The organism is Pseudomonas sp. P867 (genome assembly GCF_019891455.1).
Taxonomy (GTDB): domain Bacteria; phylum Pseudomonadota; class Gammaproteobacteria; order Pseudomonadales; family Pseudomonadaceae; genus Aquipseudomonas; species Aquipseudomonas synxantha_A.
Map to the genome: position 1 here is coordinate 57,672 of NZ_JAFLXB010000019.1, position 41,087 is coordinate 98,758.

At 60.7% G+C, this 41,087-nt stretch carries 40 protein-coding genes (1 of these 40 only partly in view); 20 read left to right on the plus strand and 20 right to left on the minus strand.

All coding sequences use genetic code 11. From position 1 onward, the window contains the following. The 4 genes in view from pqqB to pqqE are tightly spaced (at most 11 nt apart) and all read left to right on the plus strand, a layout consistent with a single transcriptional unit that may run on beyond the window. Window positions 1-256: the 3' end of a pyrroloquinoline quinone biosynthesis protein PqqB gene (gene pqqB, locus J1G33_RS25850; protein WP_005792074.1), read on the plus strand. It extends 656 nt beyond the left edge of the window; 256 of the gene's 912 nt are visible here — the last part of the coding sequence; its start codon lies beyond the left edge, outside the window; the stop codon is at window positions 254-256. Between the two features lie 11 nt (window positions 257-267). Beyond that, the gene (gene pqqC / locus J1G33_RS25855; RefSeq protein WP_017138042.1) at window positions 268-1,020 is read left to right on the plus strand and encodes a pyrroloquinoline-quinone synthase PqqC; all 753 of its coding nucleotides are present in this window, start codon (window positions 268-270) and stop codon (window positions 1,018-1,020) included. Continuing rightward, the gene (pqqD, locus tag J1G33_RS25860) at window positions 1,017-1,292 is read left to right on the plus strand and encodes a pyrroloquinoline quinone biosynthesis peptide chaperone PqqD (protein ID WP_223019027.1); all 276 of its coding nucleotides are present in this window, start codon (window positions 1,017-1,019) and stop codon (window positions 1,290-1,292) included. The genes pqqC and pqqD overlap by 4 nt, the downstream gene beginning before the upstream one ends. Continuing rightward, window positions 1,264-2,415 carry a pyrroloquinoline quinone biosynthesis protein PqqE gene (gene pqqE, locus J1G33_RS25865; RefSeq protein WP_005792079.1) on the plus strand — a complete coding sequence of 384 codons (1,152 nt, stop codon included), beginning with the start codon at window positions 1,264-1,266 and terminating at the stop codon, window positions 2,413-2,415. The genes pqqD and pqqE overlap by 29 nt, the downstream gene beginning before the upstream one ends. A 5-nt stretch (window positions 2,416-2,420) precedes the next feature. On the opposite strand, the gene J1G33_RS25870 is transcribed toward pqqE, so the two are convergent. From J1G33_RS25870 to J1G33_RS25885, 4 genes are all read right to left on the minus strand, one after another. After that, the gene (locus tag J1G33_RS25870) at window positions 2,421-2,579 is read right to left on the minus strand and encodes a YqaE/Pmp3 family membrane protein (RefSeq protein WP_003194776.1); all 159 of its coding nucleotides are present in this window, start codon (window positions 2,577-2,579) and stop codon (window positions 2,421-2,423) included. Between the two features lie 93 nt (window positions 2,580-2,672). Further along, window positions 2,673-2,993: a DNA-binding transcriptional regulator gene (locus tag J1G33_RS25875; RefSeq protein WP_032879122.1), complete on the minus strand. Its 321-nt coding sequence runs from the start codon at window positions 2,991-2,993 to the stop codon at window positions 2,673-2,675. Further along, the gene (locus J1G33_RS25880) at window positions 2,977-3,261 is read right to left on the minus strand and encodes a type II toxin-antitoxin system RelE/ParE family toxin (RefSeq protein ID WP_148854059.1); all 285 of its coding nucleotides are present in this window, start codon (window positions 3,259-3,261) and stop codon (window positions 2,977-2,979) included. Before J1G33_RS25880 ends, J1G33_RS25875 begins: the two co-directional genes overlap by 17 nt. Window positions 3,262-3,486: 225 nt before the next feature. Then, on the minus strand, window positions 3,487-4,755 hold the full coding sequence (locus J1G33_RS25885; RefSeq protein ID WP_103735241.1) for an aminotransferase class III-fold pyridoxal phosphate-dependent enzyme: 1,269 nt from the start codon (window positions 4,753-4,755) through the stop codon (window positions 3,487-3,489). A gap of 209 nt (window positions 4,756-4,964) precedes the next feature. On the opposite strand from J1G33_RS25885, the gene J1G33_RS25890 reads away from it, so the two are divergent. Then, window positions 4,965-5,864: a LysR family transcriptional regulator gene (locus J1G33_RS25890; protein WP_005792083.1), complete on the plus strand. Its 900-nt coding sequence runs from the start codon at window positions 4,965-4,967 to the stop codon at window positions 5,862-5,864. 226 nt (window positions 5,865-6,090) lie between these two features. Here the strand turns inward: J1G33_RS25890 and J1G33_RS25895 are convergent, their stop codons facing one another. The 9 genes from J1G33_RS25895 to bioB form a co-directional block, all read right to left on the minus strand. Continuing rightward, entirely contained in the window at window positions 6,091-7,869 is a 1,779-nt protein-coding gene (locus J1G33_RS25895) for an acyl-CoA dehydrogenase C-terminal domain-containing protein (RefSeq protein WP_078822486.1), read from the minus strand. Between the two features lie 143 nt (window positions 7,870-8,012). Further along, entirely contained in the window at window positions 8,013-9,302 is a 1,290-nt protein-coding gene (locus J1G33_RS25900) for a GGDEF domain-containing protein (protein ID WP_032879116.1), read from the minus strand. A gap of 218 nt (window positions 9,303-9,520) precedes the next feature. Further along, window positions 9,521-11,326, minus strand: coding sequence for a phenylacyl-CoA dehydrogenase (locus J1G33_RS25905; protein WP_032879115.1), 1,806 nt, complete (start codon window positions 11,324-11,326; stop codon window positions 9,521-9,523). A 334-nt stretch (window positions 11,327-11,660) separates the two neighbouring features. Further along, window positions 11,661-11,942: a hypothetical protein gene (locus J1G33_RS25910; protein ID WP_032879113.1), complete on the minus strand. Its 282-nt coding sequence runs from the start codon at window positions 11,940-11,942 to the stop codon at window positions 11,661-11,663. 105 nt (window positions 11,943-12,047) lie between these two features. Beyond that, window positions 12,048-12,728, minus strand: coding sequence for a dethiobiotin synthase (gene bioD, locus J1G33_RS25915; RefSeq protein ID WP_032879112.1), 681 nt, complete (start codon window positions 12,726-12,728; stop codon window positions 12,048-12,050). Then, a complete protein-coding gene (gene bioC, locus J1G33_RS25920; protein WP_032879111.1) occupies window positions 12,725-13,537 on the minus strand; it encodes a malonyl-ACP O-methyltransferase BioC in 813 nt (270 codons plus the stop codon). Before bioC ends, bioD begins: the two co-directional genes overlap by 4 nt. Continuing rightward, complete coding sequence (locus tag J1G33_RS25925; RefSeq protein WP_223019028.1) at window positions 13,530-14,261, minus strand: alpha/beta fold hydrolase; 732 nt, start codon at window positions 14,259-14,261, stop codon at window positions 13,530-13,532. Before J1G33_RS25925 ends, bioC begins: the two co-directional genes overlap by 8 nt. After that, the gene (gene bioF, locus J1G33_RS25930) at window positions 14,254-15,435 is read right to left on the minus strand and encodes an 8-amino-7-oxononanoate synthase (RefSeq protein ID WP_148854062.1); all 1,182 of its coding nucleotides are present in this window, start codon (window positions 15,433-15,435) and stop codon (window positions 14,254-14,256) included. Before bioF ends, J1G33_RS25925 begins: the two co-directional genes overlap by 8 nt. A gap of 11 nt (window positions 15,436-15,446) precedes the next feature. After that, entirely contained in the window at window positions 15,447-16,502 is a 1,056-nt protein-coding gene (gene bioB / locus J1G33_RS25935; protein ID WP_223019029.1) for a biotin synthase BioB, read from the minus strand. A 92-nt stretch (window positions 16,503-16,594) separates the two neighbouring features. Here bioB and J1G33_RS25940 point away from each other — a divergent pair, with 92 nt between their 5' ends. The 5 genes from J1G33_RS25940 to rarD all read left to right on the plus strand — a co-directional run bounded on the left by J1G33_RS25940 (window position 16,595) and on the right by rarD (window position 22,279). After that, window positions 16,595-17,332, plus strand: coding sequence for a ComF family protein (locus tag J1G33_RS25940; RefSeq protein WP_223019030.1), 738 nt, complete (start codon window positions 16,595-16,597; stop codon window positions 17,330-17,332). A gap of 57 nt (window positions 17,333-17,389) precedes the next feature. Continuing rightward, a complete protein-coding gene (locus J1G33_RS25945; RefSeq protein ID WP_103735246.1) occupies window positions 17,390-18,154 on the plus strand; it encodes a TOBE domain-containing protein in 765 nt (254 codons plus the stop codon). A 70-nt stretch (window positions 18,155-18,224) separates the two neighbouring features. Further along, the gene (locus J1G33_RS25950; RefSeq protein ID WP_078822492.1) at window positions 18,225-20,123 is read left to right on the plus strand and encodes a PhoX family phosphatase; all 1,899 of its coding nucleotides are present in this window, start codon (window positions 18,225-18,227) and stop codon (window positions 20,121-20,123) included. Window positions 20,124-20,292: 169 nt separating this feature from the next. After that, window positions 20,293-21,267 (plus strand): serine/threonine protein kinase, encoded by a 975-nt coding sequence (locus J1G33_RS25955; protein ID WP_103735247.1) that lies wholly within the window; start codon window positions 20,293-20,295, stop codon window positions 21,265-21,267. 127 nt (window positions 21,268-21,394) lie between these two features. Continuing rightward, a complete protein-coding gene (gene rarD, locus J1G33_RS25960; protein ID WP_005792097.1) occupies window positions 21,395-22,279 on the plus strand; it encodes an EamA family transporter RarD in 885 nt (294 codons plus the stop codon). Between the two features lie 222 nt (window positions 22,280-22,501). Here the strand turns inward: rarD and J1G33_RS25965 are convergent, their stop codons facing one another. Beyond that, on the minus strand, window positions 22,502-23,014 hold the full coding sequence (locus tag J1G33_RS25965; RefSeq protein ID WP_005792098.1) for an ACT domain-containing protein: 513 nt from the start codon (window positions 23,012-23,014) through the stop codon (window positions 22,502-22,504). 267 nt (window positions 23,015-23,281) lie between these two features. On the opposite strand from J1G33_RS25965, the gene J1G33_RS25970 reads away from it, so the two are divergent. Next, window positions 23,282-25,459, plus strand: a complete 2,178-nt coding sequence (locus J1G33_RS25970) for a malate synthase G (protein WP_216090397.1) — start codon at window positions 23,282-23,284, stop codon at window positions 25,457-25,459. Between the two features lie 161 nt (window positions 25,460-25,620). Here J1G33_RS25970 and J1G33_RS25975 read toward each other — a convergent pair whose 3' ends face one another. Further along, complete coding sequence (locus tag J1G33_RS25975) at window positions 25,621-26,067, minus strand: response regulator (RefSeq protein ID WP_032879104.1); 447 nt, start codon at window positions 26,065-26,067, stop codon at window positions 25,621-25,623. 245 nt (window positions 26,068-26,312) lie between these two features. On the opposite strand from J1G33_RS25975, the gene J1G33_RS25980 reads away from it, so the two are divergent. The 8 genes from J1G33_RS25980 to J1G33_RS26015 all read left to right on the plus strand — a co-directional run bounded on the left by J1G33_RS25980 (window position 26,313) and on the right by J1G33_RS26015 (window position 35,298). Then, entirely contained in the window at window positions 26,313-28,235 is a 1,923-nt protein-coding gene (locus J1G33_RS25980) for a putative nucleotidyltransferase substrate binding domain-containing protein (RefSeq protein WP_148854092.1), read from the plus strand. Beyond that, on the plus strand, window positions 28,232-28,939 hold the full coding sequence (locus J1G33_RS25985) for a 3'-5' exonuclease (RefSeq protein ID WP_223019031.1): 708 nt from the start codon (window positions 28,232-28,234) through the stop codon (window positions 28,937-28,939). Before J1G33_RS25980 ends, J1G33_RS25985 begins: the two co-directional genes overlap by 4 nt. Before the next feature lie 100 nt (window positions 28,940-29,039). Next, window positions 29,040-29,558 carry an RNA polymerase sigma factor gene (locus tag J1G33_RS25990; RefSeq protein WP_223019032.1) on the plus strand — a complete coding sequence of 173 codons (519 nt, stop codon included), beginning with the start codon at window positions 29,040-29,042 and terminating at the stop codon, window positions 29,556-29,558. After that, the gene (locus J1G33_RS25995) at window positions 29,555-30,523 is read left to right on the plus strand and encodes a FecR family protein (RefSeq protein ID WP_223019033.1); all 969 of its coding nucleotides are present in this window, start codon (window positions 29,555-29,557) and stop codon (window positions 30,521-30,523) included. Before J1G33_RS25990 ends, J1G33_RS25995 begins: the two co-directional genes overlap by 4 nt. Window positions 30,524-30,730: 207 nt before the next feature. Then, the gene (locus J1G33_RS26000) at window positions 30,731-33,160 is read left to right on the plus strand and encodes a TonB-dependent siderophore receptor (RefSeq protein ID WP_223019034.1); all 2,430 of its coding nucleotides are present in this window, start codon (window positions 30,731-30,733) and stop codon (window positions 33,158-33,160) included. A gap of 63 nt (window positions 33,161-33,223) precedes the next feature. After that, on the plus strand, window positions 33,224-34,327 hold the full coding sequence (locus J1G33_RS26005) for a PepSY-associated TM helix domain-containing protein (RefSeq protein ID WP_223019035.1): 1,104 nt from the start codon (window positions 33,224-33,226) through the stop codon (window positions 34,325-34,327). Further along, entirely contained in the window at window positions 34,324-34,506 is a 183-nt protein-coding gene (locus J1G33_RS26010) for a hypothetical protein (protein WP_078822500.1), read from the plus strand. The genes J1G33_RS26005 and J1G33_RS26010 overlap by 4 nt, the downstream gene beginning before the upstream one ends. A gap of 162 nt (window positions 34,507-34,668) precedes the next feature. Then, entirely contained in the window at window positions 34,669-35,298 is a 630-nt protein-coding gene (locus J1G33_RS26015; protein ID WP_032879098.1) for a glutathione S-transferase family protein, read from the plus strand. A gap of 186 nt (window positions 35,299-35,484) precedes the next feature. Here J1G33_RS26015 and creD read toward each other — a convergent pair whose 3' ends face one another. From creD to J1G33_RS26035, 4 genes are read right to left on the minus strand one after another with little or no spacing between them, the layout of a single operon-like run. Continuing rightward, on the minus strand, window positions 35,485-36,834 hold the full coding sequence (gene creD, locus J1G33_RS26020; RefSeq protein ID WP_223019036.1) for a cell envelope integrity protein CreD: 1,350 nt from the start codon (window positions 36,832-36,834) through the stop codon (window positions 35,485-35,487). 52 nt (window positions 36,835-36,886) lie between these two features. Continuing rightward, window positions 36,887-38,326, minus strand: a complete 1,440-nt coding sequence (creC, locus tag J1G33_RS26025) for a two-component system sensor histidine kinase CreC (RefSeq protein WP_032879096.1) — start codon at window positions 38,324-38,326, stop codon at window positions 36,887-36,889. Then, the gene (gene creB, locus J1G33_RS26030; RefSeq protein ID WP_223019037.1) at window positions 38,326-38,994 is read right to left on the minus strand and encodes a two-component system response regulator CreB; all 669 of its coding nucleotides are present in this window, start codon (window positions 38,992-38,994) and stop codon (window positions 38,326-38,328) included. The genes creC and creB overlap by 1 nt, the downstream gene beginning before the upstream one ends. Window positions 38,995-39,002: 8 nt before the next feature. After that, on the minus strand, window positions 39,003-39,503 hold the full coding sequence (locus tag J1G33_RS26035) for an ATP-dependent zinc protease (RefSeq protein WP_005792112.1): 501 nt from the start codon (window positions 39,501-39,503) through the stop codon (window positions 39,003-39,005). A 173-nt stretch (window positions 39,504-39,676) separates the two neighbouring features. On the opposite strand from J1G33_RS26035, the gene J1G33_RS26040 reads away from it, so the two are divergent. Beyond that, the gene (locus J1G33_RS26040) at window positions 39,677-40,585 is read left to right on the plus strand and encodes an acyltransferase (protein WP_032879094.1); all 909 of its coding nucleotides are present in this window, start codon (window positions 39,677-39,679) and stop codon (window positions 40,583-40,585) included. Window positions 40,586-40,677: 92 nt separating this feature from the next. Here the strand turns inward: J1G33_RS26040 and J1G33_RS26045 are convergent. Further along, window positions 40,678-41,087: hypothetical protein (locus J1G33_RS26045; protein ID WP_223019038.1), on the minus strand; the 410-nt coding region annotated here is incomplete at its 5' end.

Consider the following 41,087-nt stretch of genomic DNA (forward strand, 5'->3'; position numbering starts at 1 on the left):
AGACGGCACGATGTGGGATGACGATGAAATGCAGCGCCGTGGCGTCGGCACCCGCACCGGTCGCGAGATGGGCCACCTGGCGCAGAACGGCCCGGGCGGTATGCTCGAAGTGCTGGAGCAGTTGCCCAAGCAGCGCAAGGTGCTTATCCACATCAACAATACCAATCCGATCCTCGATGAAGATTCCCCCGAGCGAGCCGAGTTGGTGCGGCGCAATGTCGAAGTGGCGTACGACGGCATGAGCATTGAATTGTAGGAGCCACTGAAATGACTGACACACCGCTGACGACCGCCGAGTTCGAAGCAGCCTTGCGGGCCAAGGGCGCCTTCTACCATATCCATCACCCCTACCATGTGGCGATGTATGAAGGCCGCGCTACCCGCGAGCAGATCCAGGGCTGGGTCGCCAATCGCTTCTATTACCAGGTGAACATCCCCCTGAAAGACGCCGCGATCCTGGCCAACTGCCCGGACCGTGAGATCCGCCGCGAGTGGATCCAGCGTTTGCTCGACCACGACGGCGCACCGGGGGAAGACGGCGGTATCGAAGCCTGGCTGCGCCTGGGCCAGGCTGTTGGCCTCGACCCGGACCAGCTGCGCTCCCAGGAACTGGTGCTGCCCGGCGTACGCTTCGCGGTGGACGCCTACGTCAACTTCGCCCGCCGCGCCAGTTGGCAGGAAGCTGCCAGCAGCTCGCTGACCGAGCTGTTCGCGCCGCAGATCCACCAATCGCGCCTCGACAGCTGGCCGCAGCACTACCCGTGGATCGACCCGGCCGGCTACGAATACTTCCGCACCCGCCTGGGCCAGGCTCGTCGCGATGTGGAACATGGTTTGGCGATCACCTTGCAGCACTACACCACCCGCGAGGGGCAGGAGCGCATGCTGGAAATTCTCCAGTTCAAACTGGATATTCTATGGAGCATGCTCGATGCAATGAGCATGGCCTACGAACTCAAACGCCCGCCCTATCACAGCGTGACCGAGCAGCGGGTGTGGCATAAAGGGATCACCCTATGAGCTTTGATCGCAGCAAAATACCGACCTGGCGCCAGGGCTACCGTTTCCAGTATGAGCCTGCGCAAAAAGGCCATGTGTTGCTCTATCCGGAAGGCATGATCAAGCTCAACGACAGCGCCGCGTTGATCGGCGGTTTGATCGACGGCGAGCACGACGTGGCAGCCATCATCGCCGAGCTGGACCAACAATTCCCCGGCGTACCGGAGCTCGGTGAAGACATCGAGCAATTCATGGAGGTCGCCCGTGCTGAGCACTGGATCACCCTTGCCTGAAAAACCCGCCATCGGCTTGCCGCTGTGGCTACTGGCAGAGTTGACCTATCGCTGCCCGCTGCAGTGCCCGTACTGTTCCAACCCGCTGGATTTCGCCGAGCAGGGCAAAGAGCTGAGCACCGAGCAATGGATCAAGGTGTTTCGCGAAGCCCGCGAGATGGGTGCCGCACAGCTGGGGTTTTCCGGGGGTGAACCACTGGTGCGACAGGACTTGGCCGAACTGATCGCCGAGGCCCGCAAGCTGGGCTTCTATACCAACCTGATCACCTCCGGTATCGGCCTGACCGAGCAGAAAATCAGCGACTTCAAAAAGGCCGGGCTGGATCATATCCAGATCAGTTTCCAGGCCAGCGACGAACAGGTGAACAACCTGCTGGCCGGCTCGAAAAAAGCCTTCGCGCAAAAACTGGAAATGGCCCGTGCGGTCAAGGCACACGGCTACCCGATGGTGCTGAACTTCGTCACCCATCGGCACAATATCGACAAGATCGACCGCATCATCGAGCTGTGTATCGCGCTGGAAGCGGATTTTGTCGAACTCGCCACCTGCCAGTTCTACGGCTGGGCGCAGCTTAATCGCGTGGGCTTGTTGCCGACCCGAGACCAGTTGGTGCGCGCCGAACGCATCACCAATGAATACCGCGCCAAACTGGAAGCCGAAGGTCATCCGTGCAAGCTGATCTTCGTGACACCGGATTATTATGAAGAGCGTCCGAAAGCCTGCATGAACGGCTGGGGCAGCATCTTTCTGACGGTGACACCGGACGGCACCGCCCTGCCCTGTCACGGCGCGAGGCAGATGCCGGTGCAGTTTCCCAATGTGCGCGACCACAGCATGCAGCACATCTGGTACGACTCGTTTGGTTTCAATCGCTTTCGCGGCTACGACTGGATGCCCGAGCCCTGCCGCTCATGCGATGAAAAGGAAAAGGATTTCGGCGGCTGCCGTTGCCAGGCGTTCATGCTCACCGGTGACGCCAGCAATGCCGACCCTGTATGCAGTAAGTCCGAGCAGCACGGCATCATCCTGCAGGCACGGGAAGAAGCCGAACATGCCACCCAGACCATCGAGCAACTGGCCTTTCGCAATGAGCGCAACTCACGGCTCATTGCAAAAGGCTGAGGGCTTCAACGCTTGGCGATGATGTACACCGCGTGGATGATGCCAGGGAAGTAACCGCACAGGGTCAGCAGGATATTCAGCCAGAATGCACCGCCGAAGCCTACTTGCAGGAACACACCCAGTGGCGGCAGCAGAATAGCGATGATGATACGAATAATGTCCATGGGTCAGCTCCAGAAAATCGGCTCGTGTGAGCCGTGTAGCTAATCGACATTGGCGGTTCGTGAGGGTTCAGTGGATTCTGGCATCGGGCCATCTCACGCCAGAATCTGCAGACCATGCTTCTTCACGACGCTCAACAACTTGAGTGCCATGCCGCTGGGCCGTTTCTCGCCCGACTCCCATTTTTTGACCGTGGAAGCACTGGTGTTCAGGTAGCGGGCAAATACAGGTTGGCTGACATGGCTGCTTTCACGCAGTTGCTTGATCTGTTCGGCAGGGATTTGGTCCGGCATGGCAGATAAGCATGCTTCATCATATTCTCGAAGCGTGGTTTTGCTGATGGCGCCGATGGCATGAAGCGCTTCGGCAGACTGATGAATGGACTCAAGCGCCTCACTTTTATACTTCTTGGTCATGATGTATCTCCACAAACTCCCTGAGATCCAGCATGCGCTGAATCTGTGCTTCGTTTAACCCTTCATAAACCCAATAATGCCTGCCCTTGGCCAATACAACAGACCGATGCCGATTCTGGTTGAGACGTTTTTTCCAGACACCACCTCCCAGATTATCTGCCTGCCCCCTCAACATTTCGCCAAACGCCTTCCTCAACTCAGAATCGCAGATCCAGACTTTAGTGGCCGCCTCGGCAAATCGCCTTGTTTTGAACAACCTGAGCCTCATGGAGATCCCTTCCTAAAACATACCACCCAGTGGTATAGATTAAAAGTCGAGCACGTCGTGCCCCTCCGGCAGTCCTTGCCGACGCTCGCTAAAAAGCCATCGTTTCCAAAGAGACTCAATAAACGTTTTCACACCAGAAATTACTCAGGCAAAAAAACGCCCCCAGCCAAAAGAATCAGGCTGAGGGCGCCGCGTATACCGCGAGACGGTTCAGGAATTGGACGGTTAAACAGCAATGCCCTTTCGGCATTGCAGTTGCGCGGTGCGCACCCGTGAGAAGGCGCGGGCCAGGCGCAGGAGCATTTCGTCGATGTTGCTTTTGCTCACCGTCAGCGCCGGTGTGAAGCGCAGGCAGTCGGGTTGCGGCGCGCTGAGGATCAGTCCCTCTTGCAGCGCGGCTTTTACCACCGCATCCGCAGAATCATCCGATAAGGTAAGCCCCCACATCAGGCCATTCCCGCGCAATGGGCCATGGCCGTAGCGATAGGCCAGACGGGCAAGCCCTTCGCCCAGGTGACAGCCCAACACGCGTACATGCTCAAGAAAACCGGGCTCAAGCACGGTATCGGTGACGGCCAACCCAGCCGAGGCCATCAATGCATTGCCATGATGGGTACCTTCCAGCTCACCCACTTCAAAGCAACAGGCCTTGCCCCGTGCCAGCAGCGCCGCCAACGGCACACCGCCGCCCAGGCCCTTGCCCAGGGTGATGATGTCGGCATGCACGCCGTACTGTTGCTCGGCAAGCAAGGTGCCACAGCGGCCCATGCCGGTTTGCACTTCGTCGAGGATCAGCAGGATCCCCAGTTCGCGGCACAGCCGCTCGACGCCTTTGAGATAGTGTTCGGTCGCCGGGATCACGCCGGCTTCGCACTGGATCGGTTCCAGCAGAATGGCCACCGTCTGGGCATCCACGGCAGCATGCAGGGCGGGAAGATCATTGAAGGGAACGTGACTGAAGCCCGACAATTGCGGTTCGAAGCGGTTTACCAAGGTACCAGCCGAAGCGGCTAGCGTAGCGAAGCCATGTCCATGGCAACCGTTGCTGGCGCTGATAATGCGATAGGCCCCGCCACGGTGCAGTTGCCCCCACTTGCGCGCCAGTTTGATTGCCGCCTCGCAGGCTTCCGCGCCGCTATTGAGCAGGTAAGCCTGGTCGCTGCCGGTATGCTGGCAAAGGCGCTCGACGAGATTGAGTTGGGCACGGTTATGCAGGCCATTGCCGGGATTGATCAGCGCCTGGGTTTGCGCAGCCAGGGCCTTGATCAATACCTGTGGGCTATGGCCCAGGCTGTTGGCGGCATTGCCTTGGCTGAAGTCCATATAGGCACGCTCATCACTGTCCCACAGCCACGAGCCCTGGCCTCGCACAAACACTTGAGGTGGGCGCGCCACAGTGGGCATCAAATGCTCGGTTGAATGCGTGTCGCGTGGGGCATCCTGGATCAGGTCATCCAGGCTCGGGGCGGGGCGGCGGATGTTGAACAGATTCACAACTTACCCCCGTTGGCAACCTGACCTTGGTGGTTACGGCCGGACCATTGCACCTGAGGTTTTTTTGCCTTGCCTATATAAACGCTATCAACAAAAACGCTGTTCATTGTCCGATCCGGCCCTGTAAGCCCTGCGAATAGGCGCTAGACTAGGCGTCTCGGGGGCCAGCGGCCATTTCGATTTTCCAGCTTTTTCGATAAGTAAGCCTTATGGATTTCAAGCAACTGCGTTATTTCGTCGCGGTGTATGAGGAAGGCCACGTAGGGCGTGCTGCGGAGCGTCTTTCGATCTCGCAACCGGCCTTGTCACAACAGATTCGCCAGCTGGAGCAGAACCTTGATGTAAGTCTGTTCGAACGCAGCAGCAAGCGGCTGCTGCCGACCCTGGCGGCGCACACCTTATACAACCACGCGTTGCCGCTCATTGATGGCATGCAGCAAGCCGTCGAAGCGCTACGCAACTTCAAGGGCCAGGCCATGCGGACCCTGGCCATCGGCGTGCTGCAAACCGTGCACACCAGCCTGGTGCCGCAAATGCTTGAGCGCGTGCGCAAGGCCCAGCCTCATTTGGTGGTGCAGATTTACGAGCTGACGGGGCTTGAGATTGAGCGGCGGTTGCTCAACGGCTCCCTCGACATTGGCATCAGCTACCTGCCGCCACGTCAGCCGGGCCTGCACGGTGTGCTGCTGTATGAAGATGAGTTGAAGGTGGTGATTCCCGACGACCATCCGCTGCGCGAATTCAAGAAAGTCTCGCTCAAACAAGCTGCCGAGTTACCGATGCTGCTGTTGGGAGAGGAGTTTCAAGTCAGGCAGATCTGGCAGGGCCAGTTGGCCAACCTGGGGCGGCGCCCGCAGGTGCAAGCGGAGCTCAACACCATGGTGGGAATACTCGACAGCCTGCCCCACACCAAGCTGGCGACGGTGCTACCGGGGCGTTCCCAGGACGAACACAACAGCCAGGCGCTTTTGTGGAAACCCTTGAGCGAACCGAGGGTGCCATTGAAGGTGGGGCTGGTCTGCCGCGATGTGCAACGCCAACAGGCCACCGTCGCATTGCTGCGCACCCTGCTGGAAGACGTGATGAATGCCCCGCAGGCAAGCGCCTGACTTTTTCGCGGGCAAAAGAAAACCCCGCCGAAGCGGGGCTTTGCAGACTGTTTCCCTGACATCCATTTCACTCCGCCGTCCTGGCAGAATCCTACGTGTCCGTGTTGTTGCTTTGCGCTTCCTGCGCGACGTCCATGTGAAGTAGATTATCCGTGGATCCAATTTGGCGATAGAGGACGATTAGCAGCACGTCATGTAAGAGATTGCTTACACGCCCTACAGGCCCTTAAAACAGTGCTTCATCCATCAGGAACAGCGATTCGCTACCAGCTTTTACCGACGCGCTCAACGAATGGATACGCGGCAGCAGACGGGCAAAGTAGAAACGTGCAGTCCCCAGTTTGCTGGCGTAGAAAGCCTCCTCGGCCTCTTTGCCCAACGCGGCCTTGGCCATGCGCGCCCACATATAGGCGTAGGCCATGTAGCCGAATGCATGCAAGTACTCCACCGACGCTGCGCCGATTTCATTCGCGTTGCTCTTGGCGCGGTCCAGTACCCAGGCCGTCAATTCATCCAGGTTATCCACCGCTGCGCTGAGCGGCGTGGTGAACTCGGCCAGCTCGGCCCCCGATTCAGCGATGAACTGGCGGATCTCATCGGCGAACAGCGTGTAGAACGCACCGCCGCTGCCGACGATCTTGCGTCCCATCAAATCCAGCGCCTGAATGCCGTTGGTGCCTTCGTAGATCTGGGTGATGCGCACGTCACGCACCAACTGCTCCTGGCCCCATTCGCGAATATAGCCATGGCCACCAAACACTTGCTGGCCGAGCACAGTGGTTTCCAGGCCCAGGTCGGTGAGGAACGCCTTGGCCACGGGTGTCAACAACGCCACCAGGTTATCGGCGCGCTCGCGCGCCTGCGCATCGTCGCTGAACTTGGCGATGTCCAACTGCGTCGCCACGTAGGTGGAGAACGCACGACCGCCTTCGTTGGCCGCCTTCATGGTCAGCAGCATACGGCGTACGTCCGGATGCACGATGATCGGATCTGCCACTTTATCCTTGGCCTGTGCACCCAGCGGGGAGCGGCTTTGCAGGCGGTCGCGGGCGTATTCAATCGCGTTCTGATAGGAGCGCTCGCCGGAGGCCAGGCCCTGGATGCCCACCCCCAGACGCTCGTAGTTCATCATGGTGAACATCGCCGCCAGGCCACGGTTAGGCTCACCGACCAGATAACCCACGGCTTCGTCGAAGTTCATCACGCAGGTCGCGGACGCCTGGATCCCCATCTTGTGTTCAATCGAACCGCAGGTCACCGGGTTGCGCGCGCCAAGGCTGCCGTCGGCGTTCACCATGAACTTGGGCACCAGAAACAGCGAGATGCCCTTGGGCCCCGCCGGTGCATCCGGCAGTTTGGCCAGCACCAGATGGATGATGTTCTCGGTCAGGTCGTGCTCGCCACCGGTGATGAAGATCTTGGTGCCGCTGACCTTGTAGGAACCATCCGCCTGAGGCTCGGCCTTGGTGCGAATCATGCCCAGGTCGGTGCCGGCATGGGCTTCGGTCAAGCACATGGAACCTGCCCACTCACCGGAATACATCTTCGGCAAGTACGCGGCCTTGAGCTCTTCGCTGGCGTGGGTGTTGATCGAGACACAGGCGCCGGAGGTCAGCATCGGGTACAGGCCGAATGCCAGGCTCGACGAGTTGATCATTTCTTCAACCTGCGCCGACACCGCCTTGGGCATACCCATGCCGCCATAGGTCGGATCGCCGCCCACACCCACCCAGCCGCCTTCGGCGTAGGTCGCATAAGCCTGGGGGAAACCGTCCGGGGTACGCACCGCGCCGTCGGTCCAATGGCAGCCTTGCTCATCGCCGCCGCGGCTCAAGGGCGCGATGGATTTGGCGGTAACCTTGCCGGCCTCTTCGAGGATCGCCTCAACGGTTTCGGCATCAACGGTGTCTGCCAATGCCGGCAGTTCGGCCCAAGTCTTGGCGACTTCAAAAACTTCGTTGAGGACGAAGCGCATATCACGCAACGGCGCTTTGTAATCAGCCATGGCAAACCTCGTGGGAACATGAAAAGTGATTCGATAGGATCGGTTTTACAGACCCCGAGTGTACCCGAACAACTTTTCAGACACATAGGGTCTGCTTGTGACTATCTGGTATTTTTAAGTCACAGTAAATACAGCGCGCTGACTCAACCCGCAGCGCTTTGCGTGCGCACCGCGCCACGACGGGTTTGCCCGGCCGCAATCACGCAGTTACGTCCGGCGCCCTTGGCGGCGTACAGCGCCTGGTCGGCGGACTTGAGCACCTCTTCAGGGTTACGCTGCTCGGCCTGACGCTCGGCCACGCCGATGCTGACCGTCACCGACACGCTGGAGGCTCCGCTGCCCGCACGCCGTTGACGGCCTTGGTGGTCGTCATGAGGACGATCCGGGTTACGCAACTTGATGGCGTAGCCGGCAATGATCTCGCGAATCTCCTCCAGGTGCGGCATGCATTCATCCAAGGTCTTGCCGGCAAACACCACGGCAAATTCTTCACCGCCATACCGGTAGGCGCGCCCGCCGCCGTTGACCTTGGACAGCTTGCTCGCCACCAGGCGCAGCACCTGGTCGCCCACGTCGTGGCCATGGGTGTCGTTGAAACGTTTGAAGTGATCAACGTCACTCATCGCCAGCACATAGTTGCGCCCCAGCCGTTGCATGCGTTCGTTGAGGGCGCGTCGTCCCGGCAAGCCGGTCAGTTCGTCGCGGAACGCCATTTGATAGGCTTCGTGGGCCACACCGGCAGCAATCATCAACATCACTTGGCTGCACATGATGTTGAGGGTGAACGGCAGGATGAAGGTTTGCGGCAACATCCAGAACAGGCCCAAAAACCCCACCAATTGGGCGGCGTGCAGCGGGCGCGGCTGATACCAATACTGGGCGGCCAGGGTAAGGAAGCCGATCAGGAACATGGGATAGGACAGCTGGATCAGGCTCATCCACGCGCCATGCAGCATCGGCCAGCGAATCTCCGCCAACCAGCCCAGCAAAGCCTGGGGGAAACTTTGCTCCAGGGCCAGCGCCACACTGCCCACCGCCAGCAACACCGCGCAGCGGGCGACGAAGTCACGGAACAGATGGGTTTTTTCCTGCCACAGCGCATAGATGCTGAACAGCAACGGCAACAGCAGGCAACACAGGTGGAACACCACCGCGGCGTCGTCACGCACGCGGCCATTGTCGCGGTAGAAATCGGTCTGGGTATCCAGCAGGAAATAGGCGACGTACACCGTGATCATCAGGAACAGTTCACGCTGGCGCCGATAGACCGCGCAGTACGCGCCGCCGAGCAGCAGGACCAGGGTCGGCAACACGTTGAAGAGCGAGGTGAAGAAGACGTTGAGGTCCTTGACGTACGCAGCCGAAAGCCCGGCCAGCAACAGCAGCAGCGAAGGTAGGAAATGACTGAAACGTACAGCAGACACGCGTGACAAGGGTAAAACTCCGACCCGCAAAATAATGGCACTGTGCCTTTATGCAGCCAGTTAAGCACAACCGGGCTGACACGTATCACATTGCCACTACTGTAACGGCAGCGGGTTGTAATCCCTGAGTGCATTACTGCGGTTTTTTATGCCCGTACTCTGTAGGAGGGCAAAAAAAACCGCCGCGTCCCGAAAGAGGCGGCGGTTGCAGAAAGAACCGGTAAGGCTTAGTAAGCCAGGCCGAAGTCTTCTTCTTTCATGTCCATCAGGTTGTTGGCGCCCGACAGCATGGTCGCCACGTGGGTACGGGTACGCGGCAGGATGCGCTGGAAGTAGAAGCGCGCGGTCTGCAACTTGGCGGTGTAGAACGCCTCTTCGCTGGTACCGGCAGCCAGTTTCTCGGCGGCCAGGCGCGCCATGTCGGCCCAGAAGTACGCCAGGCACGCGTAGCCGGAGTACATCAGGTAATCCACCGAAGCGGCACCGACTTCTTCGCGGTCTTTCATCGCGGCCATGCCGACCTTCATGGTCAACTCGCCCCACTCTTTGTTCAGTGCCGCCAGCGGTGCAACGAACTCTTTAACCGCGTCGTTACCTTCGTTGGCCTGACAGAACTTGTGCACAATCTTGGTGAAGCCCTTGAGCGCTTCGCCTTGGGTCATCAGTACTTTGCGGCCGAGCAAGTCCAGGGCCTGGATGCCGGTGGTGCCTTCGTACAGCATCGAAATACGGCTATCGCGCACGTTCTGTTCCATGCCCCACTCGGCGATGAAGCCGTGGCCACCGTAGATCTGCACGCCGTGGTTGGCCGATTCAAAGCCGACTTCGGTCATGAACGCCTTGGCGATCGGGGTCATGAATGCCAGCAGGCCATCGGCCTGTTTCTTGGCTTCGTCATCGGTGCCGTACTTGACGATGTCCACTTGCTTGGCGGTGAAGTACACCATCGCGCGGTTACCTTCGGCGAAGGCTTTCATGGTCAGCAGCATGCGGCGTACGTCTGGGTGCACAATGATCGGGTCAGCGGCTTTGTCAGGTGCTTTAGGGCCGGTCAGGGAGCGCATCTGCAGGCGATCACGCGCATATTTCAGGCCACCCTGGAAGCCGATTTCGGCGTGGGCCAAGCCTTGCAGGGCAGTGCCCAGGCGAGCGGTGTTCATAAAGGTGAACATGCAGTTCAGGCCTTTGTTCGCCGGGCCGATCAGGAAACCGGTGGCTGCGTCGAAGTTCATAACGCAGGTGGCGTTGCCGTGGATGCCCATCTTGTGTTCCAGGGAACCACAGGTGACCGCATTGCGCTCGCCCACTGAACCATCGGCGTTGGGCAGGAACTTGGGCACGATAAACAGCGAGATGCCTTTGGTGCCGGCCGGTGCGTCCGGCAGGCGGGCCAGTACGATGTGGACAATGTTGTCGGCCATGTCGTGTTCACCGGCCGAGATGAAGATCTTGGTGCCGGAGACTTTGTAGGAACCGTCAGCCTGAGGCTCGGCCTTGGTGCGCAGCATGCCCAGGTCGGTACCGCAGTGTGGCTCGGTCAGGCACATGGTGCCGGTCCATTCGCCCGACACCAGCTTGGTCAGGTAAGCGTCTTGCTGCTCGGGGGTGCCGTGCTCGGAAATGGTGTTCATCGCGCCATGGGACAGGCCAGGGTACATGCCCCACGACCAGTTGGCTTCGCCGACCATTTCGCTCACCGCCAGGCCCAGGGACTCCGGCAAGCCCTGGCCACCGTGCTCCACGTCATGGGCCAGGCTCGGCCAGCCGCCTTCGACGAACTGTTTGTAGGCTTCTTTGAAACCGGTAGGGGTCTTAACGCCTGACTCACTCCAGGTACACCCTTCGATGTCGCCCACGCGGTTCAGCGGTGCCAGCACTTGCTCACAGAACTTGGCGCCTTCTTCGAGGATGGCGTCGACCATGTCCGGGGTAGCGTCCTGGCAAGCCGGCAGGCTCTGATAGTGCGCTTCATAACCGAGCAGTTCGTCACGAACGAAGCGAATATCACGCAAGGGGGCCTTGTAGTCAGGCATAGCGATAAACCTCTGCTGATGTATCTGGGATGAACAACCGCGTGGATTTGTTATGGCGGTCAAACAGGTGTTTGAAACATACGTTTACGACCCAGGGTTGTCAAGCGTCGGCCAGATGCCGTTTGTCTTGACGCAGGTCATCGCCAGGCACGGCAAGGCCTGCGGCGGGATGCCACTGCAAAAAACGAATAGAGAACTAGCTCAGGGCCAGGCACAGGCAAATGTGGGAGGGGGCTTGCTCCCGATAGCGGTAGGTCAGCTATGAATGGGCACGCTGATACACCGCATCGGGAGCAAGCCCCCTCCCACATTTTTAATTGAGTTCAGCAGGGGATCAGGCGTAGGTATCGATCAACGTACCGAGCATTTCGTCCGAAGCCTTGGCGACTTTTGCCCCCAGCTCGACTTGAAACTTGCCCTGGGCCATTTCCACCATATTGCTCGCCGAGTTTGACGCTTGGGCGCGGTCATTAGCTTGCAGACGATCGCTTTGCGCGGCCGATGGCTGGGCTGTTGCGGCGCTGGCAATCTTGCCGGCCGCCTGGTCGACACGGCTCTGCCCGGTCTGAATACTGCTCAGGCCCGAATAAAACGCGCTGCTTCCAGAGATTTCCATGGCTTAAGCCTGCCTTGAGAGAATCGTGAAGGTGGATTGAAGCAGACATCCCGGCAAAAGGCCCGTCAAAAACACTAATGGCATAATGCCTTGCGATAGCCAAAATCAGTCAAGCAGGTCTAACTCCAGGTACTCCGCCACGGCGGCGGCACTGGCATCCTTGAGCTTCGGCACGCGCCCCAGGCAGGGCGCCGGCAAGCGCTCGGCCAGGGTGGCGAGGTTTTCTTCCAGACGGGAGGTCTTGGGATCGATGATATTCGCCACCCAACCGGCCAGCGGCAAGCCGTCCCGTGCGATCGCTTCGGCGGTCAACAACGCGTGGCTGATGCAGCCCAGGCGCACGCCCACCACCAGGATCACCGGCAATTTGAGCGCGATGGCCAGGTCAGACAGGTTGGCCTGATCGGCCAAGGGCACGCGCCAGCCGCCCGCCCCTTCGATCAAGGTAAAGTCGGCTCCACGGGCCAGGATCTGTTGCATCGGCTTGAGCAACGATTGCACCGTCAGCCCCACGCCCGCCTCGCGCGCAGCCAGATGCGGCGCGATAGCCGGCTCAAATGCCACCGGGTTGACCTCGGCATAACTGAGCGGCAATGAGCACTCGGCCAGCAACGCCAGGGCATCGGCATTGCGCAAGCCCTGGGCAGTCAACCGGCACCCCGACGCCACCGGCTTCCCGGCGGCCGTGCTTTTGCCCGCGAGCCTGGCAGCATGCAACAGCCCGGCCGCGATAGTGGTCTTGCCCACATCGGTGTCGGTGCCGGTGATGAAGTACGCGACGCTCATAGCGGTTTCTCCAGTACGGCGTACACCACCTGATACGTGGCGGGCAGGCCCTGAGCCTGACGGAACTGCTCGTATGCGTCTACCAGTGCAACAATCCGCGCGCGCCCCGTCAAGCCGCCGGGGCGGCCGGGGTTGAGGTTATGGGCACCCAACGCTTTGAGCTCGTGGGTCAGGCTGCGCACATCCGGGTAATGCAGCACATGGGGCTGTCGCGCGAGACTCACCACCCGCAGGCCGCTGGCCGCACATAACTGCTGATAAGCCTCGAAGGTGCGAAAGCGATTGACGTGAACCAAGCCGTCTACCGCTCGCCAGCTTTCGCGCAGTTCATCCAGGGTACCCACGCACAGGCTCGCGAACGCCAACACACCGCCAGGTTGCAATACGCGCTGAGCTTCGCTGAGCACTGCATCGAAGTTGGCACACCATTGCACGGCGAGGCTGGAGAAGAGCAGCTCGAAGCTGTCAGCCTTCAGCGGCAAGCGTTCAGCATCGCCAGCCATGAAATGCGCGGCGCCGCCCAACGGACGCGCGTGGTTGAGCATGCCTTCGGCGATATCCAGCGCCACGCCCTCGCTTCCGGGCAAACGCTCACCCAGCACGCGACTGAAATACCCTGTGCCGCAACCCATATCCAGCCATCGTTGTGGCGAAAGCTCGCTGGGCAAACGGCGGACCAACTCATGCCCTACTGCGCGCTGCAACTCGGCCACGCTGTCGTAGCTGGCCGCTGCACGGGAGAACGAGGCAGCAACCTGGCGCTTGTCCGGCAAGGCACCCGGCAAACAAGGGTGGGATAAGTCAGTCATCAACACACTCATGCAAAAAAGCCTGGATGGCCCCCGCTACACCGTGGGGGTCTTCCAGAAGAAACGCGTGACCGGCCTGTTCAATCAGGCCGACTTCTACATCCGGGAGCAACGCCAGCAGGTCACTGGCAGCTTCGGCAGGTACCAGCCCATCCAGGCCGGCAAACAGATGCAACTGCGGCCCGCGAAATGCCTGCAAGGCCGCGCGGGTATCCAGTTGGGCCAGCAGCTCCAGGCCGGGCATCAACACGCTGGGGGCGGTATGCGGCGCGCCGCTGACCAGCAAGCGCGAGAGCCCGTGAGGCTCCTGCGCGCCCTTGGCACACAACAGGCCGAAGCGCTTGAGGGTGACCTGGGAGTCGGCGTGGCAGCCCGCCAGGAACGCATCGAAGGTCTCGGCGGGCATCCCGTGAGGCCAACCGTCATGGGCGACGAAGCACGGGTTGCTCGCCAAAGTCAGCAAACCGCAGCAACGTTCGCCACGGCGTGCCGCAAGCTCCGAAGCAAGCATCCCGCCCAGGGACCAGCCCCCGAGCCAGACGTCGTCCGCCAGCGTCGCATCGAGCTCGTCAAGCCACTCATCCAGATCACTGGAATCCAGCGCCGGCAAGGGTTCGATCTGTACCCGCAGGTGCTCGTTGAGGCCCTGCAGTGCCGCGGCCAACGGTTCCAGCGGCGACACACCGAGCCCCCACCCGGGCAGCAGTATCAGGCGATCACGCATGGTCGGGCTCCGCTGCGTTCAACAACCGGAAACATTGCTCTAATCCGTTTAACAATAGCTGCACCTGCGCTTCGCTGTGCGCCGCCGTCAATGTCACACGCAACCTTGCACTGCCGGCCGGTACAGTCGGCGGGCGGATTGCAGTCACCATCAGCCCACGCTCGCGCAGCATCTGTGACAGACGCAATGCCCGGGCGCTGTCGCCAATCAAGATCGGCTGGATCGGCGTAAAGCTGTCCATCAATGCCAGGCCCATCTGCTCGGCACCGCGACGGAACTGGCGGATCAACCCATTGAGGTGCTCACGCCGCCAGTGTTCGCTGCGCAGCAATTCCAGGCTTTTGAGGGTGGCGCAGGCCAGTGCCGGTGGCTGGCTGGTGGTGTAGATATACGGCCGGGCAAACTGGATCAGGCTTTCGATCAAGTCTTCACTGCCTGCCACAAATGCCCCGGCGGTGCCGAAGGCTTTGCCCAAGGTGCCAACCAGCACCGGTACATCGTCCTGGCTCAAGCCAAAATGTTCGACGATGCCGCCGCCATGGGCGCCCAGCGGGCCAAAGCCATGGGCATCATCTACCATCAGCCAGGCACCTTTGGCCCTGGCTTCCCGGGCCAGCGCTGGCAGGTCGGCCAGGTCGCCGTCCATGCTGAACACACCATCGGTGACCACCAGCGTACTGCCGGTGGCCTTTTCCAGGCGCTTGGCCAGGCTGCCCGCGTCGTTATGCAGGTAGCGGTTGAACCGCGCCCCGGACAATAAGCCGGCATCCAGCAACGAAGCATGGTTGAGGCGATCTTCCAGCACCGTATCGCCCTGCCCCACCAGCGCCGTGACCGCGCCCAGGTTGGCCATATAGCCGGTGGTAAACAGCAACGCACGCGGGCGCCCGGTCAAGTCAGCCAGGGCTTCTTCCAACTCATGGTGCGGCGTGACGTGGCCCACCACCAAATGCGAAGCGCCGCCACCCACGCCCCAACGGGCCGCCCCGGCACGCCAGGCTTCGATCACCTGCGGGTGATTGGCCAGGCCCAGGTAATCGTTATTGCAGAACGCCAGCAATGGCTGGCCATCCACCACCACTTCGGGCCCTTGAGGGCTCTGCAGCAGCGGGCGTTGACGGTATAGATGTTCGGCACGGCGGGCAGCGAGGCGCGCGGCGAGATCAAAAGACATGCTGGCCTCGATCAAACAGCGGCGTTATAGAACTGCTCGCTGCTCTTTTGCTCCACCAGCGCCTGCTCGATCGCCGCCTGATGCACTTCATCGGCGTGCTCTTCCCGAGCTTCGGGCAGGATGCCCAGGCGTGCGAACAGCTGCATGTCCTTGTCAGCCTGAGGGTTGGCGGTAGTCAGCAATTTATCGCCGTAGAAGATCGAGTTGGCGCCGGCAAAAAACGCCAGGGCCTGCATCTGCTCGTTCATGGCTTCGCGGCCAGCGGACAGGCGCACGTGGGATTGCGGCATCAGGATGCGCGCCACCGCCAGCATACGGATGAAGTCGAAGGGGTCGATGTCCTCGGCGTTTTCCAACGGCGTACCGGCCACCTTCACGAGCATGTTGATCGGCACCGACTCCGGATGCTCTGGCAGGTTGGCCAGTTGGATCAGCAGGTTGGCACGGTCGTCCAGGGACTCGCCCATGCCGAGGATGCCGCCCGAGCAGATCTTCATCCCCGAATCACGCACGTAGGCCAGGGTTTGCAAGCGCTCGCTGTAGGTACGGGTGGTGATGATCGAGCCGTAGAACTCTGGCGATGTGTCGAGGTTATGGTTGTAGTAATCCAGGCCGGCCTGGGCCAGCGCTTCGGTCTGGTCCTGGTCGAGACGACCCAGGGTCATGCAGGTCTCCAGGCCCATGGCCTTTACGCCTTTGACCATCTCCAGCACGTAGGGCATGTCTTTGGCCGACGGGTGTTTCCACGCCGCGCCCATGCAAAAGCGCGTCGAGCCGATGGCCTTGGCGCGGGCGGCCTCTTCGAGGACCTTCTGCACCTCCATCAGCTTCTCTTTTTCCAGGCCGGTGTTGTAGTGACCCGACTGCGGACAATATTTGCAATCTTCCGGGCAGGCGCCGGTCTTGATCGACAGCAGGGTCGATACCTGCACGCGGTTGGCGTCGAAATGCGCGCGGTGCACGGTCTGCGCCTGGAACAACAGGTCATTGAACGGCTGCACGAACAGGGCTTTGACTTCGACCAAAGACCAGTCGTGACGCAGGGTGGCAGAGGTGCTGGCGCTCATGGGCGATTCCTTGATTATGCTTTGGCTAACGCTGCGGGAAGGGCAATACCCACAGGCACGACACGGATGCTCGGCATATTTAAGGAAGATTCATGCACTGTCAACCTGAGCACAAACACCAAGTTTACATCTGGTTAAAAAACAAACAGATCTGTCTGATCTGTGACGAATGCACAGACTCCGCCGAAAATGTATGCAATACCTGCGAAACAGAACTGCCATGGCTGCTTGAGCATTGTGAACAGTGCGCCTTGCCTTTGCCGATGGACGGGCTGATCTGCGGCCAGTGCCAAAAACACCCTCCGGCCTTTAACCAGGTGATCGCACCCTGGATCTACAGTTTTCCCATCGACACCCTGGTCAGCCGCTTCAAGCATCAGGCTCGCTGGCCGCTGGGCCACATGCTGGCGCGCCTGCTGGGGCAGCACCTGCAGCACCGCTTCGATAACGCCGAACTCAACCGCCCCGACTATCTACTGCCGGTCCCCATGGCCCGCAAACGCCTGCGCCAACGCGGCTTTAACCAGGCGCAGATGGTGGCTCGCTGGCTCAGTAGCGCGCTCGACATTCCCCTCAATGAGCACGCGCTGCTGCGCCCGCTTGAAACCGTGGCGCAGCAAGACCTCGACGCCAAGACGCGTAAGCGTAACCTGCTCAACGCCTTTGCCCTGGCGCCCGGCGCTCAAGTCGCAGGGCAACACCTGGCGCTGGTGGACGATGTACTCACCACCGGCGCTACCGCCCACAGCCTGGCGCGGTTATTGATGGGCGCCGGCGCACGCCAGGTCGATGTCTACTGCCTGGCCCGCACCCCCAAACCCGGCCCCTGACTTGACTCCCCTGCTTCAGGGCGGCAACGTCGGCTTATCTCATCCAAGCGTATGCCCATGTCTCTGCCCAGCCCACTCAGCCAGCACATCATCCGTCGCCCCCAACGCATTGCCTTGCTGGGGCATATCGCCGAGCAGGGCTCCATCACCCGTGCCGCCAAAAGTGCGGGGTTGAGTTACAAGGCCGCCTGGGACGCCATCGATGAACTGAACAACCTGGCGCAAAAACCGCTGGTGGAACGCAGCGTCGGTGGCAAAGGCGGTGGCGGCGCCAAGCTGACGCAAGAAGGTGAACGAGTGCTGCGCCTTTATCAGCGCCTGCAAGTGCTGCAGGCCGAGCTGCTCGGTTCGGACGAAGCGGCCAGTGACTTCAACCTGCTCGGCCGCTTGATGCTGCGCACCAGTGCACGCAACCAATTGCACGGCCAGGTCATCGCCATCGACAGCCAGGGCCGCAACGACAGGATTCGCCTGCAACTGGCCGGCGACCTGTACCTCGACGCCCAGATTACCCACGACAGCACCCAACGGCTGGAGCTGCAGGCCGGCGTGGAGGTGGTCGCCCTGATCAAAGCGGGATGGCTGGAGTTGCGGGCGATCGGGCACCCAGAAACACCTGGACACAATTGCATGAGCGGTGTGATCGAGACGATTCTCGACGCCAAGGATGGCCCCAGCGAGGTGCGTATCGCCTTGCCCAACGGCCAGGTGTTATGCGCGCTGGCACCGCCCGCTGCACTCCTAGTACTCAACGCTGCCGAGGGCCAGCCGATCCAGGTGCAATTCGCACCCAGCAATGTGCTGCTCGGGACCCCGGTATAACGTCTTCAGGCTGCAACAATTTGGTCACAACCGCTCCTTAAGGTATCTGCAAAAATCGCGGGAGCCTGAGATGAGCCTATTAGAAGAAAACCAAGCCACTGACCTTGAACAAATGGTCGGCCTGACCCGCCGTCGCTTTATCGGCGCGGGCGCCCTGTGCGGCGCCGCGATGTTCCTCGGCGGTAACCTGCTGAGCCGCAGCGCCCTGGCGGTGAATGCTGCCTCCGCCAGCCCGCTGTTGGGTTTTACCAGCATCGCCGCCGCCACCAGCGACACCATTACCCTGCCCCCTGGCTACAGTGCTTCGGTGCTGATCAGTTGGGGCCAGCCGCTGCACAAGAACGCCCCGGCTTTCGACCCGTCGGGCAATGGCACGGCCAAGGCCCAGGAACAGCAATTTGGCGACAACAACGACGGCATGAGCCTGTTTCCGTTCCCGGGCGACGACAACCGCGCCTTGATGGCGATCAACAACGAATACACCAACTACCGCTACCTCTACGCCCACGGCGGCGCGCCACAATCGGCCGAGGAGGTACGCAAGGCCCTGGCCAGCGAGGGCGTGTCGGTGATCGAAGTACGGCGCAAGGGCGACACCTGGCAGTTCGTCCAGGACTCACGCTACAACCGGCGCATCCATGGCAACTCACCAATCCGCTTGAGCGGCCCCGCTGCCGGCCATGACTGGTTGAAAACCACTGCCGACAAAACCGGCAAGAAAGTCCTGGGTACGTTCCAGAACTGCGCCAACGGCAAGACACCGTGGGGCACCTACCTGACCTGCGAAGAGAACTTCACCGACTGCTTCGGCAGCAGCAACCCGCAGCAAGCGTTCGACGCCGGGCAGAAACGCTACGGCGTAGTGGCCGCCAGCAAAGACATCAACTGGCACCCGCACGACCCACGCTTCGACATGGCCAAGAACCCCAACGAACTCAACCGCCATGGCTGGGTGGTGGAAATCGACCCGTTCGATCCGCAATCCACTCCGGTCAAGCGCACGGCCCTGGGCCGCTTCAAACATGAAAACGCGGCGCTGGCCGAAACGCGCGACGGCCGCGCCGTGGTGTACATGGGCGACGACGAACGCGGCGAGTTCATCTACAAGTTCGTCAGCCGCGATCAGATCAACCACAGCAATCCGAAAGCCAACAAAGACCTGCTCGACCACGGCACCTTGTATGTGGCCATCTTCGATGCGGGCGACGGTAACGCCGATCATCCCAAGGGCAAAGGCCAATGGGTTGAACTCACCCATGGCAAAAACGGCATCGACGCCGGCAGCGGTTTCGCCAACCAGGCAGAGGTGCTGATCCATGCGCGCCTGGCCGCCAGCGTAGTGAAGGCCACGCGCATGGACCGCCCGGAGTGGATCGTCGTCAGCCCCACCGACGGCCAGGTCTACTGCACCCTGACCAACAACGCCAAGCGCGGCGAAGACGGCCAGCCGGTGGGCGGCCCCAACCCGCGAGAGAAAAACGTCTACGGCCAGATCCTGCGCTGGAAAGCCGACGCCGATAACCACGGCGCCACAGACTTTACCTGGGACCTGTTCGTAGTGGCCGGAAACCCGGGCGTGCACGGTGGTACGCCGAAGGGCGGCTCGTCCAATATCAACCCACAGAACATGTTCAACAGCCCCGACGGCCTGGGCTTCGACAAGGCCGGGCGCCTGTGGATCCTCACCGACGGCGACTACAGCAACGCGGGCGACTTTGCCGGCATGGGCAACAACCAGATGCTGTGTGCCGACCCGAGCACCGGGGAAATCCGCCGTTTCATGGTCGGGCCGGTGGCGTGTGAGGTCACCGGGATCAGCTTTGCGCCGGATCAGAAGACGTTGTTTGTGGGGATTCAGCATCCGGGAGAAACCGGTGGTTCGACTTGGCCTGAACATCTGCCGAACGGCAAGCCGCGTTCGTCGGTGATGGCGATTCGGCGGGATGATGGCGGGATCGTAGGCGCCTGACAGGGCCTCATCGGGGGCAAGCCCCCTCCCACAATTCTGAATTGCGAATACATTCAAATGTGGGAGGGGGCTTGCCCCCGATTGCAATAGCACAGCCACCACCTATCCCAGCCCCGGTGCGTTACCATACCCGGCCGGACGCGGCGCCCTGCTGCGCGCAGGAGTTCGCATGGCTCACCCGTTTGAAACACTCACCCCTGATCTGGTCCTCGACGCCGTCGAAAGCATCGGCTTTCTCAGCGATGCGCGCGTGTTGGCGCTCAACAGCTACGAAAACCGCGTGTACCAGGTGGGCATCGAAGACGCCGAACCGCTGATCGCCAAGTTCTACCGGCCCCAACGCTGGACTAACGAGGCGATCCTCGAAGAGCACCGCTTTACCTTCGAACTGGCCGAGTGCGAAGTGCCCGTGGTGGCCCCGCTGATTCACAACGGCGAGAGCCTGTTCGAACACGCAGGTTTCCGCTTCACCCTGTTTCCCCGCCGTGGCGGCCGCGCGCCGGAGCCAGGCAACCTCGACCAGCTTTATCGCCTTGGGCAGTTGCTCGGCCGTTTGCACGCCGTGGGGTCAACCCGCCCGTTCGAACATCGCGAAGCCCTGGGCGTGAAGAACTTCGGTCACGATTCCCTCAACACCTTGCTCGAAGGCAACTTCATTCCCAAAAGCCTGTTGCCGGCCTATGAATCCGTGGCCCGCGACCTGCTCAAGCGTGTGGAAGAGGTTTATAAAGCCACGCCGCACAAGAACATCCGCATGCACGGCGATTGCCACCCCGGCAACATGATGTGCCGCGACGAGATGTTCCATATCGTCGACCTCGACGACTGCCGCATGGGCCCGGCGGTGCAAGACCTGTGGATGATGCTCGCTGGCGACCGCCAGGAATGCCTGGGCCAGCTGTCGGAACTGATGGACGGCTATCAGGAGTTCCACGATTTCGACCCCCGCGAACTCGCCCTGATCGAACCGTTGCGCGCCTTGCGCCTGATGCACTACAGCGCCTGGCTGGCACGGCGCTGGGACGATCCGGCGTTTCCCCACAGCTTCCCGTGGTTTGGCACCGAGCGGTATTGGGGCGACCAGGTGCTGGCGTTGCGTGAGCAACTGTCGGCGCTCAATGAAGAACCGCTAAAACTCTTCTGACTGCTTTGCTTTATGTGGGAGCGAGCCCCCCTCCCACATAAAAATCCCCATTGCCAAGCAAGTCCCCATTGTCTGACAAATATCCTTACAATCGCGCTTTGTTAGCTGCCTAAGCAAGGATTCTGCAATGCAAGCCGCCAACCCTCGCAAGGGGTACATCCTGGGCCTGAGCGCCTACGTCATCTGGGGTCTGTTCCCGCTCTATTTCAAAGCCATCGCCAGCGTGCCCGCCGCCGAGATCATCGTGCACCGCGTGCTGTGGTCAGCGCTGTTCGGCGGCTTGCTGTTGATGGTGTGGAAGCACCCTGGCTGGTTTCGCGAACTGCGTGACAACCCCAAGCGCCTGGCGATCCTGGCACTCAGCGGTTCGCTGATCGCGGCCAACTGGCTGACCTATGTGTGGTCGGTGAACAGTGGGCGCATGCTTGAAGCCAGCCTGGGTTACTACATCAACCCGCTGGTGAATGTACTGTTGGGTATGTTGATACTCGGTGAACGCCTGCGCCGCCTGCAATGGGTGGCGGTGGGGTTGGCGGCGGTCGGTGTGGCGCAACAAGTGTGGCAGGTGGGTAGCTTGCCATGGGTGTCGCTGGCGCTGGCGTTGACGTTCGGTTTTTACGGCTTGATCCGTAAACAGGCCCCGGTCAAGGCACTTCCGGGGCTGGTGGTGGAAACCTGGATGCTGGTGCCGATTGCCGTCGCCTGGTTGCTGTTCAATCCATCGGCCCACAGTGCACAACTGGAATTCTGGAGCACCTCCGAAGCCTGGTGGTTGGTGGCCGCAGGTCCGGTAACCCTGATTCCATTGGTCTGCTTTAACGCCGCAGCACGGCATTTGCCCTATACCGCACTGGGCTTTTTGCAATACGTGGCGCCGACCCTGGTGCTGTTGGAAGCGGTATTGCTGTTCGGCGAACACCTGGCGCCGGCCACGCTGATTGCCTTCGCCTTCATCTGGGCCGGGCTGGTGATCTACAGCGTGGATGCATGGCTGACGGTGCGCAAACGCTGATCAAATAACGCACAAACCTTTGCAAGCCACGGCGCCCGTGGCTTGCAGCGTTTCACCCCAAGGTTATCCACAACCTGATCCCCGCCATTTGTGCACAAGCCCTTGAAACTGCTCGTTTTTTGCTCAGCTGACGGAGAAGTCCGGCCGACGTGGCCTGGCGCCGGGTCTCTACAGGTTATCCACAGGCCCATGCAAGATTTCCATGCATAACCTTGTGGGTGGTTATTCCTCGTTGCGCAGTTCCACCATCAAGTCGTCGGCCAAGGTCTCAAGCGATTCCTGCAAGCGCTCCAGAGACAACGTGGACGGCACCTGCAACAAAGCCTCGGCGTTGAACAACGGGTCCCCGCTCATGGGCGCCGGGCGTACATCGGTACTCAAGCGCTCCACGTTGACACCCTGCTGGCTCAACAGTGCAGTAATCTCGCGCACGATGCCCGAGCGGTCATTGCCCACCAGCGTCATCACAATCGATTTGGACACTGCCGCCTGCCCTGTACTGCCCTCGCCCACCAGCACGCGTATGCCGTGTGTGGATAAGTCTTCCAGCGCGCCCACCAGTGCCTGACGTTGCTCCGTCGGCACGCTGACCCGCAGGATCCCGGCAAACTGCCCAGCCATGTGGGCCATGCGGCTTTCCAGCCAGTTACCACCGTGGGCGGCAATGTTCTGCGCGATGCGTTCAACCAGGCCGGGTTTGTCGGCGGCGATAATTGTGAGTACAAGATGGTCCATGGCGAAGCCCTCTGGAATTCAATCTACAAGGTGGACCCGGGAGCCCTCGAAAACAAATCGTGTACCATTTTTATATTTATCTGGAACAATCCAATAGTTTTTTGAGAACATCTGGTTCTCCGCTGTGACCGTACGACCAAAGTGGGTCGCTAAACGACGTATTTAGTCTAATTTTCACAACCGCAAGTCATCATGTAGTATGCCCAACCGTGCACTACATAATGAAAATCTGAAAAAGCGCATAAGCTCCGCAGAGTGAGGCAAGCAATGACTGAACACGTTCAAGTCGGTGGCCTGCAGGTCGCCAAAGTCCTGTTCGACTTCGTGAACAACGAAGCCATTCCCGGTACCGGCATTACTGCCGACCAGTTCTGGGCCGGTGCCGACAAGGTCATCCACGACCTGGCACCGAAGAACAAAGCCCTACTCGCCAAACGCGACGATTTCCAGGCGCGGATCGATACCTGGCACCAGACTCACGCCGGCCAGGCCCACGACCCGGTGGCCTACAAAGCCTTCCTGCAAGACATCGGATACCTGCTGCCAGAAGCCGCAGACTTTGAGGCCTCGACGCAAAACGTCGACGACGAAATCGCGCGCATGGCCGGCCCGCAACTGGTGGTGCCGGTGATGAATGCGCGCTTCGCCCTCAACGCCTCGAATGCGCGCTGGGGCTCGCTGTATGACGCGTTGTACGGCACCGACGCCATAAGCGAAGCCAACGGCGCCGAAAAGGGCAAGGGCTACAACAAGGTGCGTGGCGACAAGGTCATCGCCTTCGCCCGCGCCTTCCTCGACGAAGCCGCACCGCTGAGCGCGGGCAGCCACGTCGATTCCACCGGCTACAAGATCGTCGACGGCAAGCTGATCGTGAGCCTCAAAGGCGGCAGCAACAGCGGCCTGCGTGACGATGCCCAGTTGATCGGTTTCCAGGGCCCCGCGGCCGAGCCGATTGCGCTCCTGTTCAAACACAACGGCCTGCACTTCGAGTTGCAGATCGACGCCAGCACTCCGGTCGGCCAGACCGATGCCGCCGGCGTCAAAGACGTGCTGATGGAAGCCGCGCTGACCACCATCATGGACTGCGAAGACTCCGTTGCCGCCGTGGATGCCGATGACAAGGTGGTGATCTACCGCAACTGGCTCGGGCTGATGAAGGGCGACCTGGCCGAAGAAGTGGCCAAGGGCGGCAAGACCTTTACTCGTACCATGAACCCTGATCGCGCCTACACCGGCATCGACGGTAACGACGTGACCCTGCACGGCCGTTCGCTGTTGTTCGTGCGCAACGTTGGCCACCTGATGACCATCGATGCGATCCTCGATAAAGACGGCAACGAAGTGCCCGAAGGCATCCTCGACGGCCTGATCACCAGCCTGGCGGCGATCCACAGCCTCAATGGCAACAACACGCGCAAGAACAGCCGCACAGGTTCGGTGTACATCGTCAAACCGAAGATGCACGGCCCGGAAGAAGCCGCGTTCACCAACGAGCTGTTCGGTCGCATCGAAGAGGTGCTGAACCTGGCGCGTAATACGCTCAAAGTCGGGATCATGGACGAGGAGCGCCGTACCACGGTCAACCTCAAGGCCTGCATCAAGGCCGCCAGCGAGCGCGTGGTGTTTATCAACACCGGCTTCCTCGACCGTACCGGCGACGAAATCCACACGTCAATGGAAGCCGGCGCGATGGTGCGCAAGGCCGCCATGAAGGCGGAAAAATGGATCGGCGCCTACGAAAACTGGAACGTCGATATCGGCTTGAGCACCGGCCTGCAAGGCCGTGCACAAATCGGTAAAGGCATGTGGGCCATGCCCGACCTGATGGCGGCGATGCTTGAGCAGAAAATCGCCCATCCATTGGCCGGTGCCAACACCGCCTGGGTACCGTCGCCGACCGCTGCGGCGCTACACGCGTTGCACTATCACAAGGTCGACGTATTTGCCCGCCAGGCCGAACTGGCCAAGCGCGAACGCGCCTCGGTGGACGATATCCTCACCATTCCTCTGGCCAGCAACACCGATTGGTCGGACGAAGAGATCCGCAATGAACTGGACAACAACGCCCAGGGCATCCTTGGCTATGTGGTCCGTTGGATTGACCAGGGCGTTGGCTGTTCGAAAGTACCGGACATCAACGATGTGGGCCTGATGGAAGACCGTGCCACCCTGCGTATCTCCAGCCAGCACATTGCCAACTGGCTGCGCCACGGCGTCGTCAACCAAGACCAAGTGATGGAAAGCCTCAAGCGCATGGCGCCGGTGGTGGACCGTCAGAATGCCGGGGACGCGTTGTATCGTCCGTTGGCGCCGGATTTCGACAGCAATATCGCGTTCCAGGCAGCGGTGGAGTTGGTGATTGAAGGGACCAAGCAGCCCAATGGGTATACCGAGCCGGTGTTGCACCGCAGGCGTCGGGAGTTCAAGGCTAAAAACGGCCTGTAAATGAAAAAGCCCTGATCGAGAGATCAGGGCTTTTTAGTTGGGTTGAGGATGACTGAACTGGCGCAATCGGGAGCAAGCCCCCTCCCACATTCTAAAAGTGTTCGCAGTTCAAAATGTGGGAGGGGCTTGCTCCCGATGAGGCCATCACAGCATCACAAAAATCAGGAAGCCATCCCCAACTCCCGCTTCACCAACTTCGCCAACTTCACGCTATCTATCGGCTTGAGCAAGAAATCCACCACACTCAAGTGCATCGCATCGATCACATCCGGCGCTTCGGCGTCACCCGACATGATGATGATCGGCAGCGCCGCCCGGGTCGACTCACGCACCTGACGGATCAACTCCAGGCCGTTGCTGGGCTGCATGCGCAGGTCGGTGATCAGCAAACCGATAGAGCCGCTCGATTTCAACAAATCCCATGCCGCCTCACCACTGTCGGCGGTCAAGCAACGAATACCGTCCAGCCCCAGGATTTCCGCCAACAGTTCACGCGCATCCTTGTCGTCGTCCACGATCAATACGCGTTGGGGCGGTAAATCAGGCTCGAGCATCACGGCGCTCAGCGCCTCGCGCTCGGCATCACTCAAAATATCGTGGTCGGACATACGTTTCTCAGCAGTTCTAAATCAATCTCCCAGCACTCGTCAGACATCTGTGCAAGGTCGAACAATGTGCACTTCGTCGGAAAGTTTGCCTAGTGGGCGTTCTACGGGGTTTGGACGATAGTCATGTAAGGTTTTTCCCTAGTTTTGCAGCGTTTTCACCGACCTAGACTTACGTCCAATGGGCACCCGCGGTGCAGGAGTCGACCATGCAGCACGATAACGACAAAAAAACTGCGGTCACTGTTATGAGTAAAGCTGATGCATTCGAACAGGCGGGTAAAACTGCTGTGTTGCAGAACATCCACGGCACCTTGCAATTGCTGCAACGCTTCCCGCCGTTCAACCAGATGGAACCGGCGCACCTGGCCTTTCTGGTGGAACAGTGCCAACTGCGCTTCTATGGCCAGGGCGACAGCATCCTCAAACCGTCGGGCGGGCCGGTCGAGCATTTCTATATCGTCAAACAGGGCCGGGTGATTGGCGAGCGGCCAGACTCGCCAGATCCCACCTTCGAAATCACTACCGGCGAGTGCTTCCCCCTCGCCGCATTGCTGGGTGAACGTGCGACCCGCACCGAACATAAAGCCGCGCAAGACACCTTCTGCCTGCAACTGAACAAGCCGGCGTTTATCAAGCTGTTTGCCCTTTCCAGCCCGTTTCGTGATTTTGCCTTGCGTGGTGTCAGTAGCCTGCTCGACCAAGTCAACCAGCAAGTGCAGCAAAAAGCCGTGGAAACCCTCGGTACCCAATACTCCCTGAATACCCGCCTGGGCGAATTGGCCATGCGCCACCCGGTGACGTGCAGCCCGCACACGCCGTTGCGCGAAGCGGTCACGTTGATGCACGAGCAACAGGTCGGCAGCATTGTGATCGTGGACGAACACAAGGCGCCCCTGGGCATCTTTACCTTGCGTGACCTGCGCCAGGTGGTGGCCGACGGCACCAGCGATTTCAGCCAGGGCATTGACGGCCATATGACCCAGGCGCCGTTCTTCCTGAGCCCGGACCACAGTGCGTTCGACGCCGCTATCGCCATGACCGAACGACATATCGCCCATGTGTGCCTGGTCAAAGACCAGCGCCTGTGCGGCGTGGTGTCCGAGCGTGACTTGTTCTCTTTGCAACGCGTGGACCTGGTGCACCTGGCCCGCACTATCCGCAACGCGCCCCGGGTCGACAACCTGGTGGCAATCCGCGGTGAAATCGGCCAATTGGTGGAACGTATGCTTGCTCATGGCGCGTCTTCCACCCAGATCACCCACATCATTACACTGCTCAACGACCACACCGTCTGCCGGGTGATCGAGCTGACCCTGGCGGAAAAAGGCGACCCCGGCGTGCCATTCAGTTGGCTGTGTTTCGGCAGCGAAGGCCGCCGCGAGCAAACGCTGTACACCGACCAGGACAACGGCATTCTGTTCGAGGCCAAGGACGCCGTCGAAGCTGCCCAGATCCGTGAGCGGCTGCTTCCCCTGGCACAGCACATCAATCAAAGCCTGGCGCTGTGCGGCTTCAGCCTGTGCAAAGGCAATATCATGGCCGGCAACCCCGAGCTGTGCTTGTCCCGGGTGGAGTGGGCGCGGCGCTTCGGCGCGTTTATTCGCGAGGCGACGCCGGAGAACCTGCTTAGCTCGAGCATCTATTTTGATTTGCGTGCAGTGTGGGGCGACGAGCGTGGTTGCGAGCAACTGCGTCAGGGCATTCTCGATCAGGTCGCGGACAACCGTTTGTTCCAGCGCATGTTGGCCGAAAACGCATTACGCCAGCGCCCGCCGGTGGGACGCTTTCGCGAGTTCGTGCTGACCCGCAAGGGCGGCGAAAAGGCCACCCTGGATCTCAAGGTGCAGGGCTTGACCCCCTTTGTCGACGGCGCACGCCTGCTCGCCCTGGCCAATGGTATCCACGTCAACAACACACTGGAGCGCCTGCGTCAGTTGGTCGACAAGCAAGTGATCGAGCCCCTGGATGGCGCGGCCTACGAAGAGGCCTACCACTTCATTCAGCAAACCCGTATGCAGCAGCACCAATTGCAGACCCGCGAGAACCAGCCCTACTCCAACCGCGTCGACCCCGACAGCCTCAACCACCTCGACCGACGCATCCTGCGTGAATCCCTGCGCCAGGCCCAGCGCCTGCAAAGCAGCCTGACCTTGCGGTATCAACTGTGAGTTGGTTCGGCTGGTTTCATAAGCAAAAACCGGGGCTGAATGCCGCGCAACAACAGCGCCTGGAACAACTGCCCAAGCCTTGCGCATTGGGCGATGGTTCGTTGCGCAACCAACGCTGGGTCGTGGTGGATCTGGAAACCAGCGGCCTGAACCTGAACCGTGACCAGGTGCTGTCCATCGGCGCCGTGGTGATCGAGGACGGTGCGGTGGATTTTTCGCAACTGTTCGAACGCACCCTGCAACGCACCGACACCAAGCTCAGCCCCAGCGTATTGATTCATGGTCTCGGCCCCAGTGCGATTGCCGCCGGCAGCGACCCGGCCGAGGCACTGCTGGATTTCATGGCATTCGTGGGCGACAGCCCGTTGCTGGCCTTCCATGCACCGTTCGATCAACACATGCTGGGCCGGGCGCTCAAGGACAGCCTGGGTTATCGCCTGGCCCACCCGTTTCTCGACGTGGCCGACCTGGCGCCGCTCTTGTGCCCCGACGCCACGCTGCGCGAGGCCGGGTTGGACGACTGGGTCAATCATTTCCAACTGCAGGTCGGCGAGCGTCATCACGCCAGCGCCGATGCACTGGTCACGGCGGAGCTGATGCTGATCCTGTTCAGCCGTGCACGGCAGCAGCAGATCGACACGCCCCACGCGCTGCAAGAGCGTTTGGCCCAGTGGAAACGGCGCCAACAAGCGCCATCGTTTTAGTGTCACCTCCCGACAGACGCTAATTGCGCCCATCCCACGCCCCTGACACAATCGCGAATAATTCTCGTTAGTTTAAACCTACTATTTATTCGGTGATGCCTTGTCGTCGGTTCAGACCCCACACAGTGAGCTTGTTGGCGCGTTGTATCGCGACCATCGTGGCTGGCTGTTGGCCTGGCTACGCCGCAATGTAGCCTGCCCGAGCCGCGCCGAAGACCTGAGCCAGGACACCTTCATGCGCCTGCTGGGCCGCGACGGCTTGCGCGAGCCCCGTGAGCCCCGGGCGTTCCTGGTGGCCATCGCCAAGGGCCTGCTGTTCGACTACTTCCGTCGAGCCGCTCTGGAACAGGCGTATCTCACCGAATTGATGCTGATCCCCGAAAGCGAACACCCATCGCCCGAAGAACAGCAACTGATCCTTGAAGACCTCAAGGCCATCGACCGCCTGCTCGGCAAGCTGTCGAGCAAGGCCCGCGCCGCGTTCCTCTATAACCGCCTCGACGGCCTGGGCCACGCAGAAATCGCCCAGCGCCTCGGTGTGTCGGTGCCCCGTGTGCGCCAGTACCTGGCCCAAGGTATACGTCAGTGCTACATCGCGCTGTATGGCGAGCCCTCGTGACAGCCATTGGCTCCAAACCGGTTTCGGCACGGGTGCTGGATGCCGCGATTGCCTGGCAACTGTCTCTGGACTCGGGCGACGGCAGCGCGGTGGAACAGCAAGAGTTCACCAAATGGCTGGCCAGCGATGAGGAACATGCCCGCGCCTGGCGCCAACTGGGCATGCTCGATCAGCGCTTCAGCGTGGCCGCCGGCCCGGCCCGGGCGGCGTTGCTGCAATCGCGCCACGGCATTCGCCAGCGCGTACGCAAGTTGGGCCGTGGCCTGGCGAGTATCGTACTGGTGTGTGGCCTGGGCTTGTTTGCCGGCGAGCGTTACGTGCCGATCCACTACTGGCTGGCCGACCAGCGCACCGCCACCGGCGAGCAACGCACACTGAAACTGGACGATGGCACTTCCATCAACCTCAATACCCATAGCGCCATAGATGTGCGCTTCGACGAAAAGCGCCGATTGATTGTGTTGCAGGAGGGCGAAATCCTCGTCGAAACCGGCCACGACGATTCACGCCCGTTCTATGTGCAAACCCGCGACGGCAGCCTGCGAGCGCTGGGTACCCGGTTTATCGTCAAGCGCGAAGACGACGCTACGCGCTTGAGCGTGTTGCAGTCCGCCGTAGCCGCCCAGCCTGAAGCGCTGCATCAGGAGCACGTTTTCAAAGCAGGCCAGCAAGTGTTGATGCGCAGCGATGGCCTTGGCCCGCTGCTGGCCGTGACACCCGCCACCGACGCCTGGACCCGCGGCATGTTGGTGGTCGACAACGCCCGCCTGGGCGATGTGATCGAAGAACTGGGCCGCTACCGCACCGGGCACTTGGGCGTGGATGACAACGTGGCCGACCTGCGCATCACCGGCAGCTTCCCCCTGCACGACACCACGCTGGCGTTGAATGCGCTGTTGCCGACCTTGCCGGTGCAGATCAAGCAGCACACGCCGTGGTGGGTGACTGTAGCTGCCAAGCCTTAGTTCTGTGGTGACCGGGCAATCGCCATCGGGAGCAAGCCCCCTCCCACATTGGAAGGTACTCACACATCAAAATGTGGGAGGGGGCTTGCTCCCGATGAGGCCCTGAAACACACCGCCAAAAAAATAGTTTCACCCAGCCCTATCACTTTCCGATTCTCGCTCGGCACCTAGGCAATTGAGAAATATTTCCATTCAGGAGCCGCCCTTATGTCCCGCACGCTAGACACCTTGTTGCGTCCCAGTCTGTTAGCCCTGGCCATCGCCCTCAGCGCCCCGCTGGCGAGCACTTCGCTGATCGCTGCTGAACAAGCCTTGAGCGTGCGCGCCTATAACCTGCCGGCAGCCCCATTGGCCAGCACCCTGAACCAGATCGCCAGCCAGGCTGGCCTGGCGCTGACCCTCAACCCGACACTCGCCACCGGCAAGACCTCGGCCCCGGTCAAGGGCCAGTTCGATGCACAGAGCGCATTGCGTGAGGCCTTGCGCGGTACTGGCTTGCAGTTGGAACAAAGCAGTACGGGCACTTACACCTTGGTGCCGGTTCCGGAGGGCGTCGTCGCCTTGCCGACTACCAACATCACCGGCCAGGGTAGCTATGAAAGCGCTTGGGGGCCGGTGGAGGGGTATGTGGCAAAGCGCACCGCCGCCGGCACCAAAACCGATACCGCGCTGGTCGAGGCGCCACGCTCGATTTCGGTAGCCACCCGCGAGCAGATGCAAGACCGCAACGTGCAGAACCTCGACGATGCGGTCAAATACATGCCCGGTATCGTGTCCGCCAGCTACGGCAGCGACACCCGCTACGACTGGATGCGCGTACGCGGCTTCGAGCCGACGCAATTCCTCGATGGCCTGCCACTGCCACGCGGGGTGTATGCCAACCCGAAAGCCGAAACCTGGAACCTGGATCGCCTCGCTTTGCTGCGCGGTCCGGCCTCGTCTGTCTACGGCCAGACCCCACCGGGTGGCCTGTTGGACATGGTCAGCCGCCGCCCCAGCGCTGAATCGAGTCACGCCATCCAGGTGCAATACGGCAGTGACAACTACCGCCAGATCAATTTCGAAAGCACTGGCAAGATTGATAATGAAGGCCAGTTTCTCTACAGCGTTGGCGGCGTGGTGCGCGATGCCGGTACCCAGGTCGATCACATCGACAACAAACGCTACAACATCGCACCGAGCCTGACCTGGAATATCGACACCGATACCAAGCTGACCTTGCTGTCACAGTTCACCCGTGACGATACCGGGGCTACCAGCCAGTTCCTGCCGATAGTCGGCACCAAGATCAAGTCGCCGCTGGGTGACGTTTCGCATCATAAGAACCTGGGCGATCCGGACTACGAGTTCTACGACCGTACCTATTACGCACTCGGCTACGCATTCGAGCACCGTTTCAACGATACATGGCAGTTCAAACAGAACCTGCGTTACACCAAATCGGAACTGTCGTTTCAGCAATTGACCGTGGGGGCCTATGGCTGGGCGCCGGTCGACGCTGAGGGCAATATCGATCGATCGTCCACCAACGTGGACGAGAACATCGGACAATTGGCGGTCGATAACAACTTTCAGGCCGACTTCGCCACCGGTGACGTCACCCACACCCTTCTGCTCGGACTGGACCACCAGCGTACCGATACCTCGTACTTGTCGATTTACGGGCAGGCCGGAAGAGTCAACATCTTCAACCCGGTCAACACCACGCCGGTTGAACGCCCCGCACGCTCCGGCGCTTTCTACGACTACAACCAGAAAACCATCCAGACCGGTCTCTACGTGCAGGACCAAATGGCGCTGGACAACTGGCGCCTGACCCTGGGCGGCCGTGAAGACTGGGTGCACCAAGGTACAACTTACTTCAACAAAAACGACGCGACCAATACTGACCGCAGCAAGAATTTCAGCGGTAACGCGGCACTGAGCTATGTGTTCGACTCGGGCTTCGTACCGTACATTTCCTACGCCGAATCGTTCCAACCGGCGAGCAACGCCAGCGCTTCACCTACAGAGTCCTATAAACCCACCGAGGGCAAGCAGTGGGAATTGGGGATCAAGTACCAACCGCCGGGCTCGAACACGCTGCTCAGTGCAGCGGTGTATGACCTGACCCAGAAGAACGTTCTGGTCAGCAGCTTCCAGTCCGGTGGTGTATCTGTCACCGACCAGACCGGCGAAGTGAAAGTCAAAGGTCTGGAGCTGGAAGCCATCTCTGACGTCACCGAAAACCTCAAGGTAATCGCGGCGTATACCCTGGCTAAATCCGAAGTGCAAAAAGGCGATTTCAAAGGCAATCGCCTGCAATTGATGCCCAACCAACAAGCCTCCTTTTGGACCGACTACACCTGGCACACCGGCGCCCTCGACGGTTTCGGTATCGGCTTCGGCGCACGCTACACCGGCAATACCTATGGCGACCAAGCCAATACCTGGGCCGGCAAGGCCAATGCCTACACCGTGCTCGACGGCGCCGTGCACTACGACCTCGGTCGCCTCGACAACAGCCTTAAAGGCGCGTCGGTGAAAGTGAACGCGACCAACCTGTTCAACAAGGACTACATTTCCACCTGTGATGGCTCGTACTGCTACTTCGGCGACCAACGCAGCGTCGTCGCCAGCGCCACCTACCAGTGGTGATCAGCTTGAGTTAACAACCAGGCCGCCCCACAGGGCGGCTTGGGTGCATCTGAAGGCTCGAAAATGAAAAGCAAAACCATCCGCCGCTGGTCCTTCATCCACACCTGGACCAGCCTGATCTGCACCGTATTCCTGCTACTGCTCGCCCTCACCGGCTTGCCGTTGGTGTTCCACCACGAGATCGACCACCTGCTGGGTAGCGAGCCCGAGCTGGCACAGATGCCGGCCGATACGCCGCAGCTCAACCTTGAGCAGCTTGTGGCCAAAGCCCAGGCCCATCGACCCGGCGAGGCCATGCAGTACCTGGCGTGGGACGAAGACGACAAGAATGGTGTGATCGCGATCATGGCCGCTACGGCCGGCACCGAGCCGAACTCGTCGCACACCTTCATGCTCGACGCCCGCACTGGCGAAGCAGTGGAAACCCCGGCGGCCAATGGCGGGCTGACCCTGTTCCTGCTGCGTCTGCATGTGGACATGTTCGCCGGCCTGCCGGGCAAGTTACTGCTGGCGTTCATGGGCCTTCTGTTTGTGCTGGCGATTGTTTCGGGCACGGTGTTGTACCTGCCGTTCATGCGCCGCTTGAAGTTCGCCACCGTGCGTCAGGACAAGTCCACCCGCCTGCGCTGGCTCGACCTGCACAACCTGATCGGCGTGGTCACCCTGACGTGGGCGCTGGTGGTGGGCGTGACCGGCGTGATCAGCGCCTGCGCCGACCTGATCATCGCCGCCTGGCGCCAGGACAGCCTCAGCGCCATGATCGAACCCTACCAGAACGCCCCGCCGCTGACCCACCGCGCACCGGCCACCGAGCTGCTGAGCATTGCCGCCCAGGCAGCGCCGGGCATGGAGCCGGACTTTATCGCCTTCCCCGGCACACGCTTCTCCAGCGAGCATCACTATGCGGTGTTCATGAAAGGCAGCACGCACCTAACCTCCCATCTGCTCACGCCGGTGCTGATCGACGCCAGCACCCTGGCCGTCACCGCCATCGCCGAGCGCCCTTGGTACATGGAGGCCATGGGCATGTCCCAACCGCTGCACTTCGGTGATTACGGCGGGATGCCGATGAAGATCTTGTGGGCAGTGCTGGATGTGCTGACCATCGTCGTGCTGGTCAGCGGCATTTACTTGTGGATCGTGCGGCGCAAGGCGGCCAAGGTATGAAGCCTCGGCAGTCGAATTTCTGGAAAGTGTTTGGCATACCAATGGGGATTGGCCTGCTCAGTGCCGCCGGGTTGTTTGCGGCGTTGCTAGGGGATGGGGTGTGGGATTCTTTGAGTTGGGTGGGGTTGGGCGTACCTGCTGCCATTGGCGCTTGGGCGTTGGGCAAGCGGCGCGGCTGAGGGCGCTATCGGGGGCAAGCCCCCTCCCACATTTGATTTGTGAACGCCGTCCACTGTGGGAGGGGGCTTGCCCCCGATGAGGCCCTCAGGATCACAAAAATCCCCCTCGCCAGCCACTGCGCAAGCATCTACGCTAGCCCCAGTCCATTTCGAGGAATGCCCATGTCCGCCCCCAGCATGACCTTGTTCCACAACCCCGCTTCGCCGTTCGTACGCAAAGTCCGCGTGCTGCTGAGCGAGACCGGCCAGCAGGACCGTGTGGCCCTGCACGCTTGCCTGCCGACACCGGTCAACCCGGATGCCCAAGTGCTGCAAGGCAACCCCGTGGGCAAAATCCCGGCGCTGCGCCTGGCCGACGGTTCGGTCCTGCACGACAGCCGGGTGATCCTCGATTACTTCGACCACCAGCATGTCGGCAACCCGCTGATCCCTCGCGATGGCTCGGCGCGCTGGCGGCGCCTGACGTTGGCGTCGATGGCCGACGGCATCATGGATGCCGCCGTGCTGGTGCGTTACGAGACCGCCATGCGCCCGCTGGAAAAACACTGGGATCAATGGCTCGACGAACAGCGCAACAAGATTCGTCGCGCTCTCGCCGAGCTGGAGCAGGACGCCATCGCCGAACTGGCCAGCCATTTCGATATCGCTTCGATCAGCGTCGCCTGCGCCCTGGGCTACCTCGACTTTCGCCATCCGGATATGCAGTGGCGCTCGGACAACCCCAAGCTCGCCGCCTGGTACGCCGAGGTCAGCCAGCGGCCTTCGATGCAGCAGACCCAACCGCCCGCCTGACATGCATACCTACCCCCTGTGGGAGCGGGCTTGCCCGCGATTGCGGCGTGTCATTCAGTACATCTGCTTCTGAACCACCTCTATCGCGGGCAAGCCCGCTCCCACAGGGGACGGTGGTGGTATTGAGGAAGGTGGCGATCCTTAAGGCCAACTGCGCCCCCGCTTGCTGATCCTCCCGCAACCCAATCATTGCACTTGCTCCACCTTGCGCTTACCCACCCCATACCAATCCAGCTTGCGCGTCAGCACCATGACCGTGCCCAGCAGGCCAAACAGCAACAGCGAGCCCATCAACAGCGCGTAATCCTCGGCACTGAGCAACCCGAACAACAAGCCATACAACGCCGCCAACCCTGCCGAGAACCCCAGCCCATGGACGACGCTGCGCAGCACGTGGCACACGTAGAAACCGATCAACAGCACACAGGCACTGGCCGATATCAGGTACGCCAAGGCAAAGCCCACATGCTCGGACAGCGACAACAGCAACAGGTAGAAGAACGCCAGCGCCACACCCACCAGTGCATACTGAATCGGGTGCACCGCCAGGCTCTTGAGCACTTCGAACAGGAAGAAGCCAGCGAAGGTCAGGGCGATAAACAACAGCGCGTATTTGATCGCACGGTCGCTCTTGAGGTACTGGTCCACCGGGTCGATGAAGTTCACGCCAAAGCTGCGGTTGTTGAAGTCTTCGCAGCCCTGGCGGTCCAGGCAGCTTTGCAGCGCTTGTTCAAGGTTGGTGGAGAAGAATGAGGTCTGCCAACTGGCACTGAAGCCCTGGTCGTTGACTTCCCGTTTAGCCGGCAGGAAGTTGCCGATGAAACTCGGGTGCGGCCAGTTGGACGCCAGGGACACCTGGCTGGTCTTGCCCACCGGCACCACTTGCAGTTGTTCGGTGCCTTGCAGACGCAGGTCGAAGGCGAAATCCAGCACGGCAGGTTTCTTGCCGTCTTGCGTCGGCAACATCACATGCACGCCCTCGCCCAGCCAGTCCACCTGCGAGCCCGGCGAGAACTCCAGGCGCTGATCACCCAGCTCCAGCTTCAAAGCGTTTTCAATGCCGCGAATATCGCTGATGCCCACCGCCAGAAACGCAGGCTCAAAGCGGTAATCAGCAAAGTCTTCGGTGATTCCCAACTGCGCAGGCAATTCAAAACGCCCGCTGATACGGTTGTCGGCATGGAACAGCCGCGCCTGGTAAATACCCCGCGCACGCAGTTCGGTTTGCACCTTGCCGTCGAGCTCGAAATGCTCCGGCAGGAAATACAACCGGCCACGCTCTTCACGGGTTTCTTCGTAGCGTTTATTGAGCTTTTCATTGAGCTTCCATTCACGCACCGTCTTGCGAAACGGCACCACCATCACCGGCCCGGTGAGGCGCTGGGCGTAACTGGAGCTGCGGGCGATGTCCATCAATACGCCGTCGCGCAGTTGCTGGCGGTCGGTGATGATGCCGTTGATCATCAGCAACGGAATCAGCAACAGCAGAATCAGCAGCGCAATCGCGCCAAGTTTGAAAAGCAGGCTGCGGTTCATGGGTCTCTCCCTGTTTGAATGGGGGAGAGTCTGCCCAGCCGGTATGGGGGATTTATGTGGGCAATGTGGAGACTGTGTGGAGATGCAGCACCGCTTGCACGCCGCCTGGCACATTGCCGATCTGCAGCGAGCCGCCATGCAGCTTCATCACCTCCTCGACAAAGTTGAGCCCCAGGCCCGTGCTTTTACGCCCGCTGGCCGGACGTGGCAGCGAGTAGAACCGCTCGCTCAGGCGCGGCAGCGCGTAATCGGGAATCGCCGCGGCCTGGTTGAACAGACTGACCTGAACATCGTTATGCCGCACCTGGGCACTGAACCTCAGAGTGCCGCCGGGTGGGGTGAAATCCAGCGCATTGTCGAGGAGGTTGCCCAGGGCCTGACGCAGCAGGAAGGGTTCGCCAAACACCTTCACATCGGCGGCGATGACCTGCTCCACCTGCAAGCCGGCACCTTCGATTCGCGCACATTGGGCCTTGAGCACCTCATCGACCAACACCGCCAGCGGGATGTTCGATTGCTCTTCCAGCCCCTGACGTTGCTCAACCTGGGCCAGGTTCAACAGGCGTTCGATCAACTGTTGCAGGCGCGCGCTTTCGCTGTCGATATTGCCGACAAACCGCTGCTGCTGCTCACGGCTCATATCGCCCTGCAACAGCTCCGCCGCACCGCGAATCGCCGCCAACGGGCTTTTCAATTCATGGGTCAGCGTATGCACGTAGTGTTCTACATAAGCCTTGCCTTCCAACTGCGTGCGCATGTGTTCCACGGCGGTGGACAACTGCTTGAGCTCGCCGCCGCGATAATGCGGCAACTCGGCGCGGCGGCCCTCGCTCACGGCTTCGGCATAGGCAGTAAGGCGTCGAAGGGCAACGGTCAGCCACCACGACAATAGCGCCCCCAGCAGCAGGCCCAGAATGACCAGGCCCGCGCCGTACCACAGCAGGCGGCGCTCAGTGCGATCCACGTAGGGTTGCAACGAGCTGTTGGGCTTGGCCACGGTGACCACGCCGATGATCTGGCCGTTATCGCGAATCGGCGCCCCAACGTGCATCACGGATGACGCGGGATCGTCCACGTCGCTGCGGGTGGAGCGCGCACCGTATTCGCCGCGCAGGGTCAGGTACACGTCGTTCCACTTCGAATAGTCCTGACCCACCGCTTCACCGCTGGAGTCAAGCAGGACCCGGCCCTTGGCGTCGGTCACATAAATACGATGGTTGACCTGGTTTTTCGGCAGGCCCCAGATCACCGCACCCGGCTGGCGATTGCCGTAAGCCTTGAGCAGCGCTGGCCAATGACTCTGGCCCAGGGTGCCGTTCTTCACATCTTCGCGCAGGATTTCAGCCAGCAGGTTGGCGGTGTCTACCAATGTTTCTTCGGTAGACTGGCGCACGCCGGGGCGGATTTCTTTCATCACCGTGTTGAGTACGAAGTAGCCGGTCAGGCCGATAAACAGCGCATACACCAGGAAAATCCGCAGCCCCAGGCGCATCAGCTGTGGCTCGGGCTGTAGCTGTAGCCCAGGCCGCGATGGGTCTGGATCGGCTCGGCTTGCGCCGCCACGCTACGCAATTTGCTGCGCAGGCTTTTGATGTGGCTGTCGATATTGCGCTCGTAGCCGGCATCGGCGGGCACACCGACGGCGTCCAGCAGTTGCTCGCGGCTGAACACGCGCTCGGGTTGTTCCAACAGGCTTTGCAGCAGGCGGAACTCATGGCGCGTGAGGCTCAGGGGTTGCCCGCGATAGTGGATCTGCATGCGCTCCAGGTCCACCTGGAACAGCATCGGGGCCGCACCCGGGCCAATACGCTTGAGAATCGCCCGGACCCGCGCCGCTACTTCCCGAGGGCTGAAGGGCTTGACTACATAATCGTCGGCACCGATTTCCAGCCCCACCACCCGGTCGATCTCGGCATCCCGGGCACTGAGGAACATCACTGGCACTTCGCTGAACCGGCGCAGGTGCTTGCAGGTTTCAAAGCCAGTGATGTCCGGCAGGCCGATGTCGAGAATGATCAGGTCGGCCGGGCTCTGGCGCTGATGCTCCAGCGCCGCCTGGCCGAGGGTCAGCCAGGTAGTGGTGAAACCCTCGCCTTGCAGGGCAAAGATCAGCGTGTCGGCTATCGCCGATTCGTCTTCGACAATCAGGATGTGCGGCATGGGTTCAATCAGCAGTCCGGTTTGTCGGCAGTGTAGCGACGTGCCGGGTTCACCGCCGCGCCAAATTCACGCAGGGCCTTGGCGCCGATCAACAGCGGGTAGTTGAAGCTGCTGCGGTCGGTGAGGTTAACCTCGACGGTGCGCTTGACGTCGCCCAGGCACATCTCCAGATCGATCACCGGACGCTTGGCCACGCTGGCTTCGTCCTTGTCATCGTCTTCGTCGGCACGGCTCTTGATCTTGCTGATGCGCGACACCTTGTGCTCGTAGACCTTGTTGCCGGCGTCCTTGCCGCCGAGGCGGAAGCGCACCCAATCATCGCCGTCGCGGGTGAAGGTCTCGATGTCCCGGGCCGACAGCGAGGCGGTCAGCGCGCCGGTATCCATCTTGGCCTTGAAGGTTTCGCCGATCTCCGGCAACTGGATGTATTCGTAGCGACCATAAAGGGTCGGTTCGGCAGCCATGACAGGCAGGGCCAGCAGAGCGAGGGAGGCAAATAACAGTTTCACGAAGTGAGTTCCTCGGAAAGAAGTAGGCGGATTCTAGACCGCAAACGCGGCACTTAGTTAGTGACTGCCACCCTACACGGCACATTGTGAAACATTCGTCCGCTGATTTGCGATTTGGCCTCTAGACTCACCTTGCTTATCATGGCCCACCCACAAGATTCCAAGAGTTATTTATGCGCCGCCTGCTCACCGGCTGTTTGGTCACACTGCTGCTGTTACTCAACACGCTGATCCTGATCGGCCCCTTGATGGTGTTTGCCCTGCTCAAGCTGGTGGCGCCGGGCCGCTCGCGTGACTATGCGTCCTGGGCGGTGATGTGGATCGCCGAGACCTGGGCCGAGATCGACAAGTTGATTTTCTCGCTGTGCATTCCAACCCAATGGGATATCCGCGGCGGTGAGAACCTGCGCAGTGACACCTCCTACCTGGTCATCAGCAACCACCAATCCTGGGTCGATATTCCGGCGCTGATCCAGGCGCTGAACCGGCGCACGCCGTTCTTCAAATTCTTCCTGAAAAAAGAGCTGATCTGGGTGCCCTTCCTCGGCCTGGCCTGGTGGGCGCTGGATTACCCGTTCATGAAGCGCTACACCAAAGCATTTCTGGCCAAGCATCCTGAACTGGCAGGGCAGGATCTGAAAATCACCAAGGAGGCCTGCGAGCTATTCAAGCGCCAGCCGGTGACGGTGGTCAATTACCTGGAAGGCACGCGGTTCAGCGAGGCCAAGCGCGCGCAACAGGATTCACCCTTTACCCGGCTACTCAAGCCCAAGGCAGGCGGCGTCGCGTTTGTACTGGCGGCGATGGGTGAACAGCTGGACGCGGTACTCGACGTCACCGTGGTCTACCCGCAACACAAGATCCCGGGGTTCTGGGACTTGATCAGTGGCGCGGTGCCGAAGGTGATCGTGGATATCCGCACCCGCGAGCTGGACCCGGCGTTGTGGCAAGGGGATTACGAGAATGATCCGGCGTTTCGCCAGACCGTCCAGAACTGGGTCAACCAGCTCTGGGCGGAAAAGGACCGTCGAATCCATGAACTGCTGGAAAACGACGGCATGCAATGCGAAAGCCAACGATGATGGAACCTTCCAAGGTCATACACGAGACCTTGAAAGGTAATCCATAGTGGTGTCTTGCTTCCTACAGCTCACTACTGTTTCGAAGCTACCGCTCAAGCCAGCTCATTTATGCTGTTGCGCAGAGCATCTCGTACCTGCGTAGGGTTGGTCCTGTCAAAAAGGGAATCCAAAGCCGCGCGCATCTTTGCTGATGCTTGCGAGATATCGCCTCCAGCGGCCTGGGCGCCCAACACCTCAACGAGATTGGAAATCACTGCGTCAGCGGAAGCCTGCACAGACGAGGGCACATTTGCCAAATCGCTGCGCGGCACTCCGGATGCATCAACCTCTTTTGGTTGGCCGTCCTCACCCTTCACAAGGTGCACACCGCCTTCAGGCAACGGTTTGCCTGCCGGCCACTCTTTAGCAGCAGTGACTGCTTCTGGTTGACCGTCCGCACCCTTCACAAGGTGCACGCCGCCTTCAGGCAACGGTTTGTCTACCGGCCACTCTTTAGCAGCAG

Coding starts and splice junctions, on each gene's coding strand:
- bioB (WP_223019029.1), bottom strand. CDS start 16,502: ATGAGCGCCAGCACCTCTGCCACCCTGCGTCACGACTGGTCTTTGGTC.
- J1G33_RS26040 (WP_032879094.1), top strand. CDS start 39,677: ATGCGCCGCCTGCTCACCGGCTGTTTGGTCACACTGCTGCTGTTACTC.
- J1G33_RS25980 (WP_148854092.1), top strand. CDS start 26,313: ATGAGTAAAGCTGATGCATTCGAACAGGCGGGTAAAACTGCTGTGTTG.
- creD (WP_223019036.1), bottom strand. CDS start 36,834: ATGAACCGCAGCCTGCTTTTCAAACTTGGCGCGATTGCGCTGCTGATT.
- J1G33_RS25965 (WP_005792098.1), bottom strand. CDS start 23,014: ATGGACCATCTTGTACTCACAATTATCGCCGCCGACAAACCCGGCCTG.
- pqqD (WP_223019027.1), top strand. CDS start 1,017: ATGAGCTTTGATCGCAGCAAAATACCGACCTGGCGCCAGGGCTACCGT.
- J1G33_RS25880 (WP_148854059.1), bottom strand. CDS start 3,261: ATGAGGCTCAGGTTGTTCAAAACAAGGCGATTTGCCGAGGCGGCCACT.
- J1G33_RS25890 (WP_005792083.1), top strand. CDS start 4,965: ATGGATTTCAAGCAACTGCGTTATTTCGTCGCGGTGTATGAGGAAGGC.
- J1G33_RS25945 (WP_103735246.1), top strand. CDS start 17,390: ATGTCTCTGCCCAGCCCACTCAGCCAGCACATCATCCGTCGCCCCCAA.
- J1G33_RS26005 (WP_223019035.1), top strand. CDS start 33,224: ATGAAAAGCAAAACCATCCGCCGCTGGTCCTTCATCCACACCTGGACC.
- bioC (WP_032879111.1), bottom strand. CDS start 13,537: ATGACTGACTTATCCCACCCTTGTTTGCCGGGTGCCTTGCCGGACAAG.
- J1G33_RS25975 (WP_032879104.1), bottom strand. CDS start 26,067: ATGTCCGACCACGATATTTTGAGTGATGCCGAGCGCGAGGCGCTGAGC.
- J1G33_RS25905 (WP_032879115.1), bottom strand. CDS start 11,326: ATGCCTGACTACAAGGCCCCCTTGCGTGATATTCGCTTCGTTCGTGAC.
- J1G33_RS25940 (WP_223019030.1), top strand. CDS start 16,595: ATGCACTGTCAACCTGAGCACAAACACCAAGTTTACATCTGGTTAAAA.
- bioD (WP_032879112.1), bottom strand. CDS start 12,728: ATGAGCGTCGCGTACTTCATCACCGGCACCGACACCGATGTGGGCAAG.
- J1G33_RS25925 (WP_223019028.1), bottom strand. CDS start 14,261: ATGCGTGATCGCCTGATACTGCTGCCCGGGTGGGGGCTCGGTGTGTCG.
- J1G33_RS26000 (WP_223019034.1), top strand. CDS start 30,731: ATGTCCCGCACGCTAGACACCTTGTTGCGTCCCAGTCTGTTAGCCCTG.
- J1G33_RS26015 (WP_032879098.1), top strand. CDS start 34,669: ATGTCCGCCCCCAGCATGACCTTGTTCCACAACCCCGCTTCGCCGTTC.
- creC (WP_032879096.1), bottom strand. CDS start 38,326: ATGCGCCTGGGGCTGCGGATTTTCCTGGTGTATGCGCTGTTTATCGGC.
- J1G33_RS26010 (WP_078822500.1), top strand. CDS start 34,324: ATGAAGCCTCGGCAGTCGAATTTCTGGAAAGTGTTTGGCATACCAATG.
- creB (WP_223019037.1), bottom strand. CDS start 38,994: ATGCCGCACATCCTGATTGTCGAAGACGAATCGGCGATAGCCGACACG.
- J1G33_RS25870 (WP_003194776.1), bottom strand. CDS start 2,579: ATGGACATTATTCGTATCATCATCGCTATTCTGCTGCCGCCACTGGGT.
- J1G33_RS25910 (WP_032879113.1), bottom strand. CDS start 11,942: ATGGAAATCTCTGGAAGCAGCGCGTTTTATTCGGGCCTGAGCAGTATT.
- J1G33_RS25955 (WP_103735247.1), top strand. CDS start 20,293: ATGGCTCACCCGTTTGAAACACTCACCCCTGATCTGGTCCTCGACGCC.
- rarD (WP_005792097.1), top strand. CDS start 21,395: ATGCAAGCCGCCAACCCTCGCAAGGGGTACATCCTGGGCCTGAGCGCC.
- bioF (WP_148854062.1), bottom strand. CDS start 15,435: ATGTCTTTTGATCTCGCCGCGCGCCTCGCTGCCCGCCGTGCCGAACAT.
- pqqC (WP_017138042.1), top strand. CDS start 268: ATGACTGACACACCGCTGACGACCGCCGAGTTCGAAGCAGCCTTGCGG.
- J1G33_RS25895 (WP_078822486.1), bottom strand. CDS start 7,869: ATGGCTGATTACAAAGCGCCGTTGCGTGATATGCGCTTCGTCCTCAAC.
- J1G33_RS25970 (WP_216090397.1), top strand. CDS start 23,282: ATGACTGAACACGTTCAAGTCGGTGGCCTGCAGGTCGCCAAAGTCCTG.
- J1G33_RS25875 (WP_032879122.1), bottom strand. CDS start 2,993: ATGACCAAGAAGTATAAAAGTGAGGCGCTTGAGTCCATTCATCAGTCT.
- J1G33_RS25950 (WP_078822492.1), top strand. CDS start 18,225: ATGAGCCTATTAGAAGAAAACCAAGCCACTGACCTTGAACAAATGGTC.